Here is a 42,556-nt window from a genome sequence, read left to right as displayed (position 1 = left end):
AGAGAAACTTCGCTTTGCTATTCGTGAAGGTGGTCGTACTGTTGGTGCCGGTATCGTCTCTAAGATCATTGAATAAACAATGTTTGTTGAAGAGGTGTTGAAAGTATTTCAGTTTTGAGAATTAGGGGTATAGCTCAGTTGGTAGAGCGGCGGTCTCCAAAACCGCAGGTCGCGGGTTCAAGTCCTGCTGCCCCTGCCAAAGGGGAATAGAATTTTGGGTGTGAGGTAGTGGATTTTCTGCCTTTTTTGCTTTTTTTTATATGGGGCTTGTTTTTTTGTGTGTGAAACGGTATTGAATAGAAAGTAAGGGAATTGCATAAATTTGAAATTTGGTTTTTGCATTTTTTCCTATTTATTTTGTTGTATAAGACACAATAGGGTTAGAGAAAGTATAGTGTGACGATGGCATCTAAAACAAGTCCAATTGCCTTTGTGAAGCAGGTTTATGCAGAGACAGTTAAAGTGAAATGGCCTACACGTCGTGAAACGGTTATTTCTACTGTTATGGTTTTGTTGGTAACTGCGTTGGCTTCGGCTTTCTTTTTTATTGTGGATCAAGTTATGCATTTTAGTGTTTGGCGGGTTATTGATCTTCTGAAATATTTTTTTAGTTGAGAATGTAAGGAAGTGTGACAGTGGCAGCTCGTTGGTATATTGTTCAGGCATATTCAAATTTTGAAAAAAAAGTAGCGGAAGCTATTGATAAGGAGGCAAAGCAAAAAGGGCTTGATCATTTGTTTGAAAAGATTTTTGTTCCAACAGAGCGTGTTGTAGAGATTCGTCGTGGACGTAAAGTTGATGCTGAGCGAAAATTTTTTCCTGGTTACGTTCTTGTTTGTGCTGAATTAACAGATGAAGTTTATCATCTTATTAAGAATACACCTAAAGTGACAGGTTTTTTGGGGTCGGATGCGCGTCCTGTTCCCATTTCTAATCGAGAGGTTGAGGAAATTCTTAAACAAGTTCAAGAGGGGGTTGAGTCTCCAAAGTCCTCTGTATTGTTTGAGGTTGGAGAGCAAGTTCGCGTTGCTGATGGTCCTTTTGTTTCGTTTAATGGAATTGTTCAAGAGGTTGAAGAAGAGCGCTCTCGTCTTAAAGTTGAGGTGCTCATTTTTGGGCGTCCTACGCCTGTTGATTTGGAATTTGGTCAAGTTGAGAAAATCTAATTAAACTTAGAGTAGTCTTAATTACTTTAAGGAAGGAGTGGGAGGTGATTTATGGCTTTTGTCGGCTTAATGATCCGGACCACATGACTGCAGCGGGTAATAGGCAAGATAAATTGTCAGTATACCAGTGAAATTGAAGGCAGATTGTTATGGCAAAAAAAAGTATAGGTCAGCTCAAGTTGCAGGTTCCTGCAGGGGCTGCTACTCCATCTCCACCGATTGGTCCAGCTCTTGGGCAACGTGGTATTAATATCATGGAATTTTGTAAGGCGTTTAATGCAGCGACACAAGAAATGGAAAAGGGAGCACCGATTCCAGTTGTTATTACATATTACCAAGATAAATCTTTCACGTTTTCTCTCAAGACGCCTCCTGTATCGTTCTTTTTAAAGAAGGAAGCGAAACTGAAATCTGGTTCAAAAGAGCCTGGTAAAGTTTCTGTAGGAAGCATTTCTCGCGATAAGATTCGTTCGATTGCGGAATCGAAGATGAAAGATCTTAATGCGAATGATATTGAAGCGGCAATGCGTATGGTTGAAGGTTCTGCTCGCTCAATGGGTTTGGAAGTGGTGGGCTAATATTATGGCAAAAGTAGCAAAAAGAATAAAGAATATCCGAAAAGATATTAATTTTAATGAGCTTTACGCTTTAAAAGATGCCGTTTCAATGGTTAAGGAGCGTGCAGTTGCTAAGTTTGATGAAACAATTGAAATTTCAATGAACTTGGGTGTTGATCCTCGTCATGCTGATCAAATGGTTCGAGGTGTTGCTCATTTGCCTAATGGAACAGGACGAAATATTCGTGTTGCCGTTTTTGCCCGTGGAGATAAAGCTGAGGAAGCTAAGGCGGCCGGAGCTGATATTGTGGGGGCCGAGGATTTGTTTGAAAGCATTAATGGTGGGGCGATTGACTTTGATCGTTGTATTGCAACACCAGACATGATGCCTCTTGTTGGTCGTCTTGGTAAGATTCTTGGTCCACGGAGTTTGATGCCAAATCCAAAAGTTGGTACTGTAACACTTGATGTTGCCGGTGCTGTTAAGGCTTCTAAAGGTGGTGCTGTTGAATTTCGTGTGGAAAAAGCGGGTATTGTGCATGCTGGTATTGGTAAGGCTTCTTTTGGCGTTGAAAAAATCGTAGAAAATATAAAGGCTTTTGCAAGTGCAGTTATTAAAGCCAAGCCGCAAGGTGCAAAAGGTGAGTATATTAAGCGTGTTGCTGTTTCTTCGACTATGGGAATTGGTGTTAAAGTTGATCCAGCAACAGTTCGTTCAGAGTCAGTATAAGATGATTTATAATTTTGTTTTGGGGTATGTGAATATCAAAATTGTATTATAACTGCTGATTGTGATCGGCATTTAACTATCTAAGCTTTATAGAGCTTAGGTTATACCGGGAGAAATTCCGGAATATCCTGTCCGAGATTGTAGGTGATGCTTTTAAGTATCTTAATCAAAAAAAACCTGCATGAGACTGGGGTAAAAACTGAGAGTTAAAAGACTTAAAGGGTTTGAGCCAGGGTTGCCTTTGAATGCTGTGCGTGAAAAAGGGGACAGGATCCTCATCGGTGACATGAAGTATTTTATGTTATCAAAGGTAACCAACAGGTTTGTTTTAAGCAAATCTGTTAAATGGAGAGAGACAGTGAATAGAGCGGAAAAACGCGAATTTGTTACATGGCTTAACGAGGCTTTTCGGAAGTCTGGTTCTGTTGTTGTTGCACATTATTCCGGTCTGACAGTTTCACAGATGAATGATCTGCGTTCAAAAATGGGTGAAGCTGGTGGGGCCGTTAAAGTTGCCAAAAACCGTCTTGCTAAAATCGCTCTTCAGGGCACGGAATCTGAATCGATAGTGGATTTGTTTACTGGACAAACGCTTATTGCTTATTCAGAAGATCCGATCACAGCGCCGAAAGTTGCTGTTGATTTTGCAAAAAGCAATGACAAATTTGTCATCCTTGGCGGCTCGATGGGTGCAACAAGTTTAACTGTAGATGCTGTGAAGTCATTGGCTTCATTGCCTTCATTAAACGAGTTGCGTGCAAAACTTGTGGGGATGATTTCTACCCCTGCGACCCGTATTGCACAGGTTGTTAATGCCCCTGCTGGTCAGGTTGCACGTGTCATTGGAGCATATGCTCAGGAGGATAAGGCGGCTTAAGGCTGTTTGTATTCACGTTTATGGAAGAGCTTTAATACTTTTCTGTTTTTTTGGATAAAATTTAATAATGGTTCAAATCTTTTAATTGAAGGAATTTAAAAATGGCTGATCTAGAGAAGATCGTAGAAGACCTTTCTAATCTAACCCTTTTGGAAGCCGCTGAGCTTTCTAAGTTACTTGAAGAAAAGTGGGGAGTTTCGGCTGCTGCTCCTGTAGCTGTCGCTGCTGTTGCTGGTGCTGCTGCTCCAGCCGCTGAAGAAAAAACGGAATTTGATGTTATTCTTGTTGAAGGTGGCGCACAAAAAATTAATGTTATTAAGGAAGTTCGTGCTCTTACTGGACTTGGTCTTAAAGAAGCTAAAGATCTGGTTGAAGGAGCACCCAAGCCTATTAAAGAAGGTGCTTCTAAAGAAGAGGCAGAGAAAATTAAGTCTCAACTTGAAGCTGCCGGTGCTAAAGTGGAACTTAAGTAAATTTAATTTTATCGGCGGGCATTTATGTTCGCCGATTTTCTTTCTCTTAATACAAAGAGGAAAAAGAATGAGTAAAAAAACTTTTCCAAACGGTTTCGTAACAGGAATGGAATAGTTTTGGATTACTCCTCCCTTCATCATAGAGTCAAAGAGATAAATGGCTTATGCTGGTGGGAAAAGTTAATGATGCTCATTATTGAGTGTCAAGTGAACTGGTCTGCATATGCAGGTTAATGATATAAGGCTTTCAAGGTTGGTCTACCTTGAAGAGTAAAGATCAAGGAGCGACGATGGCTCAGACTCACGCAATGATGTCTCAATTCAATGGTCGTAAGCGCGTACGCAAATTTTTTGGTAAGATTCCTGAAGTAGCAGAAATGCCGAATCTTATTGAGGTCCAAAAAGCGTCATACGATCAGTTTCTCATGGTTGAGGAACCGAAAGGTGGACGACCAGATGAAGGTTTGCAAGCTGTTTTTAAATCTGTTTTTCCTATTTCAGATTTTTCCGGTACAGCTATGCTTGAGTTTGTAGGTTATGAATTTGATTTACCAAAATTTGATGTTGAAGAGTGCCGTCAACGTGATTTAACTTATGCTGCTCCATTAAAGGTCATATTGCGTTTGATTGTTTTTGATGTTGATGAAGATACTGGCTCCAAAGATATCAAAGACATTAAAGAGCAAGGCGTTTATATGGGCGATATGCCTTTAATGACGACGAATGGTACTTTTATCGTTAATGGTACGGAGCGTGTTATTGTTTCTCAGATGCACCGTTCTCCTGGTGTATTTTTTGACCATGATAAAGGGAAGTCGCATTCATCAGGAAAGCTTCTTTTTGCTGCTCGTGTTATTCCATATCGTGGCTCTTGGCTTGATATTGAGTTTGATGCTAAAGATATCATTTATGCGCGTATTGATCGGCGGCGCAAGATTCCTGTTACCAGTCTTTTGATGGCATTAGGTATGGATGCGTCGGATATTCTGTCGACGTTTTATGATAAAGTGACTTATGAGCGTGATGGAAAAGGATGGCGAGTTCCTTATTCTGTTGATCGCTTTAAAGGAATGAAGCTCATTTCTGATCTTATAGATGCAGATAGTGGTGAAGTTGTTGCGGAGGCTGGTAAAAAATTAACCGTTCGTACTGCGAAGGCTTTGGTAGAAAAAGGACTTAAAGCGGTTAAAGTTAGTGAAGATGATTTATTAGGTTGTTATCTAGCTGAAGATATCGTCAATTACGAAACAGGTGAAATTTACCTTGAAGCTGGTGATGAAATTGATGAAAAAGTATTAAAAATTCTGCTTGATGTTAGTGCTGATCAAGTCAATATTCTTGATATTGATCACATGAATATTGGCGCTTACATCCGCAATACTTTGAAGGTGGATAAAAATGAAAGTCGGCAGGATGCTTTATTTGATATTTACCGGGTGATGCGTCCAGGTGAGCCTCCAACAATCGATACAGCAGAAGCAATGTTCCATTCATTGTTTTTTGATCCAGAGCGTTATGATCTTTCAGCTGTCGGGCGTGTTAAGATGAATTTGCGTATGGATCTTGATTGTCCAGACACAGTTCGCATTTTGCGCCAAGAGGATATTCTTGCTGTTGTTAAGATGTTGGTTGAATTGCGTGATGGACGTGGTGAAATTGATGACATTGATAATCTTGGCAACCGTCGCGTTCGTTCCGTTGGGGAGTTGATGGAAAATCAATATCGCATTGGTCTCCTTCGTATGGAGCGTGCGATAAAAGAGCGTATGTCATCGGTTGAAATTGATACAGTCATGCCGCAGGATTTGATCAATGCAAAGCCTGCTGCAGCGGCAGTTCGCGAGTTTTTTGGATCTTCACAATTATCACAGTTTATGGATCAAACCAATCCATTGTCGGAAATTACCCATAAGCGCCGTCTTTCTGCTCTTGGTCCAGGTGGTTTGACTCGTGAACGTGCGGGTTTTGAAGTTCGTGACGTACACCCTACGCATTATGGTCGTATTTGTCCGATTGAAACACCAGAAGGCCCGAATATTGGTCTTATTAACTCCTTAGCAACATTTGCGCGGGTTAATAAATATGGCTTTATTGAAAGCCCATATCGAAAAATTATTGATGGTAAAGTCACAAAAGAAGTTATTTATCTTTCAGCGATGGAAGAAGCAAAGCATTATGTAGCTCAAGCTAATTCTTCGTTAGATAGTGAAGGCCATTTTATAGAAGAGTTTGTTGTTTGCCGTCATGCTGGTGAAGTTTTAATGGCGCCGCGTGATCATGTTGATTTGATGGATGTTTCACCCAAACAGTTGGTCTCAGTCGCAGCAGCGCTTATTCCATTTTTGGAAAATGATGATGCGAATCGTGCGCTGATGGGATCGAACATGCAGCGTCAGGCAGTTCCTCTTGTGCGCGCTGAAGCGCCATTTGTTGGGACGGGAATGGAATCCATTGTTGCTCGCGATTCAGGAGCTGCTGTTTGTGCAAAGCGTGGTGGTATTGTCGATCAGGTTGATGCTACCCGTATTGTTATCCGTGCAACAGAAGATTTAGATCCTTCAAAATCAGGTGTTGATATTTACCGCTTACAAAAATTTCAGCGTTCTAATCAATCCACTTGTATTAATCAACGTCCTCTTGTGCATGTCGGTGATAGGATAGAGAAAGGTGATATCATTGCAGATGGTCCGTCTACGGATCTTGGTGATTTAGCTCTTGGGCGAAATGTGCTTGTGGCTTTTATGCCTTGGAATGGATACAATTACGAAGATTCCATTTTGTTATCCGAACGCATTGTTGCCGATGATGTCTTTACCTCGATTCATATTGAAGAATTTGAAGTTGCAGCACGTGATACAAAGCTTGGTCCAGAAGAAATTACACGTGATATTCCTAATGTTGCGGAAGAAGCGTTAAGAAATCTTGACGAAGCTGGCATTATTTATATTGGTGCTGAAGTTCAACCGGGTGATATTTTAGTTGGAAAGATTACACCAAAGGGTGAAAGTCCTATGACACCGGAAGAAAAGCTTCTGCGTGCAATTTTTGGGGAAAAAGCATCCGATGTTCGTGATACTTCTATGCGTATGCCTCCTGGGACTTTTGGTACTGTTGTTGAAGTTCGGGTTTTTAATCGTCATGGTGTGGAAAAAGATGAACGTGCGATGGCAATTGAGCGTGAAGAAATTGAGCGTTTAGCAAAAGACCGTGATGATGAACAATCGATTCTTGATCGCAATGTTTATGCGCGTCTTACCGATATGTTAACAGGTAAAGTCGCTGTAGAAGGTCCGAAGGGTTTTTCGGGTAGTAAAAAGCTTGATAATACGGTAATGGGGCAATATCCACGATCGCAGTGGTGGCAATTTGCTATTGAGGATGTAAAGCTTCAAAATGAAATTGAAGCTTTACGCAAGCAATATGATGAATCAAAAGACGCATTACAACGTCGTTTTATGGATAAAGTTGAAAAGGTCCAAAGAGGTGATGAAATGCCTCCTGGTGTCATGAAAATGGTGAAGGTTTTCGTGGCTGTGAAGCGCAAAATCCAACCAGGTGATAAGATGGCGGGACGGCACGGGAATAAGGGTGTTGTCTCACGTATTCTTCCCATAGAAGATATGCCATTTCTTGAAGATGGAACCCATGCTGATATCGTCTTGAATCCACTTGGTGTGCCTAGTCGTATGAACGTTGGGCAAATTCTTGAGACGCACCTTGGTTGGGCATGCGCGGGGATGGGCAAGAAGATTGGTGATTTGTTAGAGTTGTATCAAGAGACTGGGGATATATTGCCGCTGCGTCAGCGTATTGAAAATCTTATGCCTGATGATAATCATAATGAACCAGTCCGTCAGTATGATAATGAAAGCCTTTACAAATTGGCATTACAGATGAAGAAAGGGGTTTCAATTGCAACGCCTGTTTTTGATGGAGCACATGAATCTGATATTAACATGATGTTAGAAGACGCGGGCTTAGATAGTTCGGGGCAGGTTACACTTTATGATGGTCGTACTGGAGAGCCTTTTGATCGTCCCGTAACGGTGGGATATATTTATATGTTGAAATTGCATCACCTTGTTGATGATAAGATTCATGCGCGGTCTATTGGTCCCTATTCACTTGTTACGCAGCAGCCATTAGGAGGTAAGGCGCAGTTTGGTGGTCAGCGTTTTGGTGAAATGGAAGTATGGGCACTTGAAGCTTATGGTGCTGCATACACTTTGCAGGAGATGCTAACAGTAAAATCAGATGATGTGGCTGGTCGAACAAAAGTCTATGAGGCAATTGTGCGTGGTGATGATACATTTGAGGCAGGGATACCCGAAAGTTTTAATGTGTTGGTGAAAGAAATGCGCTCGCTTGCTCTTAATGTGGAGCTTGATGATGCGCGTGAACTTATTGCACAGCGGGCATTGTCTGATACGGCAGAATAATAATTCAAGGAGCGCACTAGAAAAAGGCTGCGCTCTTATTACTTTAAGAGGCTCAATAACCTTATTAAGGCTATACAGTTCGTTTTTAAAAGTAAATATCTTTTAAAGAAGATCTGTAATAAAATAAATGAGATATTACAACAGGTTCTAAGAATCTTTGAAGGAGAACAGCATGAACCACGAGGTCATGAATCTTTTCAATCCTCAAGCGCCAGCGCAGACATTTGACTCTATTCGTATTTCTATTGCGAGTCCTGAGAGAATTTTGTCCTGGTCGTATGGTGAGATTAAGAAGCCTGAGACGATTAATTATCGGACGTTTAAACCAGAACGTGATGGTCTTTTTTGTGCACGTATATTTGGCCCTATTAAGGACTATGAATGTCTATGTGGCAAATATAAACGCATGAAATATAAGGGCATTATTTGTGAAAAATGTGGTGTAGAGGTTACCCTTTCGCGTGTACGTCGTGAGCGTATGGGGCATATTGAACTTGCGGCACCTGTTGCGCATATATGGTTTCTTAAATCATTACCAGGTCGTATTTCTACACTTTTAGATTTAACTTTAAAAGATATTGAGCGGGTTCTTTATTTTGAGAATTATATTGTAACCGAACCAGGATTGACATCTCTTAAGCTCCATCAGCTTCTTTCTGAAGAAGAATATATGCTTGCTATTGATGAATTTGGAGAAGATCAGTTTACAGCTATGATTGGCGCTGAAGCTATTTACGAACTTTTAGCTGGTATGGAGTTAGATAAAATCGCTAATGATTTGCGTCTCGAATTAGCTGAAACAACTTCAGAGTTAAAGCAAAAAAAATTGATTAAACGACTTAAGATCGTTGAAAATTTTCTTGAATCTGGGAATAAGCCAGAGTGGATGATTATGAAAACAATTCCGGTTATTCCGCCGGATTTGCGTCCGTTGGTTCCACTTGATGGTGGGCGTTTTGCGACATCAGATTTGAATGATCTTTATCGACGTGTTATCAATCGTAATAACCGCTTGAAACGGTTGATTGAATTGCGTGCTCCTGGAATTATCGTGCGCAATGAAAAGCGTATGGTGCAAGAAGCTGTTGATGCATTATTTGATAATGGACGGCGTGGGCGTGTGATTACTGGAGCCAATAAACGTCCATTAAAGTCTCTTTCAGATATGTTAAAAGGTAAGCAAGGGCGTTTCCGTCAAAACTTACTTGGAAAGCGTGTTGATTACTCGGGACGTTCTGTGATCGTGACAGGTCCTGAATTAAAATTGCATCAATGTGGTCTTCCCAAAAAAATGGCTCTTGAATTATTTAAGCCTTTTATTTATGCGCGGCTTGATGCGAAGGGATATTCCTCAACTGTAAAACAAGCAAAAAAGCTTGTTGAGAAGGAACATCCAGAAGTTTGGGATATCTTGGATGAGGTTATTCGTGAACATCCTGTTTTGCTCAATCGTGCACCAACATTGCACCGTTTGGGAATTCAAGCTTTTGAGCCTATCTTGATTGAGGGAAAAGCTATACAGCTACATCCATTGGTGTGTACTGCTTTTAATGCGGATTTTGATGGTGATCAGATGGCGGTTCATGTTCCGCTTTCTCTTGAAGCTCAACTTGAAGCCCGTGTTTTGATGATGTCGACCAATAATATTCTTCATCCAGCCAATGGGGCGCCAATTATTGTTCCTTCACAGGATATGGTTCTTGGTCTTTACTATCTTTCGATTGTTTCTGAAAAAGAACCAGGTGAGGGAATGGCTTTTTCTGATATAGGTGAGCTTCATTATGCCCTAGAGAATAAGGTTGTAACGCTTCATACGAAGATTAAAGGTCGTGTTAAGAATATCGGTAAGGATGGGAAAGAAGTTGCTAAACTTTATGATACGACACCTGGTCGTTTGATTATCGGTGAGCTTTTGCCAAGAAGTCCGGATATTTCCTTTGATATTGTCAATCAAGAAATGACGAAAAAGAATATTTCTAAAATGATTGACCATGTTTATCGGCATTGTGGACAAAAAGAGACAGTTATTTTTTGTGATCGTATTATGCAACTTGGCTTTTCTTATGCTTGTCGTGCAGGAATTTCATTCGGTAAGGATGATATGGTTATTCCTGATAGTAAGTCGCGTTTAGTTGCAGAAACAGAAGCTTTGGCTAAGGAGTACGAACAGCAATATAATGATGGTTTGATTACACAAGGTGAAAAATACAATAAGATTGTAGATGCTTGGGGTAAATGTACAGATCGCGTTGCGGATGAAATGATGAAACGTATTCAGGCCGTCGATTTTGATCCTAAAACAGGTCGTCAACGGCCAATGAATTCGATCTATATGATGTCGCACTCTGGTGCACGTGGTTCTGCTAACCAGATGAGACAATTGGCCGGTATGCGTGGATTAATGGCAAAACCATCGGGTGAAATTATTGAAACCCCCATTATTTCAAATTTTAAAGAAGGTCTAACTGTTAATGAATACTTCAATTCCACGCATGGTGCACGTAAAGGACTCGCTGATACTGCGTTAAAAACTGCTAACTCTGGTTATCTCACACGGCGTCTTGTTGATGTTGCACAGGATGCTATTATTTCAGCAGTTGATTGTGGTACAGCAAAAGGACTTACCATGCAGCCTATTGTTGATGCAGGACAAATTGTTGCCTCCCTTGGGCAAAGAATTCTTGGTCGTACAGCCCTTGTTGATATTCTACATCCTGTCTCTGGAGAGGTTATCCTTGAAGGTGGGGCAATGATTGAGGAAGCTGATGTTGCGAAGATTGAAGCAGCTGGAATTCAATCTGTTCAAATTCGTTCTGCTTTAACATGTGAAACACGTCTTGGTGTTTGTGCAAAATGCTATGGTCGTGATTTGGCGCGTGGAACACCTGTTAATCAGGGAGAAGCCGTTGGTGTTATTGCTGCTCAATCCATTGGTGAGCCGGGAACACAGCTTACTATGCGTACTTTCCACTTAGGAGGAACTGCGCAGGTTGTTGATTCATCGTATTTAGAGGCATCTTATGAAGGTAAGGTGGAGATTCGTAATCGTAATGTGGTTCGTAACTCTGAAGGCCATTTGGTTGTTATGGGGCGTAATATGGCTATCCTTATCAAGGATGAGTTAGGAAAAGAGCGCGTTGTACATCGTGTTAGCTATGGTGCTCATATTTTTGTTGATGATGGTGATGTGGTTAAACGTGGCCAACGTATAGCAGAATGGGATCCTTATACACGTCCAATTTTAACGGAAGTTGAAGGTTATGTAGGTTTTGAAGATATGATTGATGGTTTATCTGTCACTGAAACAGCTGATGAATCTACGGGTATTACGAAGCGTTTGGTGATTGATTGGCGCGCTAATCCACGTGGTGCGGATCTTAAACCAGCTATTATTATTCACACAGATAAAGAAGGTGAATCCATTGCTAAATTGTATAAAGGAGGTGAAGCCCGTTATATGATGTCAGCGGAGACTATTCTTTCTGTTGAGCTTGGTGCTCATGTTAAGGCGGGTGATGTTATTGCTCGTTTACCAATGGAAAGTGCCAAGACGAAAGATATTACAGGTGGTTTGCCTCGTGTGGCTGAGCTTTTTGAAGCACGTCGTCCAAAGGATCATGCGATTATTGCTGAAGTAAGTGGTACAATTCGGTTTGGCCGTGGTTATAAGAATAAACGTCGTATTATTATTGAACCAAATGATGAGACTCTTGAGGCAGTAGAATATTTGATTCCAAAAGGTAAGTTGTTTCACTTCCAAGAAGGCGATCAAATTGAAAAGGGGGATTATATTCTTGATGGGAATCCAGCGCCTCATGATATCTTGGCGATTAAGGGTGTTGAAGCTTTGGCATCTTACCTTGTTAATGAGATTCAGGAGGTTTATCGTTTGCAAGGGGTTCTTATTAATGACAAGCACATTGAAGTGATTGTTCGTCAAATGTTGCAAAAAGTTGAAATTACTGAATCTGGAGATTCTGGTTATATTCCAGGTGATAACGTTGATCGTATTGAACTTGATGAAATCAATGATAATTTGATTGCAGAAGGGAAGAAACCCGCATCTGGTAATCCCATTCTTCTTGGAATTACAAAAGCTTCTCTTCAAACGCCTTCTTTCATTTCGGCGGCATCGTTTCAAGAAACAACACGTGTTCTTACTGAAGCAGCAGTTTCTGGTAAAATTGATACTTTGCAAGGACTTAAAGAGAACGTTATTGTCGGTCGTCTTATTCCAGCAGGTACGGGTGGTACGATTTCTCAAATCCGTCGTATTGCTGCAGTTCGTGATGATTTGATTGTAGATGAGCAGCGTAAGTCTAGTAATAACGAAGTGGCTAAGGCTATGTTGACAAATATGACAACTGGGGCAGTTGCTGAATAATTTAAATACAACATCACATAATATAAAAAACGTCTGAATAGAAAGTTCAGACGTTTTTATCTTGAAATGCAGAAGTTACATATTTTCTTAAAAATATCAAAAATTATAAGGTGACAGTTATTTTAAACGTCTTTAGTAGTTATTGTTTTGTAATGATGCTTATCTTTTTTGTTACTTTATTTTAAAGTTTCTTAATTTCTAAAAGCAGTATAGAATTTTTCCAAAATATGTGAAACTCAAAAGTCATATTCAAGGAAAAGAGTTGATTATCTACAAATCAAATAAGATTGATTTTAAATTTTAGGAAAATTTTTGATTGATATCTTCTATAAAAATTTAAAAGGACTTATGATGAAAGATCAAGAGTCTTTTCTATAATCTAAAAAATAATTGATTCTCTACTATATAATGCTTGTATGATAAGAATGTATTTTCTTATAAATTAGAATGCAGGAAAGTAGAGATTAAGGTGCTCACTAAATTTTATAAAAAATAGACATATTTCTTATAACAATTTGGTCTATGCAGACAGAATGATAAAATGTACGAATATTATTCAATTGGAAAATTAACACGTGAGTTTTCAATAACAGCTCGAACTTTGCTATGAAGAAGAGGGGGGTTCTTATCTCTTTTCGGTGTCGGAGTACACGGCTTTATGCTCAAACGGATCGTCATAAATTAAAACAAATCCAGTGTGCTAAAAGAGTTAAATTTTTGTTGTCTGAAATATCTGATATGTTGACAATGGTTGAAAACCCACCTGATGATGAAAAAAAGCTTAAGAAATTAATTGCAGGAATTCATAAAAATGAGCTGATTTAAAGCAGGTGCAGCATGATGTTGATGATCTTCTACAGAATTTAGAACGAATTGAGGAGAGTTTTTTTGAGAGCTTAGCGGAGTTGGGAGTTAGTCATTGATTATAAAATTTATTTTGTCTTCTTTTAGACAATTTTCTTTCTCTTAAAAGAGATAGGTTATACTATCTCTAAGGGGAATGTTTAACACTGCGTGAAATGTGTCAGTCATTTAAAGAAATAGAGTGTTTGAAAAAGCTGCAAAGGTATTTTCGCAGTATATTATCCTTGATAAGAAAAAACTATTTTTCATAAAGAAAGTAAAAACAATGACAGTTTCTCCTATGAGTGTTTTTCAATCTATTTTGTCACGAAAGTCAATTCGCGCTTTTACTGATCAGCCAGTTCGTTTGGAAACAATCAAAGAAATCTTAAAACTTGCAGCACGTGCACCATCTGGAACCAATATTCAGCCATGGCAAGTGATTGTGCTTACAGGAAGTGTATTACAGAAAGTTGGGCAAGAGCTTTCACAACTTGTGCTTTCAGGTGTAAAAGGAGAGCGTGAATATAATTATTATCCACGTCAGTGGCGTGAGCCTTATATTTCAAGGCGTAGAAAAGTTGGTTTGGATCTTTATCAGAGTCTTGGAATTCAAAAAGGAGATGAAGAAAAAATACTTCATCAAAAAGCGCGAAATTTTTTATTTTTTGATGCACCTGTAGGACTCTTGTTTACAATGGATCACGACATGGAAATGGGGAGTTGGCTTGATTTGGGTATGTTTATGCAGACCATTATGTTAGCAGCACGTGGATTTGGATTGGATACCTGCCCCCAAGCAGCTTTTGCTGATTATCATAAACAGATTCGTACGCTTTTATCTGTACCTTTTGATCGCCATATTATTTGCGGTATGGCACTTGGCTATCGCGATATGAATGCTCCAGAAAACAATTTTGAGACAGAACGAGAACCGTTAGAAAACTTTGTACGTTTCATTGAAGCATGTCCATAAACTATTTTATGTCATTAAGCATAGGCTTTGAAGAACTTGGTGCATTATGAAAAATATGCTGGGGAAGAATTTCTCATTTTTATTGAATTATGATGTTGCATATTAACACTTATTTTACTACGTTTGAAGCATTAAGAGAGTGATGACTCTAGGGGCATTGTCCGTTTTGAAGGTTGGGCTAATGGAAAGCACTATAGAAAGAGGGTGTTGGGTGGTAGCAAGACGAGCGACACTCGTGTTTATTGCTGTCATTTTTTTAGTTTATCTTACAATTTGATTTTAAAGGGGACAAACGTTATAGAAAGGCGTATGCTCAAGCTATACTAGAGTTTTGAGGTGGTGCGTGTTTTTATCTGTTTTTGAACTTTTTAAAATTGGTATTGGTCCTTCTAGCTCACATACGATGGGGCCAATGACAGCGGCTAATATGTTTTTGCAAAGGATACGAGATTTTTCTCAGTTATTTAATATTCAAGTTTCTCGTATACGTGTTTATCTTTATGGTTCTTTAGCTTTCACAGGTATTGGGCATGCGACAGATAGGGCTATCATATTAGGACTTTTAGGAGAAAAAGCTTCTACTGTTGATCCTGATAACATGGGCTTCTTGTTAGAAAAAGTTATACGTGAAAAAAGGGTACAACCAGAAGACCATCCCGTTTATCAGTTTGATGTGCAACGTGATCTTATTTTTGAACGAAATGAAATCCTCCCTGGACATACGAATGGACTCGCATTTGAAGGGCTTGATACTGATGGGAATGTTCTTTTGCGGCAGATTTATTATTCTATTGGTGGTGGCTTTGTTGTAACTGAGGATGAATTAAGACACATGAATGGTAATATAGAACCAGGAGTGTCTGAGGTGCCATATCCATTTGATTCTGCTCGTACAATGTTAGCAATGGCAGAAAAATCAGGACTTTCAATTGCTGAAATGAAGCGCTTAAATGAAGAAACAAAGATAAAGCGTTCTTCTCTTGATGCAGGGCTTGATGAAATTTTTTCAGCTATGACAAATTGCATTGATAGAGGTCTTTCACAAGAGGGTGAGTTGCCTGGTGGGTTGCGTGTTCCAAGGCGTGCTAAAAAGCTACATGAAACGCTTTTGGAAAATCAAAAGAAAAATTGCAATTATCCATTTTGGGCAAATGATTGGCTTTCGGTATATGCTATAGCAGTCAATGAGGAAAATGCAGCAGGTGGTCGTGTTGTTACAGCACCAACAAATGGCGCAGCTGGTGTTGTCCCAGCTGTTTTGCGTTACTATCTTCAGTTTAATGATGGCTCAGATCGAGAGGGAATACATAATTTTCTATTAACAGCAGCAGCTATTGGCGGTGTTATCAAACATAATGCCTCTATTTCCGGTGCAGAAGTTGGATGTCAAGGTGAAGTTGGAACGGCATCTTCAATGGCTGCAGCAGGGTTGACTGCGGCATTAGGTGGAACACCGGCTCAAATTGAAAATGCAGCAGAAATTGCGCTTGAACATCATTTGGGAATGACGTGTGATCCTGTTGCAGGTCTTGTACAAGTTCCTTGTATTGAGCGTAATGCAATGGGGGCTGTTAAAGCGGTAACGGCTTCTTCTCTTGCATTATATGGTAATGGAAATCACTTTGTTTCTCTTGATGCTTGTATAGAAACAATGCGCCAGACTGGTCATGATATGAGTGAACGCTATAAGGAAACAAGTAAAGGTGGACTCGCAGTTAATGCGATATCTTGTTAAGAGCTGGAACATTTTTTCAATCCATAACTGGATTATTTGGAGAGGAATCGTATTATTTTTCTGATAAGCTTGTGTTCTTTTGTTCCTTATAAATCAAAATTCAAATTTAATTCAGCAGCATACTTGAGATAAATTTAAGACAAGTTCAGTGCTTTCTTAACGAGTCATAGTATTTGCGTGCAAGGTTGGAGAAAGAGTATTACCTATATATGTTTGATTTGTCTCTGAAATGGAAAAGCAAGTCTACTTTGGAAAAAATAAACGAGCGTCAGGAAAAATTAATGATCAATTTGCCATTATTTTTTACTAGGTTTTATGAGAACTTTAAAAGCTTACATAGCAATATCTTTTAAGTAATGGAAGATTATATCTGAGTATTCAAGGAAAATTTGTTTTAAATCTAAATGATTATGATGAGGTACGAGAGAGTTTTAAAGATTTTAATTTTTTAGAAGTGAAGATCTTTTGGACATCTGGTATGATGAAAAAAAATATCTTGAAAAGAAACATTTCTTAATCTGAAATCTATTTCACAATGGTACATATAAATAGTATAATGTAAAGTTTCTATGAATGATATAAAATCTATCGAGCATGAACATCTTTATTTATAAAGGGAGCAAAACGAGCACTATCATTCTTTTGTCAGCTCTCAATATTATAGACAAAAACTCTTGGGACTTAAGGCTCTTTATAAAAGGCTTTTTTATGTTTTTTTCATCGATAGTATTTGTATTTTAAAATTGCTTTGCGTATTGGAGTTCAAAAAGCTTAGGAAATTTGTATAGCGTTTATGTTGTAGGATGAATTGATGCGTTATTTAAGGGGAATTTTCTTTATTGAATTTTTACAATAATCTCTAAAGTGATAAGCTTTCATTTAATGAACCTATTCTCATTTTTTTATGGAAAAATATCAAGGATAATTTTTGATATTAAATCAAAATGTAAAAAATATTTGGTATTTTTTGTGTCCTAAAAAATGGTTTGATTGGAAGCTTGAAGATCTCTAGGGATAGTTGAAAAAAACATCAGAACAATTCCTACAACTTAATAATGAAGTATGTCTATCAAAGAATTTTCTAAGGCTGTAGATAATGGTTAATAATAAAATAATTTTTTAGAGATCGTCTGTAGAATTAAATATTTGTTGCTCCTAGACGGATTTTAATAGGTACATTACCAGTTTGGCTCGCAACGCGTAAATGAATGCGTACAGGAGGCATTATGAGACGACGGTTGCGCATTGTTTGGCAAATGAGAAGATTAACAAGAGATTGTGTATCTAATGCAGTCGAATTATATTTTAAACCAGTAAGTTTTGCGGCAGCATCGTGAAGAGAACGCAATGAAAGGAGGGATGATTGCTTCAATAAAACTTCTTTTTTATGGAATGAAGCAAAAGCATTATCTGTCATAATACTATCCTTAATGCAGAATTCAAAAACTTTTAGTAGGCTACAGTATAGCAGTTAAAATTTGCTTTCTTTAATGTAGAACACGCATCAAATGCAGCTTTTTTTGATTGAAACCCTGTAAAGCGCGCTCGGTAATAACGCTGCCCATTTTTTTCAAACAGTTGCATATGTGAAGATGCGTGCTTTAAAATGGAAAAAGCTGTATTTTTTGCTTTTAAAAGTAGAGTTTTTGCTTGTTCTTCACTAGGAAGAGAACCAATCTGGATAGCCCATCCAGCATTTTCGGACAAAGAGGCTGTTACAATTTTATGAGTCTCAACCGGTGTAGTTTTTTGAGGGTTCGGTATTGGTATAATTACCTTATTTACAGCCGTTATTGCGATATTGGAGTTTTTAGGTTGTTCTGCAAATGCTGTCAACATAGTCGAAATTTCATCGTCAAAATTACTTGAATCATCTTTAATGGTTGGTATCGGAGTATTAGCGCCAGTGGGTAAGTGATAACGTACAGAAGCTATTAAACGTTCACCACTTTTCATTTGGCTTGCTTGGGGCAAATATTGATTCAATAAGCTAGCCATATGTTCGTCACGTGCAGTAGATGATTTGCCTCCCATAACAACAGCGACAATAGAGCGCCCCTCAAGACGCATCGAAGTTGCTAAATTAGAACCTGACATTTGTGTGTATCCTGTTTTAATTCCATCGACACCTTTCATTATTTTTACGAGTTTATTGTGGCTGTTAATCGTATGTCCACGAAAATTAAAACTTTTTGTTTTAAACAATTTATATTGTTTTGGAAAATGTTTACGTAAAGCTAATGACAAAGTCGCTATATCTCGTGCTGTAGAATAATTGCGCACATCCGGAAGTCCTGAAGCATTTGCAAAATGTGTATGTTTCATGCCAAGTTTACGAGCTTTTGCTGTCATCATTTGAGCGAATTTTTTTTCACTACCTCCAAGATATTCTGCAATGGCAGCAGCAACATCATTTGCAGATCTTGTAATGAGTGCTTTAGCTGCCGCTTCAGCAGAAATTGTTTGGCCTGCTTTAAACCCAATTTTTGTTGGTGGACGCATTGCTGCATAATGAGAAACAGGAATTGGTGTGTTTGGTGTCACACGACGCATCTGCATAGCTTCAAAGAGGAGGTACAATGTCATCATTTTTGTTAAAGAAGCAGGATAACGTTTCAGTGTTGCATTGGCTTGAAATAGAGTTTTTCCCGTAGTAGCATCTATAACAATAGCCGCATACTTATCAGGATAGGCCCCTTGAGGCGTGGCTAATGCCCAACAGTAAGAAAAAGCTAACATAACAAAAGAAATTGCTATTGTTTTACAGTAGCGCATAATTTTTTGATAATTAATATACACTTGCAGTATCCTATTTCTCCATTTATCCTAAAAACTTCTATAAAGCTTCCTTTTCTGTAATTTGTTGATGCATTTTAGACGAATGGTATTACTAATTTGTTTACAGAAGTTATTTTATGAGCGAGTGATTGAAGTCTAACCATAGAGGGAAAATTTTTTTCTAATACAAATAGGTATTGCAATAGTTATGAAAGAATTTAAAATTAATAAAATAATGTGCAGCATGGAAAATGATAATGGAACAGATGCTTATAATAAACTCCATACCTCATATTATGCATAATGAAAAGGGCAAAAATTGGGATGAAGGTAGGCATGGTGCGGTTATAATGCCTAAGGCTAGAGAAAAACTCGAAAAACCTAAATTATGTCGAGTTTTTTTGCTTAATGATGATTACACACCTATGGATTTTGTTGTTTTCGTTTTGAAGAACTTTTTTAAAAAAAGTTTCGAAGAGGCAACGCGGATAATGTTAAATGTTCATCACAATGGGATAGGAGAATGTGGAACTTATACTTATGAAGTCGCTGAAATGAAAATATTACAAGTGAGGGAATGTGCGCGTCAAAATGAACATCCGTTACAATGTGTAATGGAATGGAAGTGAGGAGATATGCCATCTTTTACACCTAGTCTTGAAGAGGTTTTGCATCGTGCATTAACAATTGCTACTCAAGCACGGCATGAATATGCAACATTAGAGCATCTTCTCCTTGCGCTGTTAGATGATGCCGATGCAAATTCCGTTATTCAGGCTTGCCAAGTAGATGTGGAGGAATTACGCGAGCGTTTAACCAATTATCTTTGCTCAGAGTTAGATGAACAGATTAGAGCTGATGAAGATACAAAGCCTACAGCTTTTTTCCAGCGTGTTATCCAACGTGCGGTGATTCATGCACAATCAGCTGGAAAAGATGAAGTATCGGGGGCAAATGTTCTTGTTGCAATTTTTTCTGAACGTGAAAGCCATGCAGCATATTTTCTTCAAGAGATGGGAATGACACGCTATGATGCTGTACGTTTTATTTCACAGGGTGTCACGCGTGATGATGGATTATCCATGTTACTTGAAGGACTTGAAGAACAATTAGATCAGCAGATTTCGGATAATGGTGAAAGAGGAACAAGTGCTTTAACGAATTATTGTGTTGATCTCAATTGTAAAGCACGTAATGGAAAAATTGACTTATTAATTGGCCGTGAAATAGAAATTTCACGCATGATTCAGATTTTATGTCGAAGGTCAAAAAACAATCCGCTTTTGGTTGGTGATCCTGGAGTAGGGAAAACCGCTATAATTGAGGGATTGGCAAAGCGTATTGTTGATGGGCAAGTGCCTGAAGTTTTATCAAATGCAACAATATTTTCTCTTGATATGGGGGGACTTGTTGCAGGTACACGTTATCGCGGTGATTTTGAAGAACGCTTAAAGCAAGTTATTAAAGAGTTTGAGCTGTGTCCAGATGCTATTTTATTTATTGATGAAATTCATACCTTAATTGGAGCAGGAGCGACATTAGGGGGAAATATGGATGCAGCAAATCTTTTGAAACCTGTGTTATCTTCTGGAACTATGCGATGTATTGGTTCGACGACTTACAGAGAATATCGCAAATTCTTTGAACAAGATCGTGCTTTAGAGCGTCGTTTTCAGAAGATTGATATTCATGAACCTTCTGTTACAGATGCGATTAAGATTTTGCAGGGGATGAAGCCTTACTTTGAAGATTTTCATCAGATTAAATATACAGATCAGGCGATGAAGGCATCTGTAGAATTATCTTCACGTTATATAATTGACCGTAGGTTACCTGACAAAGCAATTGATATTATTGATGAAAGTGGCGCAGCGCAAAAGCTTTTGCCACAAAAACAACGCAAGAAGAGTATAGGTGTTAAAGAAATTGAAGCGACTGTTGCTACAATTGCAAGAATTCCATCAAAAACAGTTTCCCGGAATGATCAGAAGATACTGAGTAAGCTTGAAAGAGAACTCAAACATGTTGTTTATGGTCAAGATCAGGCAATTTCCGTCTTAGTTTCATCCATAAAATTGGCGCGAGCAGGTTTACGCGAACCGGATAAACCAATAGGAAGTTATTTATTTTCAGGACCAACAGGTGTAGGAAAAACTGAAGTTGCAAAACAGCTTGCATCATCTTTAGGCATTGAATTATTGCGTTTTGATATGTCAGAATATATGGAACGGCATACGGTAGCACGTTTAATTGGAGCACCTCCGGGTTATATAGGGTTTGATCAAGGAGGTCTCCTTACAGATGCAGTTGATCAGAAACCTCACGCAGTTCTATTGCTAGATGAGATTGAGAAAGCGCATCCAGAGTTATTTAATATTTTATTGCAGGTAATGGATTATGGTAGATTAACAGACCATAATGGTAAGAAAATTGATTTCCGCAATGTTATTTTGATTATGACAACCAATGCTGGTGCTTCAGATATGGCAAAATCAGCTATTGGATTTGGGAAAGTACATCGTGATGGTGAGGATATAGAAGCAATCAATCGGTTATTTACACCAGAATTTCGTAATCGGTTAGATGCAATTATTCCGTTTGCACCTTTATCTCATTTAATCATCAATCAGATAGTGCAAAAATTTATTTTTCAGCTTGAAGCACAATTAGCTGATCGGGGAATTTGTTTTGAATTAAGCCCTTCTGCAACTTTATGGCTTTCTAATAAAGGATATGATTCTCAGATGGGAGCACGCCCATTAGGGCGTGTTATACAAGAATATATTAAAAAGCCATTAGCTGATGAAATTTTATTTGGAAAGTTACGCAATGGTGGTACCGTTCGCGTATTGATACAAAAATCAAATGGTAAAAAAGAAAGCTTACAGTTAGAAATTTCATCTTCCGATATATCTGTAAGTTCAAAGAAAAGTAAAATGGAAAACTTTACAAAAAAACGTGTAGGAAAAAAAAGCACAACAACTTAAGAGTGTGTTATAAAGCTGCACGGATTTTTTTTGCATGCTCTTCAAGTATTTCTGGAGGCGTTATCATATCATTATGAGGGGTAAGCTCTATTCCCTCCATACGTGGTATAATATGAAAATGAAGGTGATAGACGGTTTGTTGACTAGCTGCTTCATTAAATTGCATGACAGTTATGCCATCTGCTTGAAAGGCTTTTTTGACAGCATTTGCAATTTTTTGAACAGCTTTAATAACAGGAAATAATGTTTCAGGATCTGCATCAAGTAAGTTTCTAGAGCCTTTTTTAGGAATGACCAGCGTATGACCTGGTGCCTGTGGCATGATATCCATAAATCCAATAACATCATCATCTTCGTAGACACGAACAGAAGGGATTTCATTGCGAATCAATTTAGCAAAAATATTGTTATTATCATAAGCTTGTTTCATACAAATATTTCCTTTTATCGTAAGTTTAAGATTCTAATTTAAAAACGAAAAAATGCAAGGTTTATCAGAGTGTAAGACAAAGAAGTATTTTGACTTCAGTTATATTTAGGATAATGCACTGTCTTAATGAAGGTTTAGATTTCTATGATGGCTTCAACTTCTACAGGAACATCCATAGGAAGAGAGGCAACACCAATAGCAGAACGGGCGTGTTTTCCAATTTCACCAAGGATATTGACGAATAAATTAGAAGCTCCATTGGCAACAAAAGGAATATCGGTAAAATGAGAATCTACAGCCACAAAAACAGTAATTTTGACCACACGTTTTATTTTATTTAAGTCACCCAGAGTTGCCTTGAGTTGCGCGAGAATATTGAGAGCGCAAGCTTCAGATGCTTTTTGGGCTTGTTCGGTATTCACAGTTGCACCAACTTTACCGATGGCTATTGGTTTTCCATTAATAAGAGGGAGCTGTCCAGAAATAAAGAGTTGATTGCCACTTTGCGAAGTAGTGATGTAATTGGCAAGGGGGGTGGTTGCTTCAGGAAGAGTGATACCGAACTTTTCTAAGTTTCTTTCAATTACATTGGTCATAATTTAAACTCCATAGCTGTTCTATAATACATTCATTGCATACCCTATTTTTTGATTTAAGGAAATGTGTGGTTAATTGAGAAACTAGCCTTTTTTGCTTTATTGTATGGTGTTATGCAACGGGGATAAAGTTTGGAAGTTGGGAATGATTAGATCATTATTTATAATAATTTTATATAGTGTTTTTTTATGTACTGCGAGAGCTGAAGAGCCTATTTTTATTGTGCCTCATCGAGCAATTTATGATTTTCATCTCGATAGTGTTTCGCATGAAATGACAATTTCTGGAATGACAGGGCGAATGGTTTACGAGCTTACTGGTTCGGCATGTCAGGGTTATAACACCCGTTTTCGTTTTATTAGTCGTATGAACATTGAAGGTATGCCGGTACGTTTAACGGATCAACAGACGACGAGTTATGAAACAGGGGACAGCCGTACATTTCGTTTTGATATTACCGATCAAGAAGGAGAAGAGGTTGCGCATCGTGCCGAAGGGGTCGCGGAGCGTACTCAAGATGGTATTACAGTTACATTAAAAAAGCCAAAGGAAAAAGAATATAAGCTTGCAATGGCTGAATTTCCAATAATGCAACTAAAAAATATTATCCGCCATGCAAAGGCAGGGCATTATTTTTATCATGTCACTGTATTTGATGGGACAAATAAAGCAGATAAAGTTACAAAAGAAAGTATCGTCATAGGGGAGAAGAAGGCGCTTTTATCTGATAGCGAAACGGAAAAAATGAGACAATTGGATGAAGAAGAATATTGGCCTGTTACAATCTCTTATTTTGATGATGAAGAAAATAAAGATGGTTTACCGGTTTATCGTAGCAGTTTTCTCTTACATGAGAATGGTGTCATGCGTGATCTTCATATAGATTATGGAACTTTTTCAGTGCGTGCAAAATTGAACAGTCTCGAATTCCTCGAACTTGGAAAAGATCTTGAACAATGTGAAAATGCAAATATTAAATGATTGAAGAAAATGACTTGAAAAAGAATCAAATATTAGTATGTTCACACTATTCCACACGCGGAGTTTGGGTGTTTGCACATGGTCTTTGAGAAGATTCTAGCAGGCATCCGCCGGTAGTAGGTTTTCCTGCTTTTTCCGCGGAGGTTGAACCGGAAAGGATAAGATTTATGGCACTACCCGATTTTACTATGCACCAGCTTTTAGAAGCAGGTGTGCATTTTGGTCATCAGACTCATCGCTGGAATCCCAAAATGACTCCTTATATTTATGGTCAGCGTAATAATATCCATATTATTGACCTTGCTCAGACTGTTCCGCTTTTACACCAAGCTCTTAAACTTGTTTCAGATACTGTTGCACGTGGTGGACGTATTCTTTTTGTTGGTACGAAACGGCAAGCATCTGATATTATCGCTGATGCGGCGAATCGTTCTGCCCAATATTACGTTAATGTGCGTTGGCTTGGTGGTATGCTCACAAACTGGAAAACGATTTCCAATTCGATACATCGTTTGCGTAAGCTTGACAAAATTCTTGCTGCTGAAGCGCAAGGCTTTACCAAAAAAGAACGTTTAAATCTTGAACGTGATCGTGAAAAGCTTAATCGTGCGCTTGGTGGTATTAAGGATATGGGATCTGTTCCAGATCTTATATTTGTTATCGATACAAATAAAGAAAATATTGCACTCCAAGAAGCGAAACGTTTGGGTATTCCTGTGATTGCTATTATTGATACCAATTGTGATCCTGATGACGTAACACATCCAATACCAGGGAACGATGATGCTTCACGTGCAATTTCTCTTTATTGCGATCTTTTTGCCCGTGCTGCTCTTGATGGTATTGCACGCCAGCAAGGAGCAATGGGTATCGATTTAGGAGCTCAAGTTGATGCACCTGTGGAACCTATTTTGGAAGAAAATGCAGTTTCAGAAGTTTCTGAATAATATAAAATGCCTAATTAAGGTACTTTTATTGTCTAAAGAAGAAGTTATAGGCGTGCAGAGGGATTTTGCACGCTTTCACTGTTACAAAATAAAGAGGCAAATATGAGCATTACTGCTGCACAAGTAAAAGAACTTCGAGAACTATCTGGCGCTGGCATGATGGACTGTAAAGCCGCTCTAGCAGAGACCAATGGAGATATGGAAGCTGCTGTTGATTGGCTTCGTAAAAAAGGAATAGCTAAAGCAGATAAAAAGGCTGGTCGTACAGCAGCTGAGGGATTAATCGGAGTCGTATCAAAAGATTCACATGCAGTTTTGATTGAGATTAATTCTGAAACAGATTTTGTTGCACGCAATGATGGATTCCAAGACATTGTGCGTAAAGTAGCAACTGCTGCCTTAGATACGCCAGGGGATGTTGAATCTGTTTCTGTTTCTCTTTATCCAGGCTCTGAGAAGACTGTAGAGCTTACAATTAAAGATGCAATTGGTACAATTGGCGAAAATATGACTTTTCGTCGTTCCGCTAAATTGTCTGTTGAGAATGGTGTTGTTGCGACTTATATACACAATAGTGTAGCTGATGGGCTTGGAAAACTTGGTGTTTTGGTTGCAATTGAAACGACAGGAAATAAAGAAGCTGCTCTTGCTTTTGGACGGCAGGTCGCGATGCATGTCGCCGCAACCAATCCATTAGCACTTACAGCACAAGATGTTGATGCTGCTGCTGTTGAACGTGAAAAAGCAATTTTTTCAGATCAAGCACGTCAGTCGGGAAAGCCTGAAAATATCATTGAAAAAATGGTAGAAGGACGTATGCGTAAGTTTTTTGAAGAGGTTGTTTTGCTTTCTCAAGCTTTTGTTATGAATCCTGATATGACTGTTGAAGCAGCTTTAAAAGACGCTGAGAAATCAATTGGTGCACCAGCAAAAATCACAGGCTTTATTCGTTTTGCGTTAGGTGAAGGTGTAGAAAAAGAGGAGTCTGATTTCGCTGCAGAGGTTGCGGCTGCTGCAAAGAGCTAGTTATTGCAAACTCTTGATCAGAGATTTAAAATGATATCGTTGGCTGTAGAATTTCTGATGAGAACAATATAATTGTTGAAAGGGCGTCACGTGAAAAAAGTGGTGCCCTTCGTGGTGTTAAAAGCGAAAATAAATGTGCTTTTGGGGAGATTATTAATGGCATTAGCACTTCCGTATAAACGTATACTTTTAAAGGCTTCTGGTGAAGCTCTTATGGGGGGGCAAAGTTTTGGTATTGATGTTTCTGTTGTAGACCGTATCGCAGCCGATATTGCAGAAGTGCGCGCAATGGGGATAGAAGTCGCGATTGTTATCGGTGGAGGAAATATTTTTCGAGGCGTTGCTGTTGCTTCGCATGGTGGTGAGCGAGTGACAGGTGATCATATGGGGATGCTTGCAACTGCTATTAACTCTTTAGCATTGCGAACATCTTTGATAAAATTAGGGGTTGAAACTGTTGTACTCTCTGCGATTGCTATGCCACAAATTTGTGAAAGTTTCTCGCAACGTAAGGCGATAGCTTATATGAATCAGGGAAAAGTTGTTATTTTTGCGGGAGGTACGGGAAATCCATTTTTTACCACTGATTCTGCTGCTACTTTACGTGCAGCAGAAATTGGTGCGGACGTTCTTCTTAAAGGAACACAAGTTGATGGTATTTATTCAGCAGACCCAAAGATAGACCCTACGGCTAAGCGTTTTGATCAATTAACACATGTTGAAATTTTGCAATGGGGACTATCTGTTATGGATTCAACGGCGGTCACTTTAGCACGTGAGAACAATGTACCGATTATTGTGTATTCCATTCATGAAAAAGGCGGTTTGGCTAAGGTTTTGAATGGAACAGGACGCTTTACAATAGTATCGGAATAAGGGTAAGCTTCAAAGGACAATTGAAGGAGACAGAAATATGAATGTTACATCAATTATGGATGATCTGAAACGTCGCATGGATGGTGCTATTACGGCTTTTAAACATGAGTTAGGTGGTTTGCGGACTGGACGTGCATCGGCCAGTTTATTAGAACCGTTGACCGTTGAATCTTATGGTTCTGTTGTGCATATAAATCAGGTTGCTAATATTTCTGTTCCCGAACCTCGGATGCTTTCGGTTTCTGTATGGGATAAGACGATGGTCGGAGCTGTAGAGCGCGCTATTCGCGATTCTGGACTTGGTTTAAATCCCATAACTGATGGTACGAATCTACGTATTCCTTTGCCTGAGTTAAACGAAGAGCGTCGTAAAGAACTTGTAAAAATTGCGCATCACTATGCAGAGCAAGCACGTATTGCTACGCGTCATGTTCGTCGGGATGGCATGGACAATTTAAAAAAGTTAGAAAAAGATGGTGAAATTGGACAAGATGAAGCCCATAATTTATCAGAGAAAGTTCAAAAGCTCACAGATGAAACTATTGCTGATATCGATAAAATTTTAGCCATGAAAGAATCTGAAATTATACACGTTTAAAACAGCTTTATCGCTAGAAAAAAAGGATGTTATACTCTCAACATGTAAATTTCTTCTATGGATAAGTGGAGAATAGTGTGCATTATGATAGTAAGCTGTGATGTAGGGGGATATTTTACCGTTTTATCATCTTGATATGGGAATGATTGATTTGAAAGGGCAGATGTTTTTATTCTTTCATCTGCGTAGTGAGTCATATTCTTCGCTGGAGGGCACTATTTAATAGCGTGGTGAGAGTTTTTGTTCGGTATGTCTTTACTAAACTGCATGAAAAAGCATTATTAAGGGGTATTCAAATATTCTAAGATGGAGGGGAAAAATATAACGCAAAAAATAAGCCTTAATCTTGCTCTTACTTTCCATTATAAAATATGTGAATAGAATTGAACAAGCAGATGTTATGTGGCGTCAAATTCGTTTTTAAATAACAAGCAATTGATAGAGAAGTGTTTTTATACGAAATTTCTATGAATTAATTGATACTGAGCATAGACAACTGCTTTTTCATTTTATGTTTGAGAAATAAAAAACATGTTTTAGGATTAATCTTGATATGAAGATTTTGTACACTGTTTTCATTGATTATTTGTCTTGTAAGCACTATCTTGGTAAACTGGATTATTTATGGTAAATTATAGGAGAAGTTTGTACAAGTGTGAAATAAAAATACTACAATTTTAGAGCTTGTATTTTCTATTTTTATTGTGTGGATGTTATTTTGTCTAATTTGGTTTATCGTGTTCTGACAGCTTTTGTGTTTGGCATTATTGCATTGTATCTAACGTGGTTGGGAGGAACCTTATTTTTTTTGTTTGTATGGTGTATTGGCGGTTTTATTCTCTATGAGTGGATGAGTATTACTAAAGAGAAGTGGTGTGTTTTACAAAAAATATTAGCAAGTATTTTTTATTTATTTTTCGGCTTTTTTTTAGTGCAGAATATATCTGCTTCATTGATTTTTTGTGTTTTAATCGTTTTGGCTACGGTGTTGGCGATTATATCTATAAAGAAGAGTGGTTGGGTTTTTTGTGGTTTTTTATATGCATCTTTTCCTGTTGTTGCTTTATGCTTTCTACGGGATCATGAAATGTTGGGGTTCCAAGTTGTTATTTTCTTATTTACGATAGTATGGGGAACGGATATTGGTGGTTATTTTATCGGACGTGCATTAGGGGGACCTAAATTAGCACCACAATTTTCTCCTAATAAAACATGGTCAGGAGCACTTGGTGGTACATTTGTCGGAGTTTTCGGTGGTATATGGGTTGCTTTTGGATTTTTTGATATAAATTTAGCCAGTTTTTTTGTGCCGCTCCTTACACTTGTTTTGTCAATTGTTTCACAATTGAGTGATTTAGGGCAATCATGGCTCAAAAGACGGTTTTCTGTTAAAGATTCTAGCTCTTTATTGCCTGGACATGGTGGTTTTATGGATCGTATAGACGGATTGGTAGGGGCGGCTTTTCTTCTTTATTTAATTGGTTCATTTATGTCTGATATGGATGCGCCTTTTAATCTTTTTAGTATGATCTAATTGGGAGAAGATAGTTTGGAACTTTTAAATCATATCGTCACTATGGGTGATTTTCTTTTAAGAAGTTTGAGTATTCTTTTCATCATTATGATTATCATTTTTGTGCACGAATTTGGGCATTATCTCATTGGTCTGTGGTGTGGTATTAAGGCGTTAGTTTTTTCGCTTGGATTTGGACCAGAGATAGCGAGTTATACAGATAAGCGTGGCACGAAGTGGCGTTTAGCACTTATCCCCTTAGGAGGTTATGTAAAATTTGTTGGGGATGAGGAGAAAATCGATACGGTATCATCCCAATCATCTCTGATTGTTGATGGTTCATTTGCGAGTGCGCATGCTTGGAAAAAAGCAGCAACTGTTTTTGCTGGTCCCCTTTTCAATGCCCTTTTTACTGTTGTTATTCTAACATTTTTTTTCTTTATCTATGGTCGTGTAGCCATTGAGCCCGTTGTTGGTTCTTTGGTAAAAGATAGCCCTGCTCTTCAATCCGGTTTGGAATTAGGTGATCGTTTTGTTGAAATGGATGGACGACGGGTTGAAAGTTTTGAAGATTTGATGAACTATGTGACTTTTCACGGAAGAGAGCCCATAGAGTTTAAAATAGAACGCATGGGGCGAGTCTTTACAACAATGATTACCCCGAAAGTCGTTGAGCGAGATGATGGATTTGGTAATCGAACCCGAAGTGCTATGATAGGTGTAGGCGTTCCTGTTGATTTAAATAATCCTGCACGTTTAGATCCAACTTATATAAAACATATTCGCTATGGTTTTGTAACAGCTATAAGAGAAGCGTCAGACCGTACTGTGTTTATAGCCACTCAAACCGTTCTTTTTATGAGTCGTTTAATAGGAGGAAAAGAGGATCATTGTCGACTAAGTGGACCTTCTAAAACCGTTAAAATTGCTTGGAAAGTGAGCGAGACAGGTTTTATCTCTTTGTTAAACTTGGCAGCTTTTCTTTCAATAAGTGTTGGGCTTATTAATCTTTTTCCGATTCTACCGCTTGATGGTGGGCATCTTTTATTGCATGTCATTGAAGTCATTACTGGGAGGCAAATATCTGCTAAAATTCAGGGAATCATTTTTCGTTTAGGTTTTTCCATTCTTCTCCTTTTCATGATCTTTGTCTTTTTTAATGATTATTTTTGTTGGTTTAGCTAATTAAATTATGGAAAACGCTTTATAAATTGAGTAATAATAGCAAAAATAAATTGAAGGTTGTTTACCATGTCTACAAAATGTTGTGGCATTGTACATTATAATGAGTAATTAAGGAATAAAAAGTCTCGCTGTAAAAAGGTTGTTATGGCAGTTAGCTTTTTAAGACATCATGTCCAAGGAACAAGAGTAAGGTAAAAAAGCCAATGACTACGAATTCAAAGTTTTTAAATGCAGCATCTGTATTGGTGTTAAAGATGGGGTTGCTTGCCCCAGCAACGGTTTTTATGTCACTTGCTGCGGTCGGAGAAATACAAGCGTCTGTAGTCCGATCTATTGAGGTTCGTGGGAATAAGTTTGTAAGTTCTCAGGCGATTCGAGACAATATGGGGATTAAGGTTGGGCAAGGTGTTTCCAGTGGTGATGTTGATAGTGCTGTGAAGAACCTTTTCGAATTGGGTTTATTTTATGATGTTAAAATAAATCCGGTGGGTGATAAATTGGTTGTATTCGTAAAAGAATATGAGGTTGTCAATCAAATATTGTTTCAAGGAAATAAATCTTTTAAAGACCCAGATCTTAAGCGGTTTATTTCTTTAAAACCGAATGAGCCTTTTAATTCTGCTAAGCTTTCTGCTGATATAAATACAATTCGTGAAGCTTATAAAACTCTTGGTCGTAATAATATCACTGTTAATGTTCAAACGATTAATCTCGGAAAAGGGCGGGTTAATTTGGTATTTAATGTTGTTGAAGGGAAAAAAACAAAGATTGGTGATATCACTTTTAAGGGAAATAATGTCTTTGGAAGTCGCCGTTTGCGTGATGTGATTTCAACAAAAACTTCAGGAATTTTTTCGAAGTTGTTGGGAGGTGATGTTTATAGTGAAGAGCGCCTCGCTGTTGATGAAGAAGCTTTACGTCGCTTTTATTATAACCGTGGTTATGCAGATTTTCGTGTAGTCTCTTCTAAAGCAACTTTTGATGCGGCAAGCAATACGTATAAAATTTCTTTCGTTCTTGATGAGGGTGCGCTCTATAAAATTAGCGATATTCAGGTTGAAAGTGATGTTGATGGAATTGATGTTCAATCTGTAAAAAAGGTGCTTAAAACCCAGCCAGGTAATGTTTATAGTGCAGAGGATATTGAACAGTCTGTTGCAACTATTAATAACAAAGTTGCTGATTCGGGATATGCTTTTGCTAAAGTTGAACCGCGGGGAAATCGTAATTTAGCAAATCATACAATTTCAATTTTATATAATATTGAACAGGGTACACGTGCTTATATTCAACGTATTGATATACGTGGCAATGAGAAAACGCGTGATTACGTCATTCGCCGTGAGATTGATTTAAACGAAGGAGATGCTTACAATCAAACTTTATTACAGCGGGCAAAACGTCGTCTAGAAAGTTTAGGTTTCTTCAAAGCCGTCAATATTTCAATGGTTCCCACTGATCAATCTGACCAAGTTATTTTGGTAATAGATGTCGTTGAAGCTTCAACAGGAGATCTCTCTCTTTCTGGAGGGTATACAACGGGAGGGACAAGTCCTGGTATGTCACTTGAAGTTTCTGTTACTGAACGTAATCTTGGGGGACGTGGTCAATATGTTCGTTTAGGATTAGGTGCGGGGCAAGAAAAATCTCGTAATTATAATTTATCATTTGTTGATCCTTATTTCTTAGGGTATCGTTTATCTGCTGGCGTTGATGTTTTTCGTAGTACTTATCGTGCTGATAAAGCCTATGATGTACGGCAGACAGGTGGATCGCTGCGGTTTTCGTTACCTATTAATAATCAATTATCTGCTAATGTAGCTTATTCTTATGTGCAGGAAGAATATGATTTTGGCGGAGAGTATGATTTTGACAAAGAGAGTGACATAATAGAATTATATGGGAAATATTCTGGTGCGATTGTTCAAGCTGCAAAACACAGCCCTTGGAAACGTTCATCAATTAGTTATGGTTTCACCTATAATACGATTGATGATATGAGATCCCCTCATGATGGGTGGTATGTGAATCTTCTTCAGGAATATGCAGGGCTTGGTGGGAGTGCAAAGTTCTTAAAGACCACGGGTAAGGCGATGATGTACAAGACTCTTTCTGATCAGAAGGATATTGTTGGTTTGCTTTCCTTTGGAGGTGGTTATATCCACGGAATGGGCCGAGATGGTGTTCGTATTTTCGATATGTTTAAAGTAAATTCTGATATGATTCGAGGGTTCAAATATAATGGAATAGGTCCGCGTCAGGTTTCCAGTAAGGGTGAGGTTTATTTCTTGGGGGGAACGACATATATGAATGCGACTGCTGAAGTCCAGTTTCCTATCCCTGTCGTGCCTGAAGGATTTGGGTTGCGCGGTGCTTTATTTGCGGATATTGCCACGCTTTATGGCAATAATTATAAAGCCGTTTTTAAGGGTGAACCGTCTGTTACTAATACCAAAAGTGCTTGGCGTTCATCTGCAGGTGTGAGTTTGATGTGGGATTCTCCGTTTGGTCCTTTGCGTTTTGATTATGCTTGGCCAATAACGAAGCAGGAAGGTGATCGTTTGCAACAATTGAATTTTGGTATTTCTACGAAGTTCTGATTTGGGCGATTTTAAGAAGGAAAAACTTGAAGAGAATAGCTTAAGCTGGGAGAGAAAGTGTTTTGATGGCGGATACATTTTTTTTTACGCCGTCCCGACGATTGACAGTTGCAAATGCTGCTGAGTTGACGGGTGCAAAGCTTCTTAATCCAGAGTTTTCTCATAAAGTTATCAATACTCTTTCTTCACTTGAGAGTGCTGTGGAAGGTTCTCTTGTTTTTGTAGAGCATCGGAAGTTTTCTGATGCTTTACTGGACAGTTCTGCTGTTGCTGTTTTGTGTACGAATGAGATTGTTTTTAAAGTTCCCGAAACTATGGCAATTTTGGTGACATCCACACCACAGCGTGACTTTGCTCAGATTGGTCGTATTTTGTTTCCGGATTCTGTCAAGCCAATGCCTTGGTTGGGGCAGAAGGGGATTTCATTACATGCCCATATTCATCCAACGGCTAAGTTGGCAGATGATGTGTGTATTGAAGCGGGAGCTGTTATTGGTAGAAATGTTGAGATTGGTGCAGGAACTCTTATTTCATCTACAGCTGTTATCGGTGAAAATTGCCGTATTGGACGTGACTGCTATATTGCTCCTAAGGTCACAGTTCAGTGTTCTATAATAGGTGATAAGGTTCAGCTTTATCCTGGCGTTTGCATTGGACAAGATGGTTTTGGTTATGTTGGAGGCGGGGCTGGAATCGAGAAAATTCCACAGCTTGGTCGTGTTATTATTGAGGATGGTGTAGAAGTTGGTGCGAACACGACAATTGATCGTGGGACATTTCAAGATACTGTTATTGGTGAAGGAAGTAAGATTGATAATCTTGTACAAATTGCCCACAATGTCAAAATTGGACGCTATTGTCTTATTGCCGCTCAATGTGGCATTGCGGGAAGTACATCTATAGGGGATATGTCTCAGCTTGGCGGAAGTGTGGGAGTAGCGGATCACATCATAATAGGGAAATCTGTTCAGATTGCTGCTCGTAGTGGTGTTATGAATGACATTCCGGATGGCGAAAAATGGGGAGGTAGTCCAGCGCGACCATTTAAACAATGGTTTCGTGAAGTAGCGGCGTTGCGCAGTATGGGAAAAGTTAAAAAGGAGAAACGCTGATATGATCAGCAGTGAAAAAACTAAAAACTTAGAGGCTGTCGATATTGAAAAGCTATTATCAATATTACCGCACCGTTATCCATTTTTATTGATTGATCGTATCGTTGATATTGATGGTGAACAAGAAGCGATTGGTATTAAAAATATAACGATTAATGAGCCACATTTTACGGGACATTTTCCCGCAAAGCCTGTTATGCCTGGAGTTTTGATTTTAGAAGCTATGGCACAAACGGCAGGAGCAATAGCACTTTTAAATTTAGGCAATAAGCAAACAAATTTAGTTTACCTTATGACGGTTGATAATGCGAAATTTCGTAAGCCGGTTATGCCTGGTGATCAGCTAAAAATCCATGTTCAGCTTTTGAAAAAAAGATCTGGTATGAGACGTTTTTCATGTGTTGCAAAAGTAGAAGAGGTTCGCGTCGCTGAAGCAGAAATTGCTGCGATGATTGTCGAAGAAGCATAAACGATATTTGATGGGAATTAAAAAATGTCCGGTACGAAAATCCATCCAACTGCTCTTGTGGAGAAGGGAGCGCAGCTTGGTGAGAATGTACGCGTTGGACCATTTTGCCATATTAGTTCAGAGGCTGTTATTGGTGATGAATGTAGTTTGACAAGTCATGTTGTAATAATGGGAAAGACAACGTTAGGAGCCAAGAGTAAAGTATTTTCTCATGCTGTTTTGGGGGCAGATCCGCAAAATAATAAACATAAAGGAGGGGCTACAACTCTTTTTATTGGTAAGAATTGTACGATTCGTGAAGGTGTAACAATGCATAGGGGGTCCGATTCGAGTGTAGGAATGACAGTTGTTGGTGATAATTGCCAATTTTTTTGTTATGCGCATATCGCTCACGATTGTTATGTAGGCAATCATGTAACATTTGCCAATAATGCAATGATTGCTGGTCATGTTACTGTTGGTGATTATGTGATTATTGGTGGTGGTGCTGCTGTTCATCAATTTGTTCGTGTTGGACATCATGCATTTATCGGCGGCGTATCTGCGCTGGTTGGTGATCTGATACCTTATGGAACAGCTGTTGGTGTGCAGGCAAAACTTGCCGGCCTCAATATTATTGGCATGAAGCGTGCAGGACTTGAGCGTCAAGATATTCATGCACTCCGTCATGCGGTTGCGATGCTTTTTGATCATAGCAAACCATTTAAAGAGCGTGTCAGTGATGTTGCTTCTTTCTATTCTTCTTCTCAGTCTGTTTCTGAAGTTGTTAATTTTATTAAAGAAGAAGGAAAGCGTTTTTATTGTACACCAAAATTTGAAGGCGATAGAATAAAAGAATATAAGGATTAAAAATGCCTATTCGGGGAGCCAGAAGTTTTCTTTCCGGCCGTACTGCTATTATAGCAGGAAATGGTGTTCTACCGATTACTGTTGCGCAGACTCTTGAGAAGCATGGAGAAAATCCTTTTCTTGTGCTGTTACATGGTGAAGCAGATTCTGTTCTTTATCGCTATGAGCATTGCGAGCTATCAATTGTAGAGTTAGCACGACTCGTTAAAATTTTAAAAGAGGCTAGTGTATATAATGTTGTTTTGGCAGGTGGTGTGAAAAAGCGTCCACTTCTTAAACAATTGCGACTGGACTGGACAACATTTTTAGCTCTTCCTAAGTTAATTGGAGCTTTGAGGAGGGGAGATGATGCGTTATTAAAAGCTTTTATACGGATTATTGAAGCGCACGGTTTTTGTGTTGTTGGTGCTCACGAAATAGTACCAGATCTTTTAGCTCCCATAGAATTTAATTTAACAGTACGGCGTGCTACTTCAAAAGAGAAAAAAGATATTTTTTTAGCAGCAAAAGCAGCAAAGCTTTTAGGGCAATTAGATATTGGGCAAGCTGTTGTTGTTGTCCAAGGAAGGGTAGTTGCTCTGGAGGGCGCTGAGGGAACTGATAATATGTTGTGGCGTGTTTGTGAAATGCGAGAAAGAGGGCAAATTCCCTCTAAAGGTGGCGTTCTTGTAAAATGTGCAAAACCACAACAGGATAATCGCGTTGATTTGCCATCAATTGGGCCCGCGACAATAATGAATATTGCAAAGAGTGGTTTATCTGGTGTTGCGGTGGAGGCAAATAGAAGTCTAATATTATCGGTGAAAACAACAATAGAAAAAGCCAACAAATACTCTCTATTTATAGAGACATTTGAAAAGTTTGGTCATGAATAATTGTTTCTTAAAGATTGCAGTGGTTTCAGGTGAAGAATCTGGTGATTTACTTGGGGCCGATTTAATTTCTTGTTTATCACAACAGATAGGATGCAATATTCATTTGATTGGTGTTGGGGGGAGGCATTTAAAGGCATTAGGTTTAAAAAGCTTTTTTGATTCCCATGATATTGCTTTAATAGGTTTAAAGGAAGTATTGAAAAAACTACCATTGTTATTGCTACATATTCGCAATTTATCCAAATTTATTGCACAAGAACAACCTGATTGTTTAATTATTATTGATAGTCCTGATTTCACGCATCGTGTTGCAAAAAAAGTACGTGCTTTAGCGCCTTCTATTCCTATCATTAAATATATTGCACCAACCGTTTGGGCATGGAGGCCAGAGCGTGCAAAAGCTATGTGTGGATTTGTTGATCATATTTTAGCGGTTTTTCCTTTTGAAGAAAAGATTATGCAAGATTTGAGAGGCCCTGCCACGACCTATGTTGGACATCGCCTTTTGACATATCCTCCCCTTTTGAGTGTTCAGTCAGAAAAAAAACGCCAATTAGAACAAAGAAATTTGATTGATACACAACCATTATCACCTACATTGGTTATTTTGCCAGGATCACGCAATTCAGAAATTCATTCTTTAATGCCTATTTTTCGAGAAACAGTAGAGATTCTTGTACAACGTATTCCTCATTTACGTATTATTTTACCAACCCTACCTCATTTGGTAGATAGAATCCGTGACTTTGTGCAATGCTGGAAAAGCAAGATAGAAATTGTAGTTGGTGAAGATGAAAAATGGCGTGCTTTTGCACAAGCAGATGTTGCTCTTGCTGCACATGGAACTGTTTCACTTGAATTAGCCTTAGCAAAAATTCCTATGGTTCTTTGCTATAAACTTGATCGCTTTTCTAAATTATTTATTTTTCCTAAAATGATGTTATGGAGTGCTGCTCTTCCAAACATTATTGCTGATAAGCCTATTGTTTCGGAATATTTGAATGAATTAATCCGTCCTGGCATGTTAGCAAGACAAGTAGAACAACTTTTGGCTAATCCTTTATTACGACAGGCTCAACTTGATTCCTTTGAGATGGTAGAACAGAAAATGAAAATTGAAGTCCCATCGGGGGTTGTTGGTGCACAAACAATTATTACTCTTTTAAAAAATAGGAATAAAATTGTATAAATAAAGCAATATGTTAATGATTAATATTTAATTTTAGCAAGAAAATCACAAGCACGTTGGCTTTTAGGATTGGTAAAAAATTGTTCAGATTCTGTATCTTCAACAATTTTTCCATTTTCTAGAAAGAGTATTCTTTCTGAGACTTTACGTGCGAAGCCCATTTCATGGGTAACACAAAGCATTGTAATTCCTGTATCTGCCAATCGAGCCATCACGTCCAAAACTTCTCCCACACTTTCTGGATCAAGAGCAGAGGTTGGTTCATCAAAAAGCATGACTTCAGGTTCCATACAAAGTGCACGGGCAATCGCAACACGTTGTTGTTGCCCACCAGAAAGTTGTAAAGGATATTTTTCACAGTGTTTTTCAATACCAACATGCGTTAAGTAACGAATTGCCCGTTCTTGTGCTTGTTGTTTGGACAGCCCTTGAACTGTCATAGGTGCTAAAATACAATTTTGTATAACGCTCATGTGGGGAAATAAATTAAAATTCTGAAAGACCATTCCTATCTTACGAAGAACATTTTTTTGCTGTTGTACAGGGGCAGTATGGATATCAACGTTATGGATACAGATTGAACCTTTTTGTGCTTGTTCTAATTGATTAATACAACGAATTAATGTTGATTTTCCTGATCCGGAAGGTCCACAAATAACGATATGTTCACCAGTTTGAACATTAAGGTTGATATCATGTAGGACCTGAAAGTTTCCATACCATTTATTGAGGTTTCGAATAGAGATCACTGGTTTTTTACTGGGAGAGATCGATTTATTATTTTTCAAATTCATCTTATTTTATTCTTTCATTGATGAAGAACTTGATTAATTCAACATTTTGGTTTGGTAAAGTTTTTTATGATCATTTTATTTAGCGTAAATATCGAGTGAGGCGCTGTTCGATAAAAATAATAAAACGATGAATGAGTTCAACGATAAAGAGATAGATAAGAGCAGCCCAAACGTAAACTTGAAAATCGAATGTCCGTGAATAAGTGAGTTTAGCAATCCCCATTAAATCATAAACAGTAATAAGTGAGGCAACAGCACTGGATTTAATCATTAAAATCAACTCATTTCCTAGGGGGCGTAATGCTACAATCATTGCTTGTGGAAGAATAACTCTGAAAAATGTGACAGAATTACTTAAACCTAAAGCTTTTGATGCTTCACGTTGTCCAGTTGTTACGGATAGAAAACTTCCTTTAAAGATCTCAGATTGATAGGCCGCAGAATTGAGTGTAAAAATAAAAAGACAACAATACCATGCGTTTTGAAAAAACCACCATAGCCCCACCTGTTGCCAAAAACTGTTCATTGAACCAAGCCCATAATAAAAAAGGAAGAGTTGGGCTAACAAAGGAGAGCCGCGAAAAAAATAAACATAAGCATTTGCAAAATATTGTAAAAACGTATTCTTTGATAAACGCGCAAAAGCGATAAGCATACCAAGGAAAAAACCAAGAGAACAAGAAATAGAAACAAGCTCAACAGTAACAATAAAGCCATCAATAAATTTTGCTCCATAACGGCTTAAAAGATCAGGATTAAAAAGGAAATAAAGCCACTCAGGAATCATTGACCTAGCACCTTTTTATAGCCTATTTGAGTGTATGTTTCCAAATGGCGTAAGATTGCAGTAAAAACCGCTGAAAATAACAAATAGAGTAAGCATGCTACAAAATAAAATAGCATGGGTTTATTGGTAGCAGCGACAGCTAAATTCGTTTGTCGCATGAGGTCAACAAGCGCGATTGTAGAAACAAGGGATGTATCTTTCAGTAAAGTAAGCCAATTATTAGAAAGTCCTGGTAAGGCATTTCGGATGAGCTGAGGAAAGACAATACGAAAAAATGTGGTTGTTCGTGAAAGGCCTAAAGCTTTAGCCGCTTCATATTGACCTTTATCAAAAATATTAAATGCTCCAAGCCAAACTTCACAAGAAAAAGCTGCAAGAACCATACTAAGAGCAAGAACACCAGCAACAAAAGCATTGATACTGAACATGATTTCAAAATTAAAATAGTCAAATAAATTTTGAATAAGGCTTTGTAATCCGTAGTAAACTAAAAACAGAGTTAAAAGCTCTGGTAATCCACGAAACACCGTTGAAAAGAGACGTGCTAGAGCTTTAGCTATCTTAATATTGGATCGAATCATTACTGCATTGAGAAGTCCTAGAGGAAATCCTAGAAGGCCACAACATAACGCCAATGACAATGTCATTCCTGCACTGGAAAGTATAACCGCTCCCCATCCCCCATTGCCAAATGATAGCAATGCTAAATTTTCAATCATTCTTGTGTTCCTCATGAAAGAGTTAGATAATATTTTTTAGCAATAACCAACGGGTTTCATTTAAATATCATATTGATATTTAATAAACATCACTTGTAAAATATTTTCTCATAATTTTCTCATAAGTTCCATCCAAACGAATTTCTTTTAGCGCCTCATTGAGCTTATTTTTAAGATCATTATTATTTTGACGGACTGCAATTGCAACAGGAAATCTTGTTTCTTCTAGAGTTCCTAGGAGGAAACAGCAATCTTTTCCTTCATTTTTAAGCCAATTTAATGCTTGTAATTTATCAACAATAATCACATCAAGTCGATGATTTAAAAGATCACGATTCACTTCGATTGTGGAAGGATAGAGTTTTATTTTCACCTCTTCAGAGGCATAATGATCTTCTGCATAGAAAGCTTGTGTTGTATTGGATTGCACACCAAGATTTTTACCTCTAAAATCTTTTGTCGAGATTTCTTTAATTCCCGAAGCTTTGGTAACAATAACAGCCAGTGCTGTATCGTAGTAAGGATCTGTGAAGTCAATTTTTTGTAAGCGATCTTGTGTGAGAGAGAGGGAAGCAATGATAGCATCATATTTTTTTGCAATAAGTCCAGGGATCATTCCCTCGAAGTCTTGTGTGACAATAGTACATTCAATATTCATTTTTTTACAAAGTGCGTAAGATATATCAATATCAAATCCTTGCAGTTTGTTATTTGAGTCAATATAACTGAAGGGAGGATAGGTGCCTTCACTCGCAATTTTTAATGTTTTCGCATCAGCCAATTGGGTGAATAGTGCAGCGCTTATTATAAGAGCTCCAGCTAATAGTTTCATGATGTTCTCCTATTGGATAAGCGGGCAATATGAAATCATTATGTTTTTATAATCTGTAAGCTTTTTGGGAGCAATTCAAAAATTTATTGATGTTTATTTTAGATCATTATGTTGGACATTATTGATAAAAAAAATAAATATCTTATTGCTTGTATGATAGCTTAATTTTCACGAAATATTTGATTTGAATCATTTCATGAGTCAAAACTGCTGATTTTTCTTGAAAATAAGGCTATTAAATTTGGACATAAAGAAAAAATTAGATTTTGATACGATAAAAATACAACCTTATTGTTGTCATTAGATTCTACAAAATGTTTAGCTCTCAAGGAGCAATTAAAAGTTATTTTGATAAATGTAAATTTTCTTATAAAAAAGCCGAATTTCTAATTATATCTGCATGTCCAATAAAGATTTAAAAAATACTCCTTAAATATACAGATTGAGTTTTAATTCATAGTGCTATCTAATTGATATCAAAAGTAAAATATTTTCTCATAATTTTCTCATAGGTTCCATCGGCGCGGATTTCTTCTATTGCTTTATTAAAACTGTTTTTAAGATCATTATTATTTTGACGGAGTGCAATTGCAATAGGAAAATTTGTTTCTTCTAGAGTTCCCAAGAGGAGACAGCAGTCTTTTCCTTCATTTTCAAGCCAATTTAATGCTTTTAATTTATCAAAGATGATGATATCAAGCCGATGGCTTAAAAGATCACGATTAACTTCTGTTGCTGTAGGATAAAGTTTGATATTAACTCCTTCAGAGGCATAATGATCTTCTGCATATGCAGCTTGTGTTGTATTTGATTGTACACCAAGGTTTTTACCTCTAAATGCTTGTGTTGAGATTTCTTTAATTTCCGAATTTTTGGTAACGATAACAGCGAGTGCTGTGTTGTAGTAAGGATCTGTAAAATCAATTTTTTGTAAGCGCTCTTTTGTAGGAGAAAGGGAAGAAACAATAGCATCGTATTTTTTGGCAAGAAGACCGGGAATCATCCCCTCGAAGTCTTGTGTGACAATAGTACATTCAACATTCATTTTTTTACAAAGAGCATAAGATATATCAATATCAAACCCTTGAAGTTCATTATTTGAGTCAATATAACTAAATGGCGGATAAGAAGCATCGCTTGCAATTTTCAGCGTTTGAGAATTGGCCGATAGGGTAAATAGTGTCGCGCTTATTATAAGAGCTCCTGCTAATAATTTCATTATGTTCTCCTATTGGATAAGCTGGCAAATATGAAACCATCATGAATTTTTATAATCTGTAAGCTCTTTTGGAGCAATGTAAAAAATTTATCTGTGTTCATTTTGATATCATTATGCTGAATATCATTGTCAAAAAAATAATTTCTTTTTATTAAGTATGGGAATAAAAAATACAGGAAAGAAGGTCACCTCTTATTGATTGTATGATGATTTTTAATGATTTTACTTAAAAATCAATAATTTGTCTTTAAAAGAAAACCTATTAACTTAAATACAAAGAAAATTTTAGCTCTTAACATGACAAAATGTAAAGTATTTTTATTCGAATCTATTTGAAGAGGGATAAGAAGTTTTGGCATCTTAGAGAAGCACTTAATGTAAGCTTTTTGCAATTTTATCTGGAGAAGATAAAAAGAAAAATTCTGGCTTTGCTAGATTTTAATATGTAATAAGGCTTTTAAACATGAGGGAATGATAGGGAATACATTTCCATTAAAGATAATGAGAATTATAAGGTAAAATTCTCAATTTCTTTGTAGAAAGAGTTTTAGAATCACATTTTATAAAAATTCTTAAAGGATGTTTTTTGATTATTCTCAATAAAGCTTCAGTAAATGAAGCTTTATTGATTTCTTTTTTTAATTTGCACGTTCATCTATAGGAACATAGTTACGCATGGCATAGCCTGTGTAGAGTTGTCGAGGACGACCAATTTTTTGTGCAGGGTCTTCAATCATTTCTTTCCATTGCGCCACCCACCCGACACTGCGTGCCAATGCAAAAAGGACAGTAAACATTTCAGTTGGAAAACCTAGAGCTTTTAATGTAATGCCGGAATAGAAATCAACATTGGGATAAAGCTTTTTTTCGATAAAATATTCATCATTTAAAGCGATTTTTTCAAGTTCTATTGCAATATCAAGAAGCGGGTCATCTTGAATGTTGAGTTCTTTTAAAACTTCATGGCAAGTTTTTTGCATGATTTTTGCACGTGGATCATAATTTTTATAGAC

At 37.8% G+C, this 42,556-nt stretch carries 36 protein-coding genes, 1 tRNA gene and 1 pseudogene (1 of these 38 only partly in view); 28 read left to right on the top strand and 10 right to left on the bottom strand.

Annotation, left to right across the window (positions count from 1 at the left end; all coding sequences use genetic code 11):
- The 13 genes and pseudogenes from ACFIKI_RS03395 to ACFIKI_RS03335 form a co-directional block, all read left to right on the top strand.
- Nucleotides 1–76, top strand: a pseudogene (locus ACFIKI_RS03395) (elongation factor Tu); the annotation flags it as partial.
- Nucleotides 77–123: 47 nt separating this feature from the next.
- Nucleotides 124–199, top strand: a tRNA-Trp gene (locus ACFIKI_RS03390).
- Between the two features lie 203 nt (nt 200–402).
- Nucleotides 403–615 carry a preprotein translocase subunit SecE gene (gene secE, locus ACFIKI_RS03385; RefSeq protein ID WP_375665672.1) on the top strand — a complete coding sequence of 71 codons (213 nt, stop codon included), beginning with the start codon at nt 403–405 and terminating at the stop codon, nt 613–615.
- A 20-nt stretch (nt 616–635) separates the two neighbouring features.
- Nucleotides 636–1,166 (top strand): transcription termination/antitermination protein NusG, encoded by a 531-nt coding sequence (nusG, locus tag ACFIKI_RS03380; RefSeq protein ID WP_375665681.1) that lies wholly within the window; start codon nt 636–638, stop codon nt 1,164–1,166.
- A 149-nt stretch (nt 1,167–1,315) separates the two neighbouring features.
- Nucleotides 1,316–1,744, top strand: a complete 429-nt coding sequence (rplK, locus tag ACFIKI_RS03375) for a 50S ribosomal protein L11 (RefSeq protein ID WP_375616770.1) — start codon at nt 1,316–1,318, stop codon at nt 1,742–1,744.
- A 4-nt stretch (nt 1,745–1,748) separates the two neighbouring features.
- Nucleotides 1,749–2,453: a 50S ribosomal protein L1 gene (gene rplA / locus ACFIKI_RS03370; protein WP_375665671.1), complete on the top strand. Its 705-nt coding sequence runs from the start codon at nt 1,749–1,751 to the stop codon at nt 2,451–2,453.
- Between the two features lie 358 nt (nt 2,454–2,811).
- On the top strand, nt 2,812–3,330 hold the full coding sequence (gene rplJ, locus ACFIKI_RS03365) for a 50S ribosomal protein L10 (protein WP_375632757.1): 519 nt from the start codon (nt 2,812–2,814) through the stop codon (nt 3,328–3,330).
- 101 nt (nt 3,331–3,431) lie between these two features.
- Complete coding sequence (gene rplL / locus ACFIKI_RS03360) at nt 3,432–3,803, top strand: 50S ribosomal protein L7/L12 (protein ID WP_012755028.1); 372 nt, start codon at nt 3,432–3,434, stop codon at nt 3,801–3,803.
- Nucleotides 3,804–4,093: 290 nt separating this feature from the next.
- On the top strand, nt 4,094–8,242 hold the full coding sequence (gene rpoB / locus ACFIKI_RS03355) for a DNA-directed RNA polymerase subunit beta (protein ID WP_375665669.1): 4,149 nt from the start codon (nt 4,094–4,096) through the stop codon (nt 8,240–8,242).
- A gap of 172 nt (nt 8,243–8,414) precedes the next feature.
- Nucleotides 8,415–12,626: a DNA-directed RNA polymerase subunit beta' gene (gene rpoC / locus ACFIKI_RS03350; protein WP_375665668.1), complete on the top strand. Its 4,212-nt coding sequence runs from the start codon at nt 8,415–8,417 to the stop codon at nt 12,624–12,626.
- A 606-nt stretch (nt 12,627–13,232) separates the two neighbouring features.
- Nucleotides 13,233–13,451, top strand: a complete 219-nt coding sequence (locus ACFIKI_RS03345; RefSeq protein ID WP_375665667.1) for a hypothetical protein — start codon at nt 13,233–13,235, stop codon at nt 13,449–13,451.
- Between the two features lie 304 nt (nt 13,452–13,755).
- Complete coding sequence (locus ACFIKI_RS03340; protein WP_375665680.1) at nt 13,756–14,445, top strand: nitroreductase; 690 nt, start codon at nt 13,756–13,758, stop codon at nt 14,443–14,445.
- Between the two features lie 343 nt (nt 14,446–14,788).
- Nucleotides 14,789–16,180, top strand: a complete 1,392-nt coding sequence (locus ACFIKI_RS03335) for an L-serine ammonia-lyase (protein ID WP_375665666.1) — start codon at nt 14,789–14,791, stop codon at nt 16,178–16,180.
- A 1,138-nt stretch (nt 16,181–17,318) separates the two neighbouring features.
- On the opposite strand, the gene ACFIKI_RS03330 is transcribed toward ACFIKI_RS03335, so the two are convergent.
- Together ACFIKI_RS03330 and ACFIKI_RS03325 are read right to left on the bottom strand one after the other, a co-directional pair.
- Nucleotides 17,319–17,597, bottom strand: a complete 279-nt coding sequence (locus tag ACFIKI_RS03330; protein ID WP_375612117.1) for a hypothetical protein — start codon at nt 17,595–17,597, stop codon at nt 17,319–17,321.
- Between the two features lie 32 nt (nt 17,598–17,629).
- Nucleotides 17,630–18,979 (bottom strand): D-alanyl-D-alanine carboxypeptidase, encoded by a 1,350-nt coding sequence (locus ACFIKI_RS03325; RefSeq protein ID WP_375665665.1) that lies wholly within the window; start codon nt 18,977–18,979, stop codon nt 17,630–17,632.
- A 236-nt stretch (nt 18,980–19,215) separates the two neighbouring features.
- Between ACFIKI_RS03325 and clpS the strand changes: the two genes are divergently transcribed.
- On the top strand, nt 19,216–19,587 hold the full coding sequence (gene clpS, locus ACFIKI_RS03320) for an ATP-dependent Clp protease adapter ClpS (protein WP_375665664.1): 372 nt from the start codon (nt 19,216–19,218) through the stop codon (nt 19,585–19,587).
- 6 nt (nt 19,588–19,593) lie between these two features.
- Nucleotides 19,594–21,945, top strand: a complete 2,352-nt coding sequence (gene clpA, locus ACFIKI_RS03315; protein WP_375665662.1) for an ATP-dependent Clp protease ATP-binding subunit ClpA — start codon at nt 19,594–19,596, stop codon at nt 21,943–21,945.
- A gap of 7 nt (nt 21,946–21,952) precedes the next feature.
- On the opposite strand, the gene ACFIKI_RS03310 is transcribed toward clpA, so the two are convergent.
- Both ACFIKI_RS03310 and ACFIKI_RS03305 read right to left on the bottom strand, forming a co-directional pair.
- Nucleotides 21,953–22,375: an HIT family protein gene (locus tag ACFIKI_RS03310; RefSeq protein WP_375665661.1), complete on the bottom strand. Its 423-nt coding sequence runs from the start codon at nt 22,373–22,375 to the stop codon at nt 21,953–21,955.
- A gap of 134 nt (nt 22,376–22,509) precedes the next feature.
- A complete protein-coding gene (locus tag ACFIKI_RS03305) occupies nt 22,510–22,971 on the bottom strand; it encodes a RidA family protein (protein ID WP_375665660.1) in 462 nt (153 codons plus the stop codon).
- Nucleotides 22,972–23,116: 145 nt separating this feature from the next.
- On the opposite strand from ACFIKI_RS03305, the gene ACFIKI_RS03300 reads away from it, so the two are divergent.
- The 13 genes from ACFIKI_RS03300 to lpxB all read left to right on the top strand — a co-directional run bounded on the left by ACFIKI_RS03300 (nt 23,117) and on the right by lpxB (nt 37,192).
- Nucleotides 23,117–23,953 (top strand): cell envelope integrity EipB family protein, encoded by an 837-nt coding sequence (locus ACFIKI_RS03300; protein WP_375665659.1) that lies wholly within the window; start codon nt 23,117–23,119, stop codon nt 23,951–23,953.
- Nucleotides 23,954–24,120: 167 nt separating this feature from the next.
- On the top strand, nt 24,121–24,900 hold the full coding sequence (rpsB, locus tag ACFIKI_RS03295; RefSeq protein ID WP_375665658.1) for a 30S ribosomal protein S2: 780 nt from the start codon (nt 24,121–24,123) through the stop codon (nt 24,898–24,900).
- Between the two features lie 102 nt (nt 24,901–25,002).
- The gene (gene tsf / locus ACFIKI_RS03290) at nt 25,003–25,926 is read left to right on the top strand and encodes a translation elongation factor Ts (protein ID WP_375665657.1); all 924 of its coding nucleotides are present in this window, start codon (nt 25,003–25,005) and stop codon (nt 25,924–25,926) included.
- Between the two features lie 156 nt (nt 25,927–26,082).
- Nucleotides 26,083–26,802, top strand: a complete 720-nt coding sequence (pyrH, locus tag ACFIKI_RS03285) for a UMP kinase (protein WP_375665656.1) — start codon at nt 26,083–26,085, stop codon at nt 26,800–26,802.
- Nucleotides 26,803–26,839: 37 nt separating this feature from the next.
- Nucleotides 26,840–27,400 (top strand): ribosome recycling factor, encoded by a 561-nt coding sequence (frr, locus tag ACFIKI_RS03280; protein ID WP_375665655.1) that lies wholly within the window; start codon nt 26,840–26,842, stop codon nt 27,398–27,400.
- Nucleotides 27,401–28,118: 718 nt separating this feature from the next.
- The gene (locus ACFIKI_RS03275) at nt 28,119–28,934 is read left to right on the top strand and encodes a phosphatidate cytidylyltransferase (RefSeq protein WP_375665654.1); all 816 of its coding nucleotides are present in this window, start codon (nt 28,119–28,121) and stop codon (nt 28,932–28,934) included.
- A gap of 15 nt (nt 28,935–28,949) precedes the next feature.
- A complete protein-coding gene (locus ACFIKI_RS03270) occupies nt 28,950–30,098 on the top strand; it encodes an RIP metalloprotease (RefSeq protein WP_375665653.1) in 1,149 nt (382 codons plus the stop codon).
- Between the two features lie 203 nt (nt 30,099–30,301).
- Nucleotides 30,302–32,698 (top strand): outer membrane protein assembly factor BamA, encoded by a 2,397-nt coding sequence (gene bamA / locus ACFIKI_RS03265; protein WP_375665652.1) that lies wholly within the window; start codon nt 30,302–30,304, stop codon nt 32,696–32,698.
- A gap of 65 nt (nt 32,699–32,763) precedes the next feature.
- Entirely contained in the window at nt 32,764–33,810 is a 1,047-nt protein-coding gene (gene lpxD, locus ACFIKI_RS03260) for a UDP-3-O-(3-hydroxymyristoyl)glucosamine N-acyltransferase (protein WP_375665651.1), read from the top strand.
- 1 nt (nt 33,811) lies between these two features.
- Entirely contained in the window at nt 33,812–34,279 is a 468-nt protein-coding gene (gene fabZ, locus ACFIKI_RS03255) for a 3-hydroxyacyl-ACP dehydratase FabZ (RefSeq protein ID WP_375665650.1), read from the top strand.
- A 24-nt stretch (nt 34,280–34,303) separates the two neighbouring features.
- Entirely contained in the window at nt 34,304–35,128 is an 825-nt protein-coding gene (gene lpxA / locus ACFIKI_RS03250; RefSeq protein WP_375623646.1) for an acyl-ACP--UDP-N-acetylglucosamine O-acyltransferase, read from the top strand.
- A gap of 2 nt (nt 35,129–35,130) precedes the next feature.
- Nucleotides 35,131–36,003, top strand: a complete 873-nt coding sequence (locus ACFIKI_RS03245) for an LpxI family protein (RefSeq protein WP_375665649.1) — start codon at nt 35,131–35,133, stop codon at nt 36,001–36,003.
- Nucleotides 35,996–37,192: a lipid-A-disaccharide synthase gene (lpxB, locus tag ACFIKI_RS03240; protein WP_375665648.1), complete on the top strand. Its 1,197-nt coding sequence runs from the start codon at nt 35,996–35,998 to the stop codon at nt 37,190–37,192. The genes ACFIKI_RS03245 and lpxB overlap by 8 nt, the downstream gene beginning before the upstream one ends.
- A 20-nt stretch (nt 37,193–37,212) precedes the next feature.
- Here the strand turns inward: lpxB and ACFIKI_RS03235 are convergent, their stop codons facing one another.
- The 6 genes from ACFIKI_RS03235 to gltA all read right to left on the bottom strand — a co-directional run.
- Nucleotides 37,213–37,986, bottom strand: coding sequence for an amino acid ABC transporter ATP-binding protein (locus ACFIKI_RS03235; RefSeq protein WP_375623640.1), 774 nt, complete (start codon nt 37,984–37,986; stop codon nt 37,213–37,215).
- A 79-nt stretch (nt 37,987–38,065) separates the two neighbouring features.
- Complete coding sequence (locus ACFIKI_RS03230) at nt 38,066–38,773, bottom strand: ABC transporter permease (RefSeq protein ID WP_375623638.1); 708 nt, start codon at nt 38,771–38,773, stop codon at nt 38,066–38,068.
- A complete protein-coding gene (locus ACFIKI_RS03225) occupies nt 38,770–39,492 on the bottom strand; it encodes an ABC transporter permease (protein WP_375665647.1) in 723 nt (240 codons plus the stop codon). Before ACFIKI_RS03225 ends, ACFIKI_RS03230 begins: the two co-directional genes overlap by 4 nt.
- Before the next feature lie 79 nt (nt 39,493–39,571).
- Nucleotides 39,572–40,324 (bottom strand): transporter substrate-binding domain-containing protein, encoded by a 753-nt coding sequence (locus ACFIKI_RS03220; RefSeq protein WP_375623634.1) that lies wholly within the window; start codon nt 40,322–40,324, stop codon nt 39,572–39,574.
- A gap of 466 nt (nt 40,325–40,790) precedes the next feature.
- Nucleotides 40,791–41,543 carry a transporter substrate-binding domain-containing protein gene (locus ACFIKI_RS03215; RefSeq protein ID WP_375623632.1) on the bottom strand — a complete coding sequence of 251 codons (753 nt, stop codon included), beginning with the start codon at nt 41,541–41,543 and terminating at the stop codon, nt 40,791–40,793.
- A gap of 638 nt (nt 41,544–42,181) precedes the next feature.
- Nucleotides 42,182–42,556, bottom strand: partial view of a citrate synthase gene (gltA, locus tag ACFIKI_RS03210; protein WP_375665646.1) — the final stretch only. 921 nt of this gene lie beyond the right edge of the window; the window shows 375 of its 1,296 coding nt (coding positions 922–1,296); its start codon lies off the right edge, out of view; it ends in the stop codon at nt 42,182–42,184.

It is taken from the genome of Bartonella sp. TT121SHDZB (assembly GCF_042193415.1).
In the GTDB taxonomy this organism is placed as follows: Bacteria; Pseudomonadota; Alphaproteobacteria; order Rhizobiales; family Rhizobiaceae; genus Bartonella.
Note: the sequence above shows the minus strand (reverse complement) of the source record. Positions and strands in the feature narration are given on the sequence as shown.

What these genes read in the sequence shown, in the direction of transcription:
- secE (WP_375665672.1), top strand. Translation starts at nt 403, where the DNA reads ATGGCATCTAAAACAAGTCCAATTGCCTTTGTGAAGCAGGTTTATGCA.
- rplK (WP_375616770.1), top strand. Translation starts at nt 1,316, where the DNA reads ATGGCAAAAAAAAGTATAGGTCAGCTCAAGTTGCAGGTTCCTGCAGGG.
- rplA (WP_375665671.1), top strand. Translation starts at nt 1,749, where the DNA reads ATGGCAAAAGTAGCAAAAAGAATAAAGAATATCCGAAAAGATATTAAT.
- rplL (WP_012755028.1), top strand. Translation starts at nt 3,432, where the DNA reads ATGGCTGATCTAGAGAAGATCGTAGAAGACCTTTCTAATCTAACCCTT.
- rpoB (WP_375665669.1), top strand. Translation starts at nt 4,094, where the DNA reads ATGGCTCAGACTCACGCAATGATGTCTCAATTCAATGGTCGTAAGCGC.
- rpoC (WP_375665668.1), top strand. Translation starts at nt 8,415, where the DNA reads ATGAACCACGAGGTCATGAATCTTTTCAATCCTCAAGCGCCAGCGCAG.
- ACFIKI_RS03345 (WP_375665667.1), top strand. Translation starts at nt 13,233, where the DNA reads ATGAAGAAGAGGGGGGTTCTTATCTCTTTTCGGTGTCGGAGTACACGG.
- ACFIKI_RS03340 (WP_375665680.1), top strand. Translation starts at nt 13,756, where the DNA reads ATGACAGTTTCTCCTATGAGTGTTTTTCAATCTATTTTGTCACGAAAG.
- ACFIKI_RS03330 (WP_375612117.1), bottom strand. Translation starts at nt 17,597, where the DNA reads ATGACAGATAATGCTTTTGCTTCATTCCATAAAAAAGAAGTTTTATTG.
- clpS (WP_375665664.1), top strand. Translation starts at nt 19,216, where the DNA reads ATGGAACAGATGCTTATAATAAACTCCATACCTCATATTATGCATAAT.
- clpA (WP_375665662.1), top strand. Translation starts at nt 19,594, where the DNA reads ATGCCATCTTTTACACCTAGTCTTGAAGAGGTTTTGCATCGTGCATTA.
- ACFIKI_RS03310 (WP_375665661.1), bottom strand. Translation starts at nt 22,375, where the DNA reads ATGAAACAAGCTTATGATAATAACAATATTTTTGCTAAATTGATTCGC.
- ACFIKI_RS03305 (WP_375665660.1), bottom strand. Translation starts at nt 22,971, where the DNA reads ATGACCAATGTAATTGAAAGAAACTTAGAAAAGTTCGGTATCACTCTT.
- ACFIKI_RS03300 (WP_375665659.1), top strand. Translation starts at nt 23,117, where the DNA reads ATGATTAGATCATTATTTATAATAATTTTATATAGTGTTTTTTTATGT.
- rpsB (WP_375665658.1), top strand. Translation starts at nt 24,121, where the DNA reads ATGGCACTACCCGATTTTACTATGCACCAGCTTTTAGAAGCAGGTGTG.
- tsf (WP_375665657.1), top strand. Translation starts at nt 25,003, where the DNA reads ATGAGCATTACTGCTGCACAAGTAAAAGAACTTCGAGAACTATCTGGC.
- pyrH (WP_375665656.1), top strand. Translation starts at nt 26,083, where the DNA reads ATGGCATTAGCACTTCCGTATAAACGTATACTTTTAAAGGCTTCTGGT.
- frr (WP_375665655.1), top strand. Translation starts at nt 26,840, where the DNA reads ATGAATGTTACATCAATTATGGATGATCTGAAACGTCGCATGGATGGT.
- bamA (WP_375665652.1), top strand. Translation starts at nt 30,302, where the DNA reads ATGACTACGAATTCAAAGTTTTTAAATGCAGCATCTGTATTGGTGTTA.
- lpxD (WP_375665651.1), top strand. Translation starts at nt 32,764, where the DNA reads ATGGCGGATACATTTTTTTTTACGCCGTCCCGACGATTGACAGTTGCA.
- fabZ (WP_375665650.1), top strand. Translation starts at nt 33,812, where the DNA reads ATGATCAGCAGTGAAAAAACTAAAAACTTAGAGGCTGTCGATATTGAA.
- lpxA (WP_375623646.1), top strand. Translation starts at nt 34,304, where the DNA reads ATGTCCGGTACGAAAATCCATCCAACTGCTCTTGTGGAGAAGGGAGCG.
- ACFIKI_RS03245 (WP_375665649.1), top strand. Translation starts at nt 35,131, where the DNA reads ATGCCTATTCGGGGAGCCAGAAGTTTTCTTTCCGGCCGTACTGCTATT.
- lpxB (WP_375665648.1), top strand. Translation starts at nt 35,996, where the DNA reads ATGAATAATTGTTTCTTAAAGATTGCAGTGGTTTCAGGTGAAGAATCT.
- ACFIKI_RS03235 (WP_375623640.1), bottom strand. Translation starts at nt 37,986, where the DNA reads ATGAATTTGAAAAATAATAAATCGATCTCTCCCAGTAAAAAACCAGTG.
- ACFIKI_RS03230 (WP_375623638.1), bottom strand. Translation starts at nt 38,773, where the DNA reads ATGATTCCTGAGTGGCTTTATTTCCTTTTTAATCCTGATCTTTTAAGC.
- ACFIKI_RS03225 (WP_375665647.1), bottom strand. Translation starts at nt 39,492, where the DNA reads ATGATTGAAAATTTAGCATTGCTATCATTTGGCAATGGGGGATGGGGA.
- ACFIKI_RS03220 (WP_375623634.1), bottom strand. Translation starts at nt 40,324, where the DNA reads ATGAAACTATTAGCTGGAGCTCTTATAATAAGCGCTGCACTATTCACC.
- ACFIKI_RS03215 (WP_375623632.1), bottom strand. Translation starts at nt 41,543, where the DNA reads ATGAAATTATTAGCAGGAGCTCTTATAATAAGCGCGACACTATTTACC.